We start from the raw sequence: 54,033 nt of genomic DNA, 5'->3' as shown, positions 1-54,033 counted from the left end.
CGCGCAGCTCCGCCCAACGCCGGCTGCGGGTCAGGGAGTACAGCCACAGGGAGGAGCCGTCCCAGGCGAACCACAACGCGCTCACATGCGGGCGGCCGTCGGCGGAGACGGTCGCGACCCGGCAGGTGCGCTGTTCGGCGAGGAAGGAGTCGAGCTCGGCCGGGGTCATCATGATCCGGCGTCCACGGCGCTGTGCGACGGTCATCGTCCGCACCCTTCTGGATTTCTGATGAGACGTCAGAAAGCATGGGGGGCCATTCGCGCGCGTGCAAGGGGAGAGCCATGGGACAGAGTGCGAGAGAACGGCTCGGAGAGTGGATACGGCCGGACGGCGGGGTCGCACTGCTCACCGTCGAGTGCCAGCAGGGAGTCGTCGGCCCGGACAGCGCACTGCCCGAACTGGCCGCCGTCGCCCGCGCGTCGGGAGCGTTGGGGAACGTCGCCCGGCTCGTGGCCGCCGCCCACGAGGCCGACGTCCAGGTGATCCACGCCGTCGCGGAACGGCGCCCCGACGGACGCGGCGCCAACAGCAACGCCCGGCTGTTCCGGGCCGCCGCACGGCTGCCCGTGCAGCAGCACAGCGGCAGCACGGCGGTACGGATCGCCGAACCGATCCAGGTCGCGGACGAGGACCTCGTCGTACGGCGCCTGCACGGGCTCTCGCCGCTCGCCGGGACCGATGTCGACGCACTGCTCCGCAACCTGGGCTGCCGGACCCTGATCGTCACCGGCGTCTCGGCCAACGTGGCCGTGCCCAACGCCGTCTTCGACGCGGTGAACCTCGGCTACACGGTGGTCGTCCCCGGGGACGCCATCGCGGGGGTGCCGGCCGACTACACCCCCGCGATGATCCGTCACACCCTCGCGCTCGTCGCCACGATCGCCACGACCGACGAGGTGCTCGCCTGCTGGAAGGCGCCCCGGCGCGCAGGGAGCGCGGGCAGCGCGGGAGGTGCGGGGGGCGCCGTCACCCGAGGCTGATCTCCTCGCCCACCACCTGGATCGGCTCCGGCGGCAGTGGCGCGGTCGCCGGGCCGGACTTCACGCTGCCGTCCGACACGTCGAAGTGGCTCTGGTGGCACGGGCAGACGATGACGCCGTCCTTGACGTCGCTCACGGCGCAGCCCGCGTGGGTGCACTTGGAGGAGAAGGCCTTGAACTCGCCGGCCCTCGGCTGGGTGATCACCAGGCCCTTGTCGGCGAGGACCTTCCCGCCGCCCACCGGGATGTCCCCGGTACGCGCGAGCGTGCCGCCCCGCGCGGCCGGGTCCTTGTCGTCGGCGCCGCCGCCCCCGCACGCGGTGAGCGCCGCCGCCAGGCCCGCGCCTCCCGCCGCCGCGACCACCGTCCGGCGTGCCACTCCACTCATGTACTGCCCCTCTTCCCTCGGTGCACTGGTGTGTCGGCACCCGACGGTACGGCCGTGAGCCGTGTCCCGTTCGCAGGATGCGTACTTCGGGAGCCCTGCAGTTCGGGGTCCGTACCGGATCGCCACCTCGACCTGGCAGACTGCGGGCCTCACTGCCGCCTCCCCCCACACGTGAGCGGACCGCTCGACCGGGGAAGCGGCAAGCGACTCCTGGAGGCCTCCATGGCGCAGCGGCCCGGACACACGGCCCACCCGAGCAGGTGCCCCCGCCCGCGACCACCCCGGCGGCGCCGGAGCGGGACGGGCGCCCGATGACGCTGTGCCGCACCCGGCGTGCCGACCCCGACACCCTCCTCGTCCGCAGCGCGCCCGCCGAGGCCGCCGCACCGGCCGCGGCCGTCCTGCTGCTGCACGGTGGCCGGGCCGACGGCCCCGAGCCGCCGCCCGCCCTCAACCTCCCCGCGCTGCGGATGCGGCCCTTCGCCGCCGCCGTCTCCCGCGCCGTGCGGGGGCGGGGCGTCCTCATCGCCGAGGTCCGCTACCGCCACCGGGGCTGGAACGGCGCGAGCGCCGACGCCGCCCGGGACGCCGAGGCCGCGCTCCTGCGCCTGCGTGAACTGGCCGGGCCCGTGCCCGTCGTCCTCCTCGGCCACTCCATGGGCGGTCGCGCCGCCCTCCGCGCCGCCGGCGCTCCCGCCGTCCGGGGCGTCGTCGCCCTCGCGCCCTGGTGCCCCACCGACGAGCCCGTGGACCACCTCGGAGGCCGGCGCCTCTACCTGCTCCACGACGAGGCCGACCGAGTGACCTCGGCCCGCGCCTCCTGGGCCTTCGTCCGCAGGGCGCGAGCGGCGGGTGCGGACGCGGCGGGCATCCCGATGCCCACGGGAGGGCACGCCATGCTGCGCGGAGCCCACCTCTGGCACCGCCGCGCCGCCGAACTCACGGCCGCCCTGCTCTCCCACGGCTGAGGCGCCGCCCATGAGTTGATCCGCGGCCGAGGACGTGAGCGGCCCGCCTCAGGCGGCGAGCAGTCCCGCGCAGGCCGCCCGGGTCGCCGTGTGGACCGCGCGGGCCAGACGGGCACCCCACAGGGAGCGGGGTCCCGCGAAGGGCTCGGCGGCGGTGCCCGGGGCGGCCGTGGGCGCGGCCACGCACACCGCGTCCGTGGGCGTGCCGGAGGCGTCGGCGCCCAGCTCGACCAGGGCCTGCACCTTGGCCTCGGTGGCGGTGGCGACCGCGTTGACGAGGGCGGCGTCCGTGAGGGGTACGGGCAGCGACACGATGATGTTGATCGTGCCGGGACGCGGCACCATGACACCGCCGGTCCCGGGGGCGGCCGCCCAGCCCCGTACCCCGATCCCGGCGGTCACCACGGCCCGCACCCCGCCGTCCACCGCGTGGCGGCGGTCCGCGACGGAGGCCGCCGTCATCAGGCCCACGCCCGTACCTTCGAGCCCCGCCCCGGCGGCCAGTTCACGCAGATGGGCGACCGGGTCGAGACGGTCGTAGCCGGGCGGGACCTGGGCGTTGAGTACCCACGCGCGCGTGCCGATGCCTCCGCCGAGCACCGCGCTCGACACCATCCGCACGCCCGGCCCCGGCACCCACACCAGGAGCGGCCAGGCACGGCCCTGCTCGGTGTGCGTGAGGAGAGCCGTGTCGTCGAGGGAGGCGCTGGTCAGGAGGGATCGCGAAGGCACCCCCTCACCCTAGGGGGTGTCGTATCGACGGCAGGGGCCGTCATCGGGCTTACGCCCCCGGCCCTGTGACCAGCGTCACTCGCTCCTGCCGTGATGTCCCGGGCCCCGCATCCGCTTGATCATCCGGCGAACGACGCCGCTACGAAGAGGAAGGTGATCACGTATGGAGTGCGAGAACCTGACGGTGTCCGCGGCCGAAATGGAAGGTCACGCAGCCGCGTTCGTGGAGCGCGCCACCGCGAGGGCACGGCTTCCGTTGGACTACACCGCGGAGAGTCTCCGCGTCGTCGACCGGCTCGTCGACGGACTGAGACGCGGCGGCGCGGGCCGCGAGGAGGTCGCGGGACCGCTGCTGGCGATCGGCGCGTACGTCGGCGAGGTACTGGTCCGCGAGGCCGGGGCGGTCTGGGTGGATCTCCCGCCGGACCATCTGCTCCGCACCGTCTTCACCCACCCCGTCGGCTCGCGGATGCCGGACGGCCGGGTGTGGAACCCGCTCGGCCGGACGGTGAACCGCTTCGAGATCGGACCGGGGGAGTCCCTGCAGACGTACTTCCTCACCCTGCACGGGCGGCGCCCGCCGCGTACCCGCACACGGAGGGTCTGCGCACCTGACGGACGTGTGGCGGGCAGATGTTGACTGTCTGACAGGATGACCGTGTTCCGGTACGCGGTGGCGACCGGAGGTCGACGAACGCACGGGCTGTGAAGAGGATCGCGTGGACGAGGGGACGGGGCACACGCCCACCACCGCGCGCGACGTGGAACTCGCCTCGGCCGTCGCACGGGCCCAGGAGGGCGACGAGGAGGCGTTCGCCCACGCCTATCGGGCCGTCTACCCGGGACTTCTCGGCTACCTCCGGGGCATCGTCGGGGAGGACGCCGAGGACGTCGCCTCCGAGGCGTGGCTCGAGATAGCCCGCGACCTCGGCCGCTTCCGGGGCGACGGCGTGGGGTTCCGGGGCTGGACCGCGACCATAGCCAGGCACCGGGCCCTCGACCACCTGCGCAGGGCGCGGTCACGGCCCCGCCCGGCCCTGCTCGTACCCGACGAACTCGAATTTCCCTCCCCCGCCGACACCGCGGGGGAGGCGTTGGAGGCCCTCTCGACCGAGCAGGCGGTCGCGCTGGTCATGGGCCTGCCGCGCGAACAGGCCGAGGCCGTGCTGCTCCGGGTCGTCGTCGGTCTCGACGGTCCGACCGCCGCCCGGGTTCTGGGCAAGCGTCCCGGTGCGGTACGGTCCGCCGCGCACCGGGGTCTGAAGCGGCTGGCCCGGGAACTCGGGGGAAGAGGGAGGTGACGGGATGACGTCCGACGAGCGCGGGCACGACGGCCTGGAGCAGGCGCTGCGGGCCGCGCTGCGCGGCGACCGGGGCGGGACGGGGGAGGCCACGGCCGACGGGGGGACCCGGAGAGCCGAGGGGACCGATCGGGTGGATGGTGCCGATCGGAGTCGCCGGGCGGACGGGGCCGGCGACATCACGGGCGCGGGGCCGGGCGGGGGCCTTGGTGATCTCGGTGACCTCGGTGACCTCGGTGACCTCGGTGACCTCGGTGGGCGCGGCGGCCTCGGGGGTGAGGAGGGTGCGCTCGCCGCCTTCCGTGCGGCGCGTGACGCAGGCCTGCACGGGACCCGGCGGACGCGCCGCCGCGACGACTGGGCCCCCGGTGGCGTACGACGGTTCCGTCGGCGCTCCCTGAGGACGAGCCTCGCCGCGCTCCTCGCGAGCGTGACGCTCGGCGGCGTGGCCATCGCCGCCGTGGACCTGCCCCGCCGCTTCGACGAGGAGCCCGCTCCCGTACCGGCGACGCCCGTTCCCGCGTTCGACGGGGGGACCGTCCGGCCGTCCGGCGGTACGACTCCGCCCGAGGCGAAGCCCGTTCCGGCGAGTCCGGCGGGGCGGCCCGGGTCGCCCCCGGCCGACGGGTGGGAGCCTGCGTGCCGCGCGTACGGGGTGGGGAAGAAGGCGGAGGGCAAGGCCAAGGGCAAGCCCGGGGCGAAGGGGAAGGGCGAGCCTCCGAAGGACACGCCCTGCGACGAGCACGGGCACGACCCCGTGCCGTCGTACCCGGGTCTGGGGCAGGGGCAGGGTCAGGGTCAGGGTCAGGGTCAGGACAAGGGGAACGGGCCGAAGAAGGACCCGAAAGGCGCGCCGGGTTCCGTTCCGGGAGCCGCGCAGAGGTTCGTGCCGAAGGCCGAACCGCGGGCCGTGCCGGGGCAGATGGCGGAGAAGTCGGACCGCGGCTCCCAACGGGCCCTCGACGGCGTGCACATCTCCCCGGGGTAGCCGGTGTGAAGATCACCCGCCGGCGCGGCGGACGGTCCGAGATGTTCGTGACCGGCGAGCCGTGGGACCCCGCGTACGCCGAGCGGTTCGCGGACGGCATGTGCGACGGCCTGGTGATCGGAGCGCCCACGCGCCTCAGTTCCGGGCTCGCGCCCGATCTGGCTGCCGGCTGCCCGGCGACGGGCGCCGCCGGGGGAGTTTCGGGTCCGTCCCGCCTCCGGCGAGGGGCGCCGCCGGTCGTGGTTCGGGTCCACCTCGCCCGTGATCACCCTCGGTTACGATGCACCTTCCATGGAAGAGATGGGTGGCCTGGGAAAGTGCTCACAGAGGTAGTCGCGACCCGCTATGTCACGCCCCTGCGTGAGGGCGGCTCGCTCCCCGGGATCGTCGAGGCGGACGATTACGGCACATACGTCATGAAGTTCACCGGCGCCGGGCAGGGGCGCAAGACGCTGGTCGCCGAGGTCATCTGCGGGCAGCTCGGCCGGAGGCTCGGCCTGCGGGTGCCGGAGCTGGTGACCATCCAGCTCGACCCGGTCATCGGGCTCTCCGAGCCCGACCAGGAGGTGCAGGAGCTGCTGAAGGCGAGCGGCGGGCTCAACCTGGGCATGGACTTCCTGCCCGGTTCGCTGGGCTTCGACCCGCTGGCGTACGAGGTGGACCCGGTCGAGGCCGGCCGGGTCGTCTGGTTCGACGCGGTCATCAACAACGTCGACCGGTCCTGGCGGAACCCGAACATGCTCGTCTGGCACGGCGACCTGTGGCTCATCGACCACGGCGCCACCATGATCTGGCACCACAACTGGCCCGGTGCCCAGGCCTCCGCGGCCAAGCCGTACGACGCCTCCGACCACGTCCTCGCCCGCTTCGCACCGGACGTGGCCGCGGCCGCCGCCGAGCTCGCGCCGCTCGTCACCCGCGAACTCCTCGACGAGGTTGCTGCCGACGTGCCCGACGAGTGGCTCGTCGACGAGCCCGGGTTCGCGAGCACCGACGAGGTGCGCGCCGCCTACGTCGAGGCGCTGCTCCCGCGCGCCGCCACCATCCACGAGCGGATCACGCTCGGACCGCGTACCGAGAACCGGCCCCAGCAGCCGCCCGGCTGGCTCGCCGAGCGCCTCGCGCCCCGGCCGCACACCACCGAGAAGGACAGCACCCCGTGACCGACCGCGACGTCTTCGAGTACGCGCTGCTGCGCGTGGTGCCCCGGGTCGAGCGCGGTGAGTGCTTCAACGCCGGAGTGGTCGTCTACTGCCGCGCCCGGTCCTACGTGGCCGCCCGGACCCATCTGGACGAGGCGAAGCTCTCGGTTCTGGACCCGGCGGCCGACGTGACCGGTGTCCGGGCCGCGCTGCGCGCCGTCGAGGGGGTCTGCCTCGGGGGTGACGCCGCCGGCCAGGCCGCCGGTGACGACGCCGGGCGCCGCTTCCGCTGGCTCATCGCCCCGCGCTCCACGGTCGTCCAGCCCGGCCCCGTGCACACGGGCCTCACCGCCGATCCCGAGGCCGAGGTGGAGCGGCTCCTCGACCTGCTGGTGCGCTGAGCGCACGCGCCCGGGGACGGGGAGTGACCAGGTGCACCCGGTGGGCCGTTGACACCGGGTGCCCGTGCTTCTAGCGTCTCGTTCTGCGGACGATACTAAGCGGTCGCTCATGTGCGGGACGCAGGAGCGGGTGACCGGTTCGGCCGCGACCAGGGACGATCCAAGGGCGAGGAGAACCAAGCATGTCCACCACCGAGCAGCGCGTAGCCGTCGTCACGGGTGCCGCACGGGGAATCGGCGCCGCCACCGCGCTGCGCCTCGCGGCCGAGGGCCGCGCCGTCGCCGTACTCGACCTCGACGAGGCGGCCTGCAAGGACACCGTCGAGAAGATCACCGCCGCGGGCGGCACCGCCCTCGCGGTCGGCTGCGACGTCTCCGACAGCGCCCAGGTGGAGGCCGCCGTCGCGCGCGTCGCCGCCGAACTCGGCGCGCCGACGATCCTCGTCAACAACGCGGGCGTGCTCCGCGACAACCTGCTCTTCAAGATGTCCGAGTCCGACTGGGACCTCGTCATGAACGTGCACCTCAAGGGTGCCTTCCTGATGGCGAAGGCCTGCCAGAAGCACATGGTGGACGCGGGCTTCGGCCGGATCGTCTCGCTCTCCTCCTCCTCGGCCCTCGGCAACCGGGGCCAGGCGAACTACTCGGCCGTGAAGGCCGGTCTGCAGGGTCTGACCAAGACGCTCGCCAAGGAGCTCGGCAAGTTCGGCATCACCGCCAACGCCGTCGCCCCGGGCTTCATCGTCACCGAGATGACCGCGCAGACAGCCGAGCGCGTGGGCATGGGCTTCGAGGAGTTCCAGGCCGCCGCCGCCTCCATGATCCCGGTGCAGCGGGTCGGCCGCCCCGAGGACGTCGCGAACGCGATCGCCTTCTTTGCGGGCGACGACGCCGGCTTCGTCTCCGGTCAGGTCATGTACGTGGCCGGCGGCCCGCTCAACTGACGCCCGGCAGCGAGAGGAGCACGGCAGACATGACCGCACAGGCACGGCCGGAGCTGTCCGGCAAGGTCGCCCTCGTCACCGGCGCGAGCCGGGGCATCGGCTACGGGATCGCCGAGGCGCTCGTCGCGCGCGGCGACCGGGTCGTCATCACCGGACGCGGCGAGGAGGCCCTCAAGGAGGCCGTCGAGCGCCTCGGGGCCGACCGGGCGATCGCCGTCCCCGGCAAGGCCCACGACGAGGTCCACCAGGCCGCCGCCGTCGAGGCGGCGATGGACGGCTTCGGCCGTCTCGACTTCCTGGTCAACAACGCCGGGACGAATCCGGTCTTCGGCCCCATCGCGGACCTGGACCTCGGGGTGGCCCGGAAGGTCTTCGAGACGAACGTGGTCTCGGCGCTCGGTTTCGCCCAGCGCAGCTGGCACGCCTGGCAGAAGGAACACGGCGGCGCGATCGTGAACATCGCCTCGATCGCCGGCGTCTCCGCCTCGCCTTTCATCGGTGCGTACGGAATGAGCAAGGCCGCGATGGTCAATCTGACCCTTCAGCTGGCGCATGAATTCGCGCCGCTCGTGCGGGTCAACGCCATCGCGCCCGCCGTCGTCAAGACGAAATTCGCCCAGGCGCTCTACGAGGGCCGGGAAGCGGAGGCGGCCGCCTCCTATCCGCTCGGCCGGCTCGGCGAGCCCGAGGACATCGGTGGCGCTGCGGCGTTCCTGACCTCCTCGCAGTCGGAGTGGATCACCGGCCAGACGCTCGTCGTCGACGGCGGGATTTTCCTGAACGCCGGAGTGGGGTGACCGATAACCGGACACTTTCCGGAAACAGTGTCCGGATTGGGCCCGGTTATACGTCGAATGACTCAAGTGCCCCGTCGGGCTCGACGATTGACCTGACGGGGTGCTGCGGTATCGTCGGCCGACCCCCGGCCGAACGAGGAGCGTGCACGTGTTCAACCGGACCAGTCTGCAGGCCGCTGCAGCCCTTGTGTCCATATCCCTGGTAACCGGATGCAGTGTCTTCTCGGACAGTGATTCCGCCGGGGATCAGAGAATCGTCATCGGTACGACGAGTTCTCCCACCACGCTTGACCCGGCCGCCGCCTGGGACAATTCCTGGGAGCTCTTCCGGAATGTCTTCCAGACCCTGGTGAGTTTCCCGACGGGAAGTACGACTCCACAGTCGGACGCCGCCGACTGCAAGTTCACCGACACCTCGAGCCGGGTCTTCGAATGCAAGCTCCTGGAGGGCCTCGTGTTCTCCAACGGGCACAAGCTGGACGCCAAGGCCGTGCAGTACTCGATCGAGCGCATCCGCACGATCAACTTCAAGGGCGGCCCCAACGGGATGCTCGGCTCCCTCGACAAGATCGAGACCGTCGGCGACCGTACCGTCGTCTTCCGGCTCAACAAGTCGGACGCCACGTTCCCGTTCATCCTGGCCACCCCGGCGATGTCCCTCGTGGACCCGGCCGACTACCCGGCCAACGCCCTCCGCAAGGACGGCAAGATCACCGGCTCGGGACCGTACGTCCTCGACTCCTACTCCGAGCGCAAGACGGCGGAGCTGACGAAGAACCCGACGTACAAGGGGTTCGCCGACCGCAAGAACGGCGGCGTGACCATCCGGTACTACGACCAGTCCGACGCGATGGTCGCCGCGCTCAAGAAGAGCGAGATCGACGCCACCTACCGCGGCCTCACCGCCGAGGAGGTCGTCGCGCTCCAGGACGACAAGCCCGAGAACAAGGGCCTCCAGCTCGTCGAGTCGACGGGCGCGGACATCCGCTACCTGGTCTTCAACACCCAGGACCCCTCGGTCGCCAAGCTCGCCGTCCGCAAGGCCATCGCCCAGCTCGTCGACCGCGACGAACTGGTCAACAGGGTCTACCAGGGCACCGCCGAGCCCCTGTACTCGATGGTGCCCAAGGGCATCGCCGCCCACACCACCAAGTTCTTCGACCGCTTCGGTTCGCCCGACGCCGCCAAGGCCAAGGAGATCCTCCGCGACGCCGACATCACCGATCCCGTCGAGCTGACCTTCTGGTACACGACGGACCGGTACGGCTCCTCCACGGCCGCCGAGTTCGCCGAGCTCAAGCGGCAGCTCGAGGAGTCCGGCCTCTTCAAGATCACCCTGCACGGAAAGCCCTGGAAGGAGTTCACGGCGGGCTTCCAGAAGGGCGAGTACCCGGTCTTCGGCCGCGGCTGGTTCCCCGACTTCCCGGACCCGGACAACTTCGTCGCGCCCTTCATGGGCAAGGAGAACGTCCTCGGCACCCCGTACGTGAGCCCCAGGATCACTGACGTGCTGATCCCGAAGTCCCGTCGCGAGAGCGACCGGGGGGGCGTCACGAACGAGTTCGTGGAGGCCCAGGAGATCATGGTCCAGGACGTCCGGCTGCTGCCGCTGTGGCAGGGCAAGCTGTACCTCGCGGCCCGTGAGGACATCGGCGGCGGCGAGCGCGCGCTCGACCCGCAGACGGTCATGCAGCTCTGGGAGCTGGAGCGCCGGGCCAGCTGGTAGACGGCCTGCGGGGGCCACTGTCAGTGGCCCCCGGTAGGTTCTGGGACGTAGACAGGAACGTCCACCGGAGGTTGTTGACCGTGACCGACACCAGCATGCTGCCCGAGTCCTGGCGGGGCGTTCTCGGCGAGGAACTGCGCAAGCCCTACTTCGCGCAGCTCACCGAGTTCGTCGAGGAGGAGCGGGCCAAGGGACCGGTCTTCCCCCCGAAGGACGAGGTCTTCGCCGCCCTCGACGCCACGCCGTACGACAAGGTCAAGGTCCTGATCCTCGGTCAGGACCCGTACCACGGCGAGGGGCAGGGGCACGGCCTCTGCTTCTCCGTCCGGCCCGGGGTCAAGACCCCGCCCTCCCTGCGGAACATCTACAAGGAGATGCAGGCCGAGCTCGGCCACCCGATCCCGGACAACGGCTATCTGATGCCCTGGGCCGAGCAGGGCGTCCTCCTGCTCAACGCCGTGCTGACGGTCCGCTCCGGCGAGGCGAACTCGCACAAGGGCAAGGGCTGGGAGAAGTTCACCGACGCGGTGATCACCGCCGTCGCCTCGCGGCCCGACCCCGCCGTCTTCGTCCTCTGGGGCAACTACGCCCAGAAGAAGCTGCCGCTCATCGACGAGGAGCGGCACGTGGTCGTGAAGGGCGCCCACCCCTCGCCGCTCTCCGCGAAGAAGTTCTTCGGATCGCAGCCGTTCACCCAGATCGACGCGGCCGTCGCGGCACAGGGACACGAGCCGATCGACTGGCGCGTCCCGGACCTCGGCTGAGCCTCGGCCCGATCGGGGGCGGGTGCGGCTAGCGTCGGCACTCCCAGTGGGTGAGGCGGTGGAGGTCGCGGTGACCGAGCAGCAGCAGGTGTCGGACGACGGGGTCATGACCAGGATCGGGCAGGCCATGATGCTGCTCCACGGCGGCGACCGTGAGGAGGCCCGCAACCGCTTCGGGCTGCTGTGGCAGCAGATCGGCCCGGACGGGGACCCCCTCCACCGCTGCACCCTCGCCCACTACATGGCGGACGCGCAGGACGACCCCGACACGGAGCTGGCCTGGGACCTGCGGGCCCTGAGCGCCGCCGAGGGACTGGCGGAGGAGCGGCTCGCCGCCCATGACTCGACGGCGGCGCTCCGCGCGCTGTACCCCTCGCTCCACCTCAACCTCGCCGCCGACTATCTGAAGCTCCAGCGGCCCGACGCCGCACGGACCCACCTCGACCGGGCCCGCACGGCCTCGGACCACCTGGACGACGACGGCTACGGCAACGGGGTCAGGGCGGCGATCGAGCGACTGGAGCTGCGGCTCAGGGGGGAGTGAGGGGGCGGACCGGATCCGGCTTCGGGCGGGGCCGGCCCTGAGCTCGTCCGGCCGGGCGGGTTCGTCCGGGACGGACCGTCCGGGCTCGGTTCGGCTGGGCGGGGCCGGTCTGTTCTGGCTCGGTTCGACCGGGCCGGTTCGTCAGTGGCCGTAGGTGCCGTGGCAGATGCGGGACGGGTCGCTGCCGGGGCCCCAGCCGCCGTACCGCTCGCCCAGATCGCAGACGTCCGCCCGTGAGACCGGTGGCTTCTTGCGCAGGTCGCTCAGGCTCGGCAGTTCGGGCAGCGGCGGCCGGGTCGCCGGGCGCGGGCGCTCCCGCTGCCGGGGTACGGCCTCCGGGCGCGGCGCCTCGCTCTTCGGCGGAGCCGCCCGCCGGCGTGGCCCGGCGGTGGGCGACGCGCGGGGCGCGGCGGACGGCGGGGGAGCGGGGAGCGCCGCTTCGAGGGCCTCGCGGGCCGGGCCCTCGACGATCTGCGGCGCCACGTCCTGGGCGGGGCGTACGGTCTCCGCGGCGGGCGCGGTGACGGGGGCCGTCGGCGGGACGTCCACCGAGACGCAGCCCGCGAGGGCGGCGACGGCCGCCCCGACCAGGATCTTCGCTGTGGTTCGGGTTCCATGCACCCGCGTCACTCTGGTGGCCCCACGACGATCTTCGCGCCCCTACCGGCGGGGAATGCCCCGCACGGGTGAGGCCTCGCGGGACCGGCCTTGACCGGTCAGTCGCCGGTCGCGCCGTCGATGCGCTCCCGGAGGAGGTCCGCGTGGCCGTTGTGGCGGGCGTACTCCTCGATCATGTGGAGGTAGATCCAGCGCAGGTTGAAGCTCTCCCCGCTGCGGTGCACACCCACGCCGAGGTCGTCGAGACCGTGCGGGGCGGCCAGGGCGCGCGCGTGGGCGATCTCCGCCTGCCAGGTGGCGAAGGCCTCCTCGTAGGTGTCCTCCTCCGTGGCGTGGATGTCCCGGTCGCGGTCCTCCTGCGTCGAGTAGATCCACTCGGCCTTCTCGCCTGCCAGGACGTTGCGGAACCAGCCGCGCTCCACCTCGGCCATGTGCCGGACCAGGCCCAGCAGATTCAGGTCGGAGGGCGGGGCGGTGGGGGTGCGCAGCTGGGCGTCGTCGAGCCCCTCGCACTTCGTCGCGAGGGTCGCGCGATGGAAGTCGAGCCACTGCTCCAGTGCCTCGCGCTCACCCGAGGTGGTGGACGGGTCGACGCGGGGGACGGGTTCGGTGCGTTCGGTGGTCATGGGCGGCATCGTGCCCCAGGATCACCGGCGGCGCCACCGCTTTCACGGCCGCGCGGACGACCTGCCCCCGAGCATGCCCCGGAGCAATTCGTCGAAGCCGGCGCGCAGTTCCGCGCGGCTCGGCACGGCCGAGTGGAGGGAGCCGGCCGCGCAGCAGAACATCAGGCCCTCGCACCGGGCGACGAGGGAGAGCGCGTGCCGCTTCGGCGCCGCCGACCCCGCCGCCGTCCTCGCCCACCACGCGCGCTCCGCGCCCGATTCCGTCCCGGGCCGCGCGCTCGCCGCGTACACCGCCGCCCGCCTGCCCCGTTCCTTCGACGGCAGCGCGGACCGGCGCGCGCCGGTCGCCCCGGACCGGCCCGCGTAAGCTGACCAGCGCGAACGGCCCACACGAGCGGGGCCTGTGGACACGACAAGGGAGACCCCGTGAAGGTTGGCTGCATCGGACTCGGCGACATCGCGCAGAAGGCCTACCTCCCCGTCCTCGCCACGCTCCCCGGGGTCGAACTCCACCTCCAGACGCGTACCGCCGTGACCCTCGACCGGGTCGCCGACACCCTCCACCTGCCCGCCGCGCAGCGCCACCGCGACCTCGACTCGCTGCTCTCCGCCGGACTCGACGCCGCGTTCGTCCACGCGCCGACCGCCGTCCACGCTGAGATCGCCGAACGGCTCATCGAAGCGGGCGTTCCCACGTACGTCGACAAGCCCCTCGCGTACGAGTACGCCGACTCCGAGCGGATCGTGGAGCTGGCGGAGAAGCGTTCGGTGGGCCTCGCCGTCGGCTTCAACCGGCGTCTGGCCCCCTCGTACGCCCAGTGCGTCGAGCACCCGCGCGAACTGATCCTCCTCCAGAAGAACCGGGTCGGCCTGCCCGAGGACCCGCGCACGCTCGTGCTCGACGACTTCATCCACGTCGTCGACACCCTCCGGTTCCTCCTCCCCGGCGAGGTCGAGCACGTCGACGTGCGGGCCAGGATCCGCGAAGGGCTCATGCACCACGTCGTGCTCCAGCTCTCCGGCGACGGATTCACCGCCATCGGCATGATGAACCGGATGAACGGCTCCACCGAGGAGATCCTGGAGGTCTCGGGGCAGGACACCAAGCGCCAGGTCCTCAACCTCTCCGACGTCATTGACCACAAGGGCCAGCCGACCCTGCGGCGGCGCGGCGACTGGGTGCCGGTGGCCCGTCAGCGCGGTATCGAGCAGGCCGTACTGGCCTTCCTCGACGCCGTACGCGAGGGGCGGGTCCTCAGCGCGCGCGACGCCCTGCTCACCCACGAACTGTGCGAGCGCGTGGTCAGCGAGGCGCTGACCCAGGCGTCCTGAGCCGGCCGGGTCCCTGGGGACCTGAGCCCGCCGGGTCCGAGGGTCCTGAGCCGGCCGGGTCCGACGCGGTCGGCTCAGGCGCGCCGCCACCGTTCGTCGACGGCGACCGAGCGGAGCCGCCAGCCGTCGGCGGTGCGGCGCGCGGCGAAGGCGTAGCGACCGCCGCAGACGAAGTCCTCGCCGGAGGCGAAGCGCATCGGGTTCACGTAGTCGGCGCCGATGTCGGCCAGGTCGCCGGTCAGCGGATAGCCGCCCGGCTCCCGGAACAGGACGCGGCGGTTCACGATGAGGTGCTGGCGTACGGGAAAGAGGGGCATCGTCGAGGCCAGCCACTCCACGACTTCGGCGGCGGACCCCTCGATCCCGCCCGAGCCCCGGTAGTCGGCCCGGCCGTCGGGGGTGAACAGGGCCCGGTAGGCGGTCCAGTCGCCGTCGTCCACGGCGGTCGCGTAGCCGGTGATGAGATCGTCGAGAGCGAGCCGGTCCATCACGGTCGCGAGGTCCACGCGCTGCGTCATCGCCTCAGTCTCCGGCAGCGCCCGCCCCGGGCCAAGGGTCGTGCACGACCTCGCGGGGACGGGCGGACCGTCCACCGCCACGGTGTGCACCGGCCGCGCGTCCGTCCGGGGTCTCCCAGGACGGTGCTCAGACCGTACGGGGCGCCGACCCCGCCGCCTCCTCGACGGCCTCGCCGATCCGCGAGGCGTCGCCGACCGCCACCGTCACCAGCCGGTCCGGCGCGAACGCCTCCCGCAGCGCCGCCGAGGCCTGCTCCGTGGTGACGGCCGCGGCCCGCCGGAACGCGCCCGGCAGCGAGGCCGGCGCGCGCCCGTCGAGTACCAGCATGGCGATCTCGTCCGCGACGGCGGAGGCCTTGAGATAGCGCAGCGGCGCGGCGTCGACGATCTGCGCGACCGCCGCCGAGCGCTCGCGCGCGCTGATCCCGTGCTCGGCCACCTCCCGCAGGATGCGCCGGATGTCACCGAGCGCCTCACCCGTCACCGAGGTCTCCACCGCACCGGTCACCACCGCGAGCGAATGCCCCACGACCGCGAGCAGCCGGCTGTGGAAGCCGTACGTGTACCCCTTGGCCTCCCGCAGTTCCCGGTCGAGGCGGGCGTTGACCGAGCCGCCGAGACTGTGGTTCCCGATGAGCAGCGCGTCCCAGCCGGGCGCCGTGCGCGCGGTCGCCGCGCGGCCGAGGACCAGCCGGGTCTGGACGGCCCCTGGCCGGTCGACCACGATCACCGCCGGGTCGTCCCTCACGGGAGGGGCGGGCGGCTCCGGCAGCGTCCCGGGCTCGCCCTCCCACGTGGACAGGACCCGGCGAAGTGCCGCCTCGGTACCGTTCCCCGAGAGGTCGCCGGCGACCACCACGGTGGTGACGGCGGGGCGCAGGAACCGGCGGTGGCAGGCGACGACCGCGTCCCGGTCGATCCGGCGGACCGTCTCCTCCGTGCCGCGCGCGGGACGGCTGCGCCGGTCCGAGGCGTCGAAGACCGCGCCGTGCAGTTCCAGCGCGGCCCGACGCTCCGGGTCCGTCCGGTGACGGACCAGGGCGTGGACGCGCGAGCGGACCAGCCGGTCCACGGAGGCGGCCGGGAGCAGCGGTTCGCGCATGGCGCGGACCAGCAGGGACAGGGCGCGGGCGAGGTGCGGGACGGGAACGTCCAAGGTGATCCGCAGGCCCGCGTGCTCGGCGCCGACCCCGAGGGTCGCGCCGCAGTTCTCCAGCTCCCGGATGAAGTCGAGCGAACTCAGCCCCGGTACGCCTTCGACGAGGGCGCTGGTGGTGATGCCGAGGACACCCTCCAGGTCACGGGGTTCGAGGGCGAGCGGCGCGGCCACGACGATCTCGACGCTCAGCACCTCCTGGCCGGGACGGTCACAGGTCAGCAGGGTCACGCCGTTGGCGAGCAGTTCCTCGCGCAGCGCGGGGAACAGCCAGGGCTCGGCCGGCACCGGAAGGGGCCGCTTCGGCCGGGCGGCGGCGGCCGGGTGGGTGGGGGAGGTGGAGACGGGCGCGTTCATACGGGGACCCTTCGCGAAGGACCGGCGGGCGGGCGGGGGATCGGAGACGGCTTCGGATGCGGGGCCAGGTGGTGCTGTCTGGGCACGGCCTGACGGGCCGTCTCCCCAAGGGCCGCACCCCTAGGGGGCCGTACTACTACGGGCCGTACCCCTAGAGGTCGTTCTCCTAAGGCCCCGTCTCCCGCGCCGGCTCGTACGTCAGGACCGCGCGCCGCGCCGGGGCGAGCAGCTCCGCAGCCGCCGCGCCGACCTCCGCCGCACCGATGTCGAGGACGCCCGCCAGGTGCCGGTCGCAGCGGGCGGCGTCGCCGAAGTACGCCTCCTGGGCGCAGAGTTCGTCGGCGCGGCCGGCCGGGTGGGCGAGCCGGTCGTGCCAGTCCCGGCGGATCTGGGCTCGCGCCCCCTCCAGGGCGTCGTCGGTGACCCCGCCGTCGGCGAGCCGCTCGATCTCCCCGTCCACCGCGCGCTCCATGTCCGCGAGAGCGGTCCCGGCCGGGGCCCGCACATTGAGCTGGCCGAGGGACGGTGCCCGCCGCAGCGGCATCAGCGACGCGCGCGCCGTGTGGGCGAGCTGGTCGCGCCGCACCAGCCGGTCGTGGAGGCCCCGGCTGCTCATGCCGCCGAGGAGGGTCAGGGCCAGGTCGGCGGCCGCGCACCCGGGTTCGCCGTACGCGGGGAGCTGGTACGCGGCCATGAAGGCGGGCCCCGGCACCGGCTCCACCACGTGCCGCCGCGCCTCGGCCGGGTCCGCAGGCGCGCCTGGCGCGACGGTGCGGGTCAGGGCGCCGACGGCGCCGGGGCCCGTACCGGACGGCGGGATGTGCCCGAAGTGGCGCTCGGCCAGCTCGACGACCGCCTCGGGGGAGACGTCGCCGACGACGGAGAGGATCGCCCGGTCCGGGGTGTAGTGGCGGCCGAAGAAGGCGCGGCAGTCGTCGAGGGTCACCGCCCGCAGATCCTCGGGGCTGCCGGCCGGCATGGCCCGGAAGGGGTGGCCGGCCGGGAAGGACATGGCGACCAGCTGCTCCCAGCCCGTCCCGTAGGGGACGTTGTCGAACCGTTCGCGGCGCTCGTTCAGGACCACGTCCCGCTGGGTGGCCAGGCTCTCCGCGGTCAGCGCGTCGGGCAGGCCGCCCATGCGGTCGGCCTCCAGCCACAGCACGAGTTCCAGCTGGCCGACCGGGACGAGGCTGTGGAAGACGGTGCGCTCGAAGCCGGTGGCGGCGTTGGTGTGCCCGCCGGCGTCCTCGACGGCCGCGGTGTGCTCGCCGGCGGGCACATGCGTCGAGCCCTGGAACATCAGGTGCTCGAAGAGGTGCGCGAGACCGGTCCGGCCGCGCGGCTCGTCACAGGAACCCACCTCGTACCAGAGGCAGACCGCGGCCACCGGCACGGTCGGGTCCTGGGAGACGACCACCCTCAGACCGTTGGAGAGGGTGTGGCGGACGGGGCTGAGGACGGGCACGGTGCTCCTACGGCTCGGTGGGAGGCGCGGTCTTCGGGTGGGGGGTGTCGTCGGCGGGGGCGGCAGCCGTCCCGAGCGGCGAGCCGCCCGCGTCGCCGTCCCCGCCCCCGGTGCCCGGGAGGGCGTCGCCCTCGGTGCCCCGGAGCGCGCGGACCGGGCTGAGCAGGGGCCAGAGCGCCGACGTGAGGAGACCGGCCGCCGACACGTACATGACCTCGGCAAGACCGAAGCGCCCGCCGAGCCAGCCGCCGAGCAGCGCGCCCACCGGCTGGCACCCCCAGCTGACGAAGCGGGTGGTGGCGGTGACCCGGCCGAGCAGGTGGTCGGGGACCAGGCTCTGCTTCACCGTCTCGCTGATGACCAGGTTGACCACGACCGCGAAGGTCCAGGTGAAGGTGGAGGCCGACACCAGGAAGATGGAGAGCGCACGGTTGTCCCACTGCACGGCGAGCGGGACGAGGACCGCCGAGACGCCGGGTGCGGCGTACGCGAGGACGAGGGCCCGGCCCTGGCCGAACAGCCGGGTGAGGAACGGGGTCGAGGACGCGCCGAGCAGACCGGCGACGCCGCCCGCCATGCTGGTGGCGCCGAGCAGACCCGGACTGAAGCCGAGGACGCGGAGCACGAAGAGGGTGTGCACCGCGAAGAACATCGCGTGGAAGATGTTGAAGTGGGTGGCGGCCAGGATCATCGGGCGCTGGATGCGGTCGTCCCGCAGCACGAGCAGCCCCTTGAGCACAGCCTTGCGGTGCGACTCCCGCTGCTCCCGCTCCCCGGCCTCCGCCCCCTCGCCGTCGCCCTTGCGCTCGCCTTCGCCCTCGTGCCCGCCCTTGTCCTCGCGCTCGCCGTCGTCCGCCGGATCGGCGGGCGCAGGAGCGGCCTTGGGCAGACCGGCCAGCGTGAAGCAGCTGATCACGTACGAGAAGCAGTCCACGACCAGGGCGACCGGCGCGCTCACGACCTGGATGAGCAGACCGGCGAGCCCCGGTCCGGCGACGGTGCCGACGGAGGTGCTGGCCTCCATCCAGGAGTTGGCGCGCTCCAGTTGCCCGCGCGGCAGCAGCCGGGGCAGATAGGCCGACATCGCGCTGTCGAAGAGCAGGGTGAAGGCGCCGACCAGGAAGACGACGCCGTACAGGACCGGCATGGTGAGCGCGTCGAACCAGAAGAGCAGCGGGATCGCGAAGAGCAGCAGTCCCCGGGCCGCGTTGGCCACGATCATGAGGGCGCGCCGCTCGTACCGGTCCGCCCAGACGCCGGCCGACAGGCCGAGCAGCAGCACCGCGGCGGACTCGGCGGCCTCCAGGACGCCCATCTGCCACGGGGTGGCCGCGAGGGTGGTCGCGGCGGTGATGCCGATCGCCATGAAGGTGATCTCGGTGCCGGCGAGGGACAGGGTCTCGCCGGTCCACAGACGGAGGAAGCCGGTGCCCCGGAACGGAGCCTTCTTCGGCTTCTCCCCGGGCCGTCCGCCGGTGGCCTGTTCCCGGGGGGGCGGCTTGTCGCCCGCCCGCTGCTCCGGTAGTTGCTGCTGATCGGTCATGAGGTCGTCGGACACGTGCACGTGCTCTCTTCGCTGTGGGTGATCTGCTGACGCGTGAAGTCCAGGGCCGCCCGCCGGCCCAGAGTGGGGCACGTTCCGCTGCACAGGAACTCGACGATGTCATGCGCGAGCATGGCGGCGACCACTGTATTGGCGGGACCGAAGGAGAAGGGGGCGGGTTCGGTGGAGCGGTCCTCGAACTCCCGGTCGTGGTCGGTGAGTCCGGCGCGCCGGGCCCGTTCGGAACAGGTCCAGCAGCCGCCCCGGGCCGGGTCGACCACCGGACCCCACAGGCCGACGCCGACGGCGACCGCGCCGATCGCCGTCGGGGTGCCGGTGCGGGCCGCCCAGTCCGCGACCACGGCGGGCAGTCCGGGCGGGGTGTCGGCGGCCACGACCACCAGGTCCAGCTCCTCGGGCAGCGACGCCGCGAGGTCACCGGTCGTGGCGATCCGCCTCCGTACGCCGACGATCTCGGCACCGGCCCGGATCGCGCCCAGATAGTCGGCCAGGGCCTCGGTCTTGGGCCGCCCCAGGTCGGAACGGGTGTACGTGAACTGCCGGTTGAGGTTGTGCAGGGCCACCCGGTCGTCGTCGACGAGCCAGAACCTCCCCACACCGGCCGCCGCCAGGTGCTGGGCGACGATGCCCCCGATGCCGCCGAGGCCGATCACCCCGACCCGGGCGGTGAGCAGCCGGTGCTGGGCCGCGCCGGTGTCCGGGGTGAACAGGCCGAGGTAGTCGACCTGTCGTTCGTACGACTCGCCCGCGAACTCCGTACCGTACGCGGCCGGTTCGCCCGTGACCCAGCCCAGCTCGCGGAGCTCGGCGAGGAGCGCGGTGGCCGCACCGGGGCGCCAGGCCGCGCCGAGCGCCTCCCGTGTGGTCCCTTCGCGCAGCCGCCGCAACGCCTCGCCCAGGCCCGGCCGGGCCCCGCCGATGCGGAGCAGCCGGGGGCCGAGGGTCAGCAGCGTCTCGTCCGGGGTCTCGTGGACGGCGACGGCGGGCAGCAGGCGTACGGTGTTCAGCTCCCCTCCAGGTGCTGCCCCATGGCGATCGTGTAGCGGCCGACGGCGTCCCGGGTGAAGGGCTCGACCCGGTGCCAGCAGTCCTCGCGGATGGGCATCAGGGAGACGCTGTTGAAGAGGGGTTCGACGAAGAACTCCTCGTCCTCGCCGTGGCGGAAGGCGAGCCGTCCGCCGGACTCGGGGGTGTACTCCTCGTCGAGGTAGAAGTTGACCGCGAGGACCCGGCCGGGCACCAGGTCCTGGTGGGCGCCCAGGGCATCGGAACGGCGGTACGCGGCCAGCTCCATGGTGGTGCGCTTGCGCAGGACGAGGCCGGTGCCGGAGCCGATCCAGTCGCGCAGCGCGTCGGAGAGCACCGAGAAGACGAAGAAATCCTGAAGGGTGCGCTGGTACGCCGGGTCCATGGCGCCCTCGTCGAGCAGGGCGTGGATGTCCTTGACGACGAACTGGGCGATGGTGACCTCGTCCTGGCCGTCGACGTCGTCGTCCCAGAACTCGGTCTTGCCCAGGCGGCCTTCGTACTTGGCGGCGTGCCGCGACCAGGTGGGGATGGCGCGCATCGCGGCGGCGAGGTCCGTGGCAAAATCGGGGCGCAGGAAGTCCCGCAGGTGCAGGGGGTGGACCGCCTCCCCGTGGTACCAGTCGCGCAGCAGCTCGACCGTGGACGCGGTCAGGTACTGCGGCGCGACGTAGGGAGCGGCGCCGGCGAGGGCCGGCGGAACCGGCGACGACGGCCGTGTGGTGGTGCTGGACATGGTTCTCCTCACGGACGGGTGGGGGCGGAGGGGGAGGGGTCGCGGGAGGTCCGGAGCGGACCGGGCGGGGCGCGCCCGGATCGGATCGGTCCGGCGGGTCGCCGATTCGGGCCGGTGGCGGCGCGGGCTCAGGTCAGGGCCGGCTCCGGGTGTCCGGTGGCAGCCACGGCGGTGAGCATCCGGGCCTCGACGAGCTGCCGAAGCACCGCCGTGCCGCCGGCCGTTCCGTACGCGTCCGTCAGGTCGCGGCGGGTCAGGGGCTTCCCGTCCAGCCAGGGCGCGAGCCCCCTGGCCACGGCGGCGGGCAGGACGGTGCGCTCGCGGCGCAGGACGTGGGTGACGACCAGTTCGTCACCGCGCGGCAGGACGTCCAGGGACGCGACGCCCAGCCGGAACGTCTCCTCCTCACCGGGCAGCCGGTCCAGGAACTCGTCGCCGGTGCGGCGCATATGGGCGGAGCCGTGGCCGATGGCGAAGTCCTGGAAGGCGCGGTGGACGCCGGTGCGTTCCTCGCGGGTCATGGCCGGGTCGATGTTGCCGAGGTGGTTGAGCGCGTACTGCGCCTGGTTGGCGAGCCCGGAGTCCTCGTCCCCGACGACCAGGCCGAAGCGCTCGGGGCGGCGGCCGACCTCGGAGGATCGGGTCGCCTCGAACGGGAAGACGGTGAAGGACTCCACGCAGTCGGCGAGTTCGGCCACGTCCCGCAGCGACTCCATGGCCTCCTCCAGAGTGGTGGAGGGCAGATCGGGGATCAGGTTGATCCGCAGCTTCATGCCGGCCTGGTGGGCCTCGCGGATGAAGCGGAGGTTCTCCTCGCGGTCCGCGGACTTGTGGACCAGCTTCAGGACGCGGGTGTTGGTGGTCTCCATGCCGATGACGAGGTACTCGCAGCCGGCCCGGACCATCAGCTGGAGCAGTTCGGCGTCGAAGCGCCGGTCCACCATGGCGAAGGAGTTCCAGGTGATGTCCAGGCCGCGGTCGATGACCGCCTGGGAGAAACGGCGGGCGAACGCGGGCGGGATGGACTCGGTGATCAGCTCGAAGCGGCGCACCCCGTGCGTGCTGACCTGGTGCTCGAGCTCCGCCATGAAGCTCTGCACGGAACGCCCCCGGTAGGGCGGGGAGCCGTCGTACAGCTCGACGAAGTCGCAGTAGTCGCACTTGCCCCAGTAGCAGCCGCGCGCCTGGACGATGCCCATCTCGTGGCCGACGAGCCGGGCCATCAGCGCGGGGTCGTACGCGGCGGGCGGCAGCGCGTTGGGGTGCAGCCCGGGCGCGGGCGGGGCGTGGACGGCGGTCGCGGCGGCCGTCGCGGTTGCGGCGGTTCCCGCGGTTCCGCCGGTTCCGGCGGTTTCGGCGGTTTCGGCGGCGAGGGCGGAGACGCCCGCGACCTCGGTCGGCCGCCAGTCGCCGCTGTCGGCCTGCCGGTACAGGGCGAGCAGCGGGGCCTCGCCGTCGAAACGGACGACCGCGTCGACCTGACGGTGGACGTCGAGGAGGCGGGAGAGGTCGTCCTCGTTCATCAGGGAGAGCGTCGGGCCGCCGAGCACGATCCGTACGTCGGGGCGGATCCGCTTGACGGCCTCCGCGAGCAGCAGCGCGGGCACCAGCTGCGGACCCATGGGGACGGACACGCCCAGGAGGCGGGCGTCCTCGGGCAGCCGGGCGGCCAGGCCGAGCGAGGCGTAGTACGAGCGGAAGACCAGCGTGCGGTCCGAGCGCAGCAGCGCCGGATCGGTCAGCCACTCGGCCTCCGGGTCGATCAGGTACGGCTGCGCCAGCGCGGACAGCAGGAACGCCGGGCCGGACTCGGCGGCGAAGATGTGCCGGCCGAGCTCGTCGAAGAGGGCGTCGCGGTGGCGGGCGAGCCAGCGGCCCGCGACGGCGCTCATCTCCTCGGGGTAGCAGCCTTCCAGGCCGACGAGTCGGCCCGCGCCGGCCTCGGCCAGATGGCCGGGGTCGAGCAGGTGCAGGGCGAACTCCTCGTTGAGGTCCCACTGGTGGGTGCGGACCTTGCGGCTCTGCAGGAACCCGGCGAGGACGGCGCTCGACGGGAAGTAGCGGCCGAAGCTGGACTCGACCAGCGGGGGGAAGGCCAGGACGACGGAGCCGCCGGCGCTCGGGCCGGGGGTGCCGGGCCGGGCGGGTACGGGTGCCGGCGACATGGGTTCTGTCGGTACGGGCAGGGCCGCCTCGGGCGCGACCTCCTCGGGCACGGCCTCCTCGGGCACGGCGGGGCCGGATTCGATGCCGGGTGTCATGTCACTTCACCTCACCGGGGGTCGCGGGAACGGCGGCGATGCTGATCGTGTGGCGCCCGACGCGGTCGGCGCGCCAGGGGGTGACCCAGTGCACGCAGCCGGGCCGGATCGGCATCACGGACACGCTGTTGAAGCGGGGCGGCATCAGATGCTCGCGGCCTTCCTCGTCGCGGAAGCCGAGGACGCCGCCGTCGCCCGCCCGGTAGGCGGGGTCCAGGTACAGGTTGAGGACGAACACGGTGTCCGACTCGGCGTCGGAGTGCTCCCCGAGCGTGTCGCCGGACCGGTAGCGCGCGAACTCGATGTTGGTGGTCAGCGGCCCGCCCGGGGCCGTCCACCGGTCGAGCAGCTCGCGCAGCACCGTGCCCATTCCGGCGAAGACGAAGAAGTCGGAGAGCCGGGCGCGGTGCTCGGCCGGGTAGGGCGAGCCGTCGTCGAACAGGGCCGGGATGCCCCGGGCCACCTCACGGACGGCGGCCCGCTCCTCGGGGGCCGCGGCGCGCCACTCCTCCGGGGTCGCCGGTCGGGTGGCGAGCCGGTCAGGGTTCCACAGGACGGCCGAGGCCTCCCACGTGGGCAGGGCCCGCACCGTCTCGCCGAGCGCCCACGCCTGCTCGTCCGGCAGGAAGCCGTCGAGGTGGACGGGGCGGGCGGGGTCGGCGCGCAGCAGTGCGGCGAGGGCGGCGAGTTCGTCGGGGGAGCGGTCGGCCGGGCGGAAGGGGGCATGGCCGGGTGCGCCGGCGGCGTCGGTGCCGGGTGTCGCGGAGGCGTCCGCGCCGGGTGCGGTGGTGGTCGGGCTGTGCGTCATGCGGTACGGCCCTTCAGTGGTCGCGGTCGGGCACGGCGGTACGGGGCGGGTGGTCCAGGTGCGGGGTGCCGGTGGCGGCCACGGTGGGCGCGGGGCACCCGGGTCCGGTCAGGGTCACGCTGTTGACCTGGAACAGCGGCACCACCGGTGCGTGGTCGAGCACCACCGCCTCCGCCTCCCGCCAGGCCCGCGCCGCCTCCGGCCCCCCGGCCGTACGCAGCGCCCGGTCGAGCGCCGCGTCCACGGCCGGCTCGGCGAACCCGAAGGCGCGGGCCTGCCCGGAGGTGCTGTGGAAGCCGGTGAGGAAGCCCGCCACATGGGCCAGCGGGGCCGGATTGATGCCGTACAGCAGCTCGTAGTCGAGCGTGGCGGCGGCCCGCGCGAAGTGTTCGTACGAGAGCGGGCGCAGCCTTATGGGATGGCCGAAGCGTTCGCGGAGGTCCGCCGCGACGAGGGCTGCGGCGTCGCTGTTCGGTGCGAAGTCGGCGTAACTCAAGGTCAGTTCGGCACGCCGGCCTCGCGGCGGGAGGCGGCCGGGGGGCGGCGGCCCGACGGGCCTGCCCTCGCCGTCCGGGTCCGTCCCGCGCGGCTCCCACAGGTCCGTGTAGCGAGGGAGCGGAAGGGCCGCCCGCCGGAGGAGGGCGCTCGCCGACCGCCGGTCGAACCCGGCGGAGAAGGCGCGGCGCCCGGCGGGGGTGGCGAGGGGGCTGTCGAGGCCGGGGCGCACCCAGAGCTGGCAGGCCATGGAGAGGCCGCGTACGGTCGCGCCGGGGCGGGCGGACGCGGCGGTGAACTCATCAGGATTCAGGCCGGTGTTGACCGACAGGTCGAGCCGGCCGTCGGCCAGGGCGGCGAAGGCGTCGGCGCGGTCGGCGTACACCTGGAAGGCGAGCCGTTCGGGGGTGCCGGGCCCGGTACGGCGGGACGGCTTGCGGCGCAGCTCGATCCGGCCCCGGGCGCGGTCGGCCAGGACCGGCCGGAAGGGGCCGCTCGCGGTCCAGCCGCCGTCGGGCGTCTCCCGGACGGGCGCGGCGCCGGGGAAGGCGAGGAGCTGCGGCAGATAGGGCAGCGGCAGCGGGGAGCGCAGTTCGACGGCCGGAGAGCCGTCCGCCGGGTCGGGCACGACCCGGGTGGACACTGGGGAGCCGGTGCCGCCGGGATCGTAGGCGGCGGGCAGCGGCAGACCGGTGGGTCCCCAGGCCCGGTGGACCCCGGCGGCGATCTCCTCGGTCCGCACCGGGCTGCCGTCGTCCCAGCACTGTCCGGGGGCCGGCCGCAGCAGCCAGACCCGGTCCCCGTCGAGCGGGGTGAGCGAGGCGAGCGCGGACGGCGCGGTGCCGGGACCGTGGGCGAGGTCGCGGGTGAGCGGGTCGACCAGGGCGTCCAGGACCGTGGCCTGGTTGAAGTCCACGACATGGAAGGGATCCAGGCTGAGCGGCCAGGCGTCGAGGTCCACCACGAGGGCGGTGACGCGGCCCTCGGCTCGGGCGTACGGAGTGCCCACTTCGGTCACGGCTCCCCCCGGTCGGTCGGCTGCCGGCGGTGCGCCGGGCGATTCGGCTGGCCGGCCGGGCCCCGGGGCCGTGTACGGTCCCGGGGCCCGGCGGCGGTGATCAGCTGCGGACGCGGTTGCCGAGGAACTCGTTGAGCAGTTCACGCTTGAAGACGAGACCGTCGGTCTCGAGCTCCGGCGTGCCGGCCGTGTCCGCCTGGTGCAGTTCGGCGGTCTCCTGGGTCTCCGGACGCTGAGCGTTGGACTCCATGGTGTTTCCCCTCTCTTCGAGTGGACGGGCGGTCGGGAACACGGGTGTTGCCCGTTTCCGACCACCCAGTGGTCGCCGAGCCGAACGGGAGGTGCCCCGAACGGCCGGTCGGTGGCGACGGTGTCACGGCAATTTCTCTCGCTCAAGACCGCCGTGAGAGATTGAACCGATTCAGACGCGTCACACCGGCCGGCGAGGGGTGGGAGATCGATGGGATTTCTGGAGGTTTCCGGTCTTGAATACTGGTTGGCCGACGGTCGGATGCTTTTTCACGATGCGTCCTTCCGGGTCGGGGACGGCGACAAGGTAGCCCTGATCGGTGCGAACGGACTGGGGAAGACGACGTTGTTGCGCCTGGTCACAGGCGAGTTGAAGCCGGAATCCGGAACCGTCCGGGTGGTCGGCGGGCTGGGGGTGATGCCCCAGTTCATCGGTTCGGTGCGGGATTCGACCACGGTGCACGAATTCCTCGTGTCCCTCGCCCGGCCGGAATTGCGGCAAGCGTTTTCGGACATGGAACGTGCTGAACTCGCCATGATGGAGTCGGACAGCGAGGCCGTCCAGATCCGATATGCCGAAGCGCTGTCCGTGTGGGGCGATGCCGGCGGCTACGACGCCGAGGTCGAATGGGACCTCGTCACCCAGGCCGCGCTCCGGCTGCCCTTCGACCAGGCCCGGTTCCGTGAGCTGCGCACCCTCTCCGGCGGAGAGCAGAAGCGGCTCGCCCTGGAGGCGCTGTTCCGGGGCAGTGCGCAGGTGCTGCTCCTGGACGAACCGGACAACTACCTCGACGTACCGGGAAAGCGGCAGCTGGAGGAGACCATGGCGGCCTCCCCGAAGACCGTGCTGTACGTCAGCCACGACCGCGAACTGCTCGCCGCGACGGCCACCCGGGTGCTGACCCTGGAGGCCGGGGGCGTCTGGGTGCACGGCGGCGGTTTCCGCGACTACCACGAGGCCCGTACGGCGCGCCTTGAACGTCTCGACGAGCTGCACCGCCGCTGGTCCGAGGAGCACCAGCGGCTCAAGGACCTGGTCCGCACCCTCCAGCAGCAGGCGAAGATCTCGGCGTCGATGGCCGGGAAGTACCGGGCGACGCAGACCCGGCTGGCCCGCTTCGAGGAGGCCGGCCCACCGCCGGAGCGCCCGGTGGAGCAGAACGTCCGCATGCGGCTGCGCGGCGACCGTACGGCACTTCGCGCGGTCCGCTGCGAGGGTCTCGAACTGCGGGGACTTACAAAGCCGTTCGATCTGGAGGTGTTCTTCGGGGAGCGGGTCGCGGTGCTGGGCGCCAACGGCACCGGCAAGTCCCATCTGCTGCGGCTGCTCGCGGCCGGCGGCAGCGATCTGGAGCTTCACGAACCGGACCGGCACGGCGAGCCGGTCGCCCACACGGGCACCGCCCGCCTCGGCGGGCGGGTCCGGCCCGGCTGGTTCGCGCAGACCCAGCAGCGGCCCGACCTGATCGGACGCACCCTGGTGGAGATCCTGGGCCGGGGCGACGGGGACCGGGACGGCCGGGAACGCGGCGGGGCGGTGTCCGCGCTGCGGCGCTACGAACTCCAGGCCCAGGCCGATCAGACCTTCGAGTCGCTGTCCGGCGGCCAGCAGGCCCGCTTCCAGATCCTGCTGCTCGAACTGCAGGGCGCCACGCTGCTGTTGCTCGACGAACCCACGGACAACCTGGACCTGCACAGCGCCGAGGCCCTGGAGGCGGCGCTCGAACTCTTCGAGGGCACGGTCCTCTCGGTCACCCACGACCGCTGGTTCGCCCGCACCTTCGACCGCTTCGTGGTCCTCGACGACGACGGCAAGGTCCGCGAACACGACGGCCCGTACTGGGGCCCGGGCATCCCGGTCTGAGCCGGCCGCGAGGAGGAAGGGCCCGCGCGGCGGAGGCGGTGGGGGCCCTTCGACGGCACGCCAACCCCGAATGTGCTCTCGCTCGTGGGGCGTTGGCCGGATGAGCACCGGGTCCGGGCGGCGCCAGGCTCTGTTCACCCGAAGGCCGGAAGCGATCGGCGGGCGGTACAGTGCGCGCCGTGGACATACCCGACTGGTTCGTATGGATCGCGCTCGGCCTGACGGCCCTCCAGTCCGTGGGCCTCGTCCCCGTCATCCGCCGGATGCGCGACACCGACCCCGCGCTGCGCTCCCAAGGGCGTTTCGACCTGCTGGACACCCTCGGCAGCCTGCTCATGTTCGTCGGTCTGATGCTGAGCCTCTTCCTGACGGCATCCTGGGCCTGGCTCTGCCTCGCCGGTCTCGCGCTCATGACCGCCGTCTACGCGGTGAAGGGCGCCCGCCTGCTCCGCGCCCGCCGCCGCCGGACGGCCTGACCCGGAAGCCCGCCCGGGGCACCCGCGCGGGCGGGGGGCCTCCCGAGCGGCGCAGGCCTCGCTGCGGTTCGTCCCCCGGGAAATCAAGGTCCGCTCCGCGGTCGCTCCGGCACAATCGCGGGATGATCGGCAGACGTATCACCTATCGCACCGCGGACGGCGTCCGTATACCCGGGACCTGGCGGCACGCCTTCATCCGTAACGGCAGCTACTTCCTCACCGACTTGTTCATCTACGCCGACGGACTCATCGACTGCTGGGGCCTGGTCACCGTCGAGGAGTTCGAGGAGAAGCTGCGGACCGGCCGGGTGGCCACCACCCTCCCGGACGGCGCCGAGGCATCCGCGCACGATCTGGCGCGCTGGAAGTTCAGTGAGCCGCGGAGCTGGCTCACCCCTGAACTGGTGGTCGCCGAAGTCCGTGACACCATCGACCAGTTGAACCAGCGGCCCGACTCGACCGACCGTTGCCTGGCCGCCGTCGACGTCTTCCTCGCGGATCGGACAGAGGAGAACCGCGCCGCCGCACACACCGCGTTCCTGGCCGTCCCGGCCTCCAACCGCCGCTACGTGCTGGGCGACATGGACAGCAAGGACTGGCCGCTGCGGGTGCTGGTGGCAGGGCCCGGCGGTCGGACCTACGTGCCGAGTGATCCGCCGGTCTCATCGGAGGCGTACGACAGGGCCCTCGCGTACTTCGAGGAGCGCGCCCACTGGCGTGCGCAGCACGAAAAGCGCGTCCCGGCAGACGGACCGGAGGTCGCTTACGCCCCGGCGATCCACCTCTTCGAGTCGTATCCGAACGAGGCGGTGTCCGATCCCGGTCACCGCGGACTGCGCAACGACTACCCGGCCCCGCTCACCGTCGGGGAGGTCGTCTACCCCTCCGTCGCCCACGCCTACTGGGCCCTGTCGGTCGCTCAGCCGGAGGTCCGCAGTGCGATCGCGGCGGCGGACACGGCATTCGCGGCACGCGAACTCGCGGCTGCGGCAGCTCGCCGTGAGGGCTGGGAGCACGTCCGCGCCGCCGTCATGACCCGACTGCTCCGTGTCAAGTACGACCAGCATCCCCAACTGGCCGAGATCCTGCTCGCGACGGACGACGCCACCATGATCTACGACGACATCAACTCGGCCTTCTGGGGCGAGAACGGCGGCCACGGCCGCAACTGGACCGGCCGTCTCCTCGAACTCGTCCGCTCCGAACTGCACATGCGGCGAAACGGGATCCCCGGGCTGTGACCGGTCCGGGCGTGCGACCTCCAAGGCCGGTCGATCGTCCTTGGCCGGAAGCGCGCTCGGCGGCCCCGTGATGATCATCAACGACCCGGATTGGTAGGTCTCCACGACCAGGAGGCGCGGGAGGTCCGGGGGGAGTGAGCGGCGCAGCCCACCCCGCTGCATCGTTCACATGTTCGATTCTATGCCTCTGGGGTGCGCCAGACCGGAAGGCCGTGGCTGTTGTGCCGGAGCGCGATAGTTGTCACCTGAGCTCGATACCTGTCACCGACGTGGTCGGCAGCTGTATCGGCCGTGGTGTGGCGCCCCTGGCTGGCGTCGGGCGGCCCCCGCGTCAGGCCTGACGCGGTCATCGCAGGCAAGGTGTACTCGTCCCAGGCCATCCGCCAGGTCCCGCGCAGGCGGGGCATCCGGGCAGTGAGCCCGGAGCGAACGGAGCAGAAGGCCAACGGTCTTCGGCGCGGACAGGCCGGAGGCAGACCGACCATCGGCCTTCGACAGCGGGCTCTACAAGGCCCGCAACGCGGTCGAACGCCGCTTTAACCGTCTCAAGCAGTTCCGCCCGATCGCCGCCCGCTACAAGGCTGACGCCCACCTTGCCGCACTCATCCTCTGGCTACGCGAACCCGTCCAAGATGTTTGTCAGGCAAGGCCGTCCCGGTTTAGGCCGCGGCGGCGACGGTAGCCGTGGCCGTGGCCTTCAGCGCGGTCCGGGCGTCGACGAGGGCGGGGCCGCGTTCGATCGTCGCCCAGTGCGGGTGAGTGAGGACCTGCTCGGAGAGGTCGAGGATCAGGGTGCGCAGACGGGTGTCCTCCGCGAGCTGATCGGGGGTGCAGCCGGGGGACGCTTCGCGGCCCGGCTCGACGACCGCGCCGGTCGTCCCGTGGATCTTGGTTTCCCGGCCGGGCTCGGTTCAACCGACCACGGCAAGGTCCGGGCCAGTGCCTCGTGCTCGGCGCGGGCGCGGTGCAGGCGGACCTGGAGGTCGGCCAGGTCATCAGGGAAGTCGTATCCGGGGGTGACGGCTGCTTCGAAGGACTCGGCGGTCTTGTCGTACGGGGTCGCAATACCGCGCCACTGCTTCAGCCGGTTGAAGCACCGTCCCACGACGTTGCCGCTGCTTGTAGACCTCGCGGCCGGTGGGCGGCCTCCTCGGCTGCCTCGTCGGGCCCGGTTGCGGACCTGGTCGGCCCGCTCGGGAATCGTGTGCGGGATGACACGGCGGCGGAGCCAGGTGCGGAAGGCTCTTTGGCTGTAGCCCTTGCCTCCCAGGACGTGATCGGGCCTGATGCGGGGTCGTCCCGGTCTGATCCGGGGCACCCGGATCGCTTCCATCATGGCGGTGAACCGGGTGCAGTCGTTGGTGTTGCCACCCGTCACGACGAAGGCGAGCGGGCGGCCCCGGCCCTCACAGGCGAGGGGGATCTTGCTGGTCAGACCGCCTCGGGACGGACCGGGGGCCGGGTCGCGGAGCCTCCTTTCGGGCCCCCGCCGCGTGCTGGTGAGCGCCAGAACCCGCGAAGACTCCCTGCCCGACGATCTGCCCGGCAGACTGCCGTGCGCGACCGGCACGAGCACCCCGGCACGGAATCGCACCAGGCCCGTGACCTGCCACTTCACGATGCACACCACTCGCCGGCGCGGCCAGACCCTCCCGATCTCGCGGGAGGCCGACCGCTCGGGCCGGCGGCCACGTCACCGGAACGCGTCTGAGTTCGGCTACGTCCTTCGCCGCCGACATCGGTGCGAGTGCGGCAGCTTCTTGCGTGGCCACTGACACGGCATTCAGGCCGTTCGGTGGCCGGAACCAGTAGAAGAACACCTTTCCCCTCGGAATCCGGCGCGCCCACCTCGGTGCACTGCCATGATCTACCCGCAAGGTATGTGACATTTCACATTGCTCTCAGATGAGGGCAACGGAAGAGGGACGGACCCCATGAAGAGTCTTGCCACTGTTGCGGTCGCCGCTGCGACCCTGGCTACCCTGGCCACCGGCCAGGAAGCCGTCGCCGCGCCGACCGGGCCGGTCGGCGCCGTCGTCACCTGCGGCACCCCCGGTGCGCCCGGGATCCTCCTCACCAGGGCCTGTGTCGAGGTGACCGGCAACCAGGTCCGCTTCTACGGGGTCGCAGCCACGACCAACTCCGGGTGGCAGCCCCAGCAGGTCGGCTTCACGGTCTCCGGCACGGTCGTCGGCGGCGCCCCGATCGCGCCCATCAACCCGACCGTGCTCGTGCAGGCGGGCACGACCTCGGTCGGCAGCGTCGTCACCACCGCGCCGTGCGGCTCGACGGTCACCGGCAACTTCTCCGTGAACCAGTGGGGCTGGCCCCCGTCGACCGCGACCGTCTCGGCCGTGGTGTCCTGCTGACCAGAGGCTCCACCCGGCTCCCGAGCCCGCACCAAGAGCGACTCGCCGCCACCCCGGTGACCCACGCACTCTGAGCCCCTGCGACAGCACCCCGCCCCGGGAACGGCACCGGAACCTCCGGACACAGACCGCCCCGGGGGCCGCAAACTCAGAGTGCGTGTACGGGCCGGGCCGGAGAAGTCCTCACCGAGGTCGGCCCGGCAGAGCCGGGCGGCCGGCCCCCCTGCGCCCCGCGCCCCACCGAGCAGGAGCTGTCGAACTGGGAAGGCCTCGGCGCCTGGCCCGGCCGAGGACGCCCCGGTGACCGATGCCGCCATCGGTGGTTGAACTAGTGATCTGAGTCAGTGAGCCTTTTCCAACCTCACGTTGAGGCGTGGTGAAGGACGACGACCGCCTTCACCACGTCCGTGATCCGGTTCGTGCTGCAGTGGAGCTTCCGGAGGAGGCGCCACCCCTTGAGGGTGGCCATGGTGCGTTCGCCGAGGCAGCGGATCTTGGCGTGGGTGGTGTTGTGACGACGCTTCCATCGCTTGAGGCGACGGCCGCGAAAGGGCACCCGGACAGGCCCGCCGGCTCCCTGGTACGCCTTGTCCGCCCAGCATTTGAGGTCCGCCTCGGCGAGGGCTTCGGTGATCCCATGGTGGCGTGCGGCGGTCAGGTCGTGAGTCGAGCCGGGCAGAGCCGGCGAGGCCCAGAGCAGGCGTCCGAACGGGTCGGTGAGGACCTGGACGTTCATGCCCTGGCGTTTGTGTTTCCCGGAGTGGTACGGGGTGTCGGCGGCGATCCGGTCGATCGGCAGCAGGGTGCCGTCCAGAATCACGAACGCCTTCATCTGGATCGTCTTCATCGCCTCGGCCAGGGACGGGGCGAGGGCGGCCAGTACGTCGACGGCCTCGCGTATGTAGCGGAAGGCGGTCGCGATCTTGATACCGAATCCGGCGGCGAGTTGGGCGTAGGTGTCACCACACCGCAGGTGGGCGAGGGCGAGCAGGGCTTGGCGCCCTGGTGTCAGTCGTCGCCACCGCGTGCCGGTCTCCTGCCGCCGGGAGGTGAGATGTCCGGCCAGATATCGCAGGGTGCGACTGGACAGGTCGATCGACGACGGGTAGATACTGACTTCGGCTCGTCAGGGTGATCTTTGTCGATGTGCCTGATGGGCCTGGGGTGCGGGCTGTATCTCGTGTTGTGTGAGATATGCGGATGGGGGTGGGCTGACCGCTGAGGGGCGGCAGCGTCGGGAGGCCGTACGGCGGCAGGCGGCCGAGTTGTTCGAGCGGTAGGTCAAGGCACCGGAGATCGCGCGACGACTGCGGGTGAGCCCGAAGTCGGCCTACCATGCGAGGGTGGTCCCCGTGGACGGGACGATCACGGCGGACGCCCGCGAACGCGCCGCCGGACGGACGAACGGACGGCGGACGGCATGAGCGAGGTCTGGCGAGGGCTGCAGCCCCTGCGCGTGGCACCCGGCTGGCGGATCGACATCAACAGCCTCTACGCCGTGGACCCTTCACCGGAGACCATCGAGTGGTTCTACGGCTCCGCGCTGGTGAGCGGCCACCGGGTGCACGACGGGCTCTGCTTCGACGCGCGCTGGGAGCCGGAGGGCGATCCCAAGGGGGCCTACGGCGTCGACTTCCTCCGACTCGCCGGATTCGGACGGAAGGGACGGAGCACCCGCGAGCCCACCCCTCTCGGCACCTGGACCACCAGGAGCCGGACCGCGCTCGTGACGGCCCTGGAGGAGTTCATGTTCACCGGGAACCTCCCCGCCGGCCACACCGCTCCGCCGCCGTTCCCGAACCATCACGATTGACTACCTGACTTCGGCTCGTCAGGGTGAACCTTCGCGAAGGCCCTGATGGGTCTGGAGCGGTGGCTGTACCCGGTGGTGTGTGAGATATGCGAATGGGGGCGGGCTGACCGCCGCGGGCCGTGAGCGTCGGGAAGTGGTACGGATCCAGGCGGCCGAGCTGTTCGAGCGGGGAGTCAAGGCACCGGAGGTCGCGCGACGACTGCGGGTGAGCCCGAAGTCGGCCTACCAGTGGCACCAATTGTGGCGGGAGGGTGGGGCCGGGGCACTGGCCTCCCGCGGCCCGAGCGGATCTCGATGCCGTCTGTCCCCGCGCTGCCTGGAGAAACTGGCCGTGTACCTGGAACAGGGCCAGCAGAACACGGTTGGGTGGAGGACCAGGTGTGGACCGCGGCGCGGGTGGCCACGCTGATCAGCCGGAAGTTCCACTTCTCCTACAGCGTCTCGGGCGCCACGAGGCTGATGCACCGGCTCGGCTTCAGCCCGCAGGTCCCCGCGCGGAAGGTCGCTGAGCGCGACGAGCAGGCCGTCACTGCGTGGAAGGAGGCGACCTGGGCGGAGGTAAAAGAGCGCGGGCGGCCTGCGGGGGCTACATCTGCTTCGAGGACGAGGCAGGCTTCACCCGCCGGCCGCCCAAAGGACGCACCTGGGGCCGACGGGGCCGCACCCCTGTCGTGACGGTCAGCGGCCGGCGCTCGGGACGTCTGTCGGTGGCCGGGCTGATCGCCATGCGGCCCGGCTCCCGTACCCGGCTGTGCCACCGTCTGCGATCCCATCCCGCGGGCAGAGGCAAGCGCCGCAGCATGGGCGAGCGCGACTTCATCGCGCTGATCGACGGCGTCCACCAGCTGGTCAAGGCGCCGATCGTGCTGGTCTGGGACCGTCTGAACACCCACGTCTCCCACGCCATGCGCGACTTGATCGCCGAACGTGCCTGGCTGACGGTGTTCCTGCTGCCCGCCTACTCGCCGGACCTCAACCCCGTGGAGTGGGTCTGGGCACACGTCAAGCGCAGCCTGGCCAACCTCGCCGTGGTCGCCCTCGACCGACTCGAGGCCCTCGTCCGCAACCGGCTCAAACGCCTGCAGTACCGGCCCGAGACCCTCGACGGCTTCATAGCCGGCACCGGCCTGACCCTCGACACCCCAACGTCACCCTGACAAGCCGAAGTCAGTAAGCACGCGAGGCTCCTGGCAGCACGGTGGATCTTGGTCGTGACACCGTCTACCAAGAGCTTCGTCGTTGTGCAGGAGCGTCCAACTCGTGCCCACTACCGCCAGGTTGGAAAAGGCTCAGTGGCTTGATGGTGGTTTTGGCTGCTCTGACGGCGTGCGCCGGCCCCTATCAGTACTATGAGGGAACAGGGATCCACGACGCCGTGGCGGCCGAAGTCGCTGGGGGCTGGGAAAACGTCGAGGGGACCCGCATGGTGCTTCGCGACGACGGTACGGCTCTTTTCGAAGAGCTCGACGGGCAGGGCTTCGACTTTGAGGACGGCTGGCGCCTCTCCGGTACAGGAACCTGGCAACTGGCTGACGACGACGGCGGACAGGTCGTCCGAATCGCACTGACAGCCCGGACCCGGGTGGAGAGCCGTTCTCCCGCGCCGGCCACTGACACCTTGACTCTTGAGCCCCCATCGACATACGCGTGGTCCTTCTATGCGGACCGCGATCAGCACGACGAGTTGAAGCTGTTCTTCTTCTATGGCGATCCCGACATCGGGAACACCTACGTGATGACGCGTGAGGCAGGGGTATCGCCGAGGTAAGCCCAAAAGGGGCCACGGGGTGGTCTTGGTTACTGGCCGAGGTTGCTGACGCGGTTCGCGTACTCGCAGTGGGCCTTGCGCTGTGCCGGGATCGCTGCGGCGTTGTCGAGCAGCCAGCAGCTGTCGAGGAGTTGGCGGTGTACCGCCGGGATGGGCGCAAGGCCTCCTGAACTCGCTACCAGTCCACCCAGGTCCAAACGATTTCCATTGCGTGCAGGCTGCACGCCAGCGCGAGCGCGGCGTCCTGGCCCTCGTCCTGAACACGGTCGGTGGCATCGACGCTGGTCCAGCGTCTGACTGCCCGGCGGTCTCCGGCCCCTCCGCGACCCGGACGCAGCCAACGAGTAGCGAAGACTCCGCATCTCGGGGGAACCTCAGCCGGCCGCCTTACCGCTGGGAGCGTGCCCAGTCGGCCACGGCTCCCCAGGTGGCACCATCCCTGCTGGCCCGGTGGATAACGACCCACAGTATCCCGGTGGCGATCGCCGCGATTAGATATCCCACAGTCTCTCCCTCTTCAACGGAACGCTGGATTTGATCAGCGACTCCCCACGAAATCAAGATCCGCCCGGCAGATGTGATGCCCGCCTCAGCGCAAAGGGCTACAGACCAGAACAACGGACCTTGACCCCGGGTTTTGGACACCGGAGACACTTGGATCTTGATGGTCCAGGAGAACGGAGTCCCCGTGGGGATGAAGCATTACCCCGCCGAGTTCAAGGCGGACGCGGTCGCGTTGTACCGGTCCAGGCCGGGAGCGACGATCAAGTCGGTCGCCGCCGATCTCGGGGTGAACACCGAGACGCTGCGCAACTGGATCCGGGCCGCCGACGGCCTCCGATCTGGCGCCCACTCCGAGCCGCTGGCCGCCTCGCGGGCCGGCGGCGACGCCGTGCAGGCGGAGCTGGCCGCGGCCCGCAAGAGGATCCGTGAGCTTGAGGAAGAGCGGGACATCCTCCGTAAGGCGGCCCGGTATTTCGCGACGGAGACGCGCTGGTGAACCGCTACCAGTTCGTTGAAGATCACCAGCGCCGACACGGCGTGAAGCGGCTCTGCGACATCCTCGGCCTGGCCCGCTCGAGCTTCTCCTACTGGCGCCGCACCGCGGCGGCAAGGGCGGCCCGGCAGGCCGTCGAGGCCGGGCTCGCGGCCCGGATACGCGAGGTCCATCAGAAATCTGACGGCACCTACGGAGTCCCCAGGATCACCGCCGAGCTCCGCGACGAGGGCGGCCCGGTGGTCAACCACAAGCGGGTCGCGAGGATCATGCGGACCATCGGGCTCGAGGGAGTCCGTCTACGCCGCCGGCACCGCACCACGCTCGCGGACCAGGCCGCGGCGAAGGCACCGGACCCGCTCGGCCGTGACTTCACCGCCACCGCCGTGAACACGAAGTACGTCGGCGACATCACATATCTGCCGGTCAGCGGCGCGAAGCCGCTCTACCTTGCGACCGTCATCGACCTCGCCTCACGCCGGCTGGCCGGGTGGGCGATCGCCGACCACATGCGCACCGAGCTCGTCATCGACGCCCTGACGGCCGCCGAGCGGACCCGCGGAGACTTGACCGGAGCGATCATGCACACCGACCACGGGTCTCAATACACGAGCAGGGCATTCGCGGAAATCTGCAGGTCAGCAGGGGTCCGCCAGAGCATGGGCGCGGTCGGCTCCAGCGCCGATAACGCCGCCGCGGAAAGCTTTGACGCCGCTCTCAAGAGAGAGACACTCAAAGGCCGCAAAGCCTGGTCGAGCGAGCGTGAGGCCAGGCTCGACGCCTTCCGCTGGCTGACCCGCTACAACACCCGCCGCCGGCACTCCCGCCTCGGCCAACGATCCCCGATCGCCTACGAGAACGCCCTCCAGCCAGCAACAACTACCCTGACCCAAGCCGCATAGACGTGTTCAAAATCCGGGGTCAAGGCCCGACACCGACTCCGCCCGCAACCTCACCGCCGCATTCGCAGCCCAGAGCGCCCTCACCACCCGCCGGCAACACCCCTGAACCGGCGCCCGCCAGGACCGTCAGGCCAGGCGCCGCCGCAGCTCCGCCGCGATCCTCGCGGTCTCGGCCGGGGCCACATCGGCGACCCCGTGCTCCGCCATGAGCGCGTGGAACTGCTGCTGCTCGTACGGGACCCCAGGCGGAAGGGCAGCGACATGCCAATGCACGTGCGGATTGCCCTGCCGGGACCCCAATGACAACAGATACACCCGCTCCGGAGCCAGCACCTCCTCGACCGCGAGCGTCACACGGCGCACGGCCCGCATCATCCCCAGGTAGCCGTCCTCGGAGAACCCGCTGACGACATCCTCCACATGAGCCTTGGGCGCAACGAGAACCTTGCCCGGCAGCGTGGGCCATCGGTCCAGGAACGCCACATGGTCAGCGTCCTCATAGACAAGCTCGTGCTCGTAGTCGGGTTCTCCCTTCAGGAAAGCGCAGACGAAGCATGGCCCGAGACGGGCCCTGGCCTCGTACGCTTCCAGATCGAAAAGCGTGCGGTCCACGGACGACATGGCACTCCTCCACCAGAGTGGGGTTCTTCCTGCGGCTCATCGGCTGGCTGCAAGGACTGCTCCCTGCAGTGGACACTGTGTGGCCGGCCGCTGTGGGAAGACACGCGCGTCGAGAGCTCCTCGCTTCGGGCTCCGGAACCTGGCTCGTCATCGACGGCGACCTGCCCACCTCGGGAGCAGTCGTACGCGCATCGACCCGGACGGCACCTGCCACTTCGAGCGCAGCGGCTGGGCGGCCACCCTCAACGCGCAGTGAGCACCCTTGGGAACCGGGAGAGAGCCGCGCGGGGGCGTGAACCGGCGCGCGGGGGAGGTGAGGGGGAGCTCGTTGGCCGGCATTGTGGTGTGGAGCACCTGGCGGGGTGATTGCCGCTCCCCCCGGTGGTAACGGAACGCTATCGTCCGGTGACATGAGGACGAACACTTCAGGCTTCGCGGCTGCTTCGGCAGCCGCCGCGCTGCTGGCTGTTCCGGCCCCGGCGCACGCGGCCCCGGGCGCTGCCCGGCCGTATGCGTGCGTGGACGGGCTGGTCGACTCCCGTGGCCGGTCCTCCGTGGACGGCACGGAGATCGCGTGGGACGACGAGTCGAAGTTCGATGACGCGCGTAAGTACGCGGTCAGGGTATGGGGGGCGGGCACGCTCAAGCAGGTGAAGATCCTGGCCGACGGGGCTACGACGTACGCGGATCTGGAGTTCCGGGACGTCAGCAGCGTTTCCGGGCAGTGGCGTGACGTGTACGGCAAGTGGTCCCCGCAGCACGGCACGGACCATCTTCTGATGAACCGCGCCTACCTGGACGACGGGAAGCGGCGGGGTACGGACGAGCACCGCAGGCGGGTCGCCGCGCACGAGTTGGGGCACGCGCTGGGGTTCTGTCACAAGTCGTACGACGAGGGCCGGTCTCTGCTGTGGGCCGACTACGGCCAGATCGCGGAGCAGAAGCTGAACGGGCCGACCGCGAAAGACATCAAGGCGTATCACGCTCTGTGGGGATGATCATGATCAAGAAGACGACGGCCGTGGTGGCGGGCGTGGTGGCCGCCGGGGTGTTGGCGCTGGGCGGCTGGTTCGGCTACCAGGAGTGGTCGGAGCCGCTGGAGGGCCATGTGCTGCGGGGCTATGACGCGACGAGTCCGGTGAGCACCGCGCAGCACAGCGAGAACGTGTTCACGGGGCGGGTGACGGCCTTCGAGGAGCAGCGGGACATCGAGGGGTGGACGCAGGACGTCTACCGGGTCGAGGTCGGCTCGGTGCTGCGGGGGAGTGTCAGGGGGGCGGTCCGGGTGACCTACGGCCTGGACGAGGGGACCGCTGTGCGGTTGAAGGAGGGCAGCACGTACGTGTTCGCGACCAACGCCTGGACGGACGCGTCGAGGGATGGTCACGCGCAGCTGTTCCAGGGCGAGATGAGGCCGGTGGACCCGGCGCAGCTGGCGGTGTGGAAGGACGCGGCGGCTCTGCCGTTGCGGTTGAGCCAGTAGGCGGACGCGGGTGATGGGCAGCACCTCCGCCGGCGAGGCGCTGCCCCTCACCTTCCGCGGAGGGGTGGGGGGTTCAGGTGATGGACGGGATCATCGTGGCAGCGACCCGCGGGTCGGACATCAGGACGATCGGACCGGGCGCGAGGGTGATGTGGATCCAGGGCGCGGCGTTCTCGCGGTGGGAGTGACCGAGGGGCTCGATGCCTCGCCGAGGCCGACGAGAGGGGGCAGGCCGCTGTGTGCGAGGTCGTTCAGCCAGCCCGGGAGGGGTGTCGCGTCGCGGTTGTCGAGCATGGCGGCGAACCGGCGGACCAGGTCGTGGGTGTGTCTGAGTTCAGGGCAGTGGTCGAGGAGCCGGGGCAGACGGTCGTTGATGGGGAGGCTGCGTCGGTGCGGGTGGGGTGGTGATCCAGCGGGCGGCTTCGCGAGGTGAGGGCGGCCGCTCGCGTGGCCCGTCGAGGGGCAGGCCCCGCCGGAGGGGTGCGATGGCCAGCTTCACGCGCTGGTAGTGGCAGAGGTAGCCCTTGGTCTGGAGTTCCTCGTGCAGGATTTTCGCGCTGTGTTGTCCCTCGTCCCAGCGTTGTTGCAGGTAGTCGAGGTAGGGATCCAGGGTGGAGGGCTTGCGCGGTGGTCTGCGCATCACCTCCTGCCAGGTGCGAGCCCGGGCGTATTTGCCGACCGTGCGGCGGTCCAGGCCGAGTTCCCGGACCACGGAGCTGTGGCTCCGGCCGGTCCGCGCCAGGGCCTGGACGGCCCCGAACAGCCTGCGGGCATGGCGCCCGGCCCGGGTGTCGACCGCAGTGCTCTCGGTAGGTTTCTCGGCCGGTGCGGGATCGCTCTCACCGGCCGGGGGCAGCGCTGTCGGCAGACAGCCACGGTGGGCAGAGGCGATGTCCTGGACACGGCGGGAGAGACCCTGCCATAGGTGGAAGCGGTCGCTGACCTGCACCGCATCGGGGGCTCCGCCCGCGATGCCCTGCCGGTAGGTGAGGGAGCCGTCGCGGCAGGCGACCTCGACACCGGGGTGCTCGCGAAGCCACCGGCTGAGCTGTTCGGCGTCGCGTCCTTCCCAGAGGGTGAGCGGGAGGCGGGTGCTGGCGTCGACCAAGAGGGTGCCGTTGGAGTCGCCGTAAAGCGCGAAGTCATCCACCCCCCCCAGCACCCGCGGCGTCTCCAGCGGCGGAAGCGGCACCCGCATCAGTTGGGACAGGACGGTGCACCGCGAGAGCCGGATGTTCAGAATCCGCAGCATCCGGGCACCGCCACGGCCCGCCAGCACCACACCGACATCCTCCACCAGACTCTGCAACTGAGGCGTCCGCCGTTGGTAGCGCGTGGTCAGCCCCGCTATCTGTTCGGCGAAGGTCGCCTTCAGGCACGTCGGGTTTTCGCAGTACCGACGGCGTACGGACAACTTGATGTACACCGGCCGGCCCCCGAGACAGGCGTCGGCGAGGCGCCGTATACAGCGGCTGTGGCACCACGCGCTGAGCCAGCCGCATCCGGTACATCCTGCGGGCACACCGGACCTCGTACGAGCGTAGCGGGTGGCGATGCCCCGCCACTGCTTCAGGCGGTTGAAGCACCGTTCCACGACGTTGCGGTGCTTGTATGCCTCGCGGTCGAAGCCTGGCGGGCGGCCTCCGCGGCTGCCTCGCCGGGCCCGGATGCGGGCCTGGTCGGCCCGCTCGGGAATCGTGTGCGGGATGCCCCGGCGGCGGAGCCAGGTGCGGATCGCTTTCGAGCTGTAGCCCTTGTCGCCCAGGACGTGATCGGGCCGGGTCCGGGGCCGTCCCGGTCCGATCCGGGGCACCCGGATCGCTTCCATGACCGTGGTGAACCGGGTGCAGTCGTTGGTGTTGCCGCCCGTGACGACGAAGGCGAGCGGACGGCCCCGCCCGTCGCAGGCCAGGTGGATCTTGCTGGTCAGGCCGCCTCTGGACCGGCCGAGGGCCGGGTCGCGGAGCCCCTTTTTCGTGCCCCGGCCGCGTGCTGATGGGCGCGGACGACCGTGGAGTCCACCGACACCAGCCACTCGATGTCGCCCGCCGCGTCCCCCTTCGCCTGCGCGGCCCGCAGCATCCGGTCGAACGTCCCGTCCGCCGCCCACCTGCGGAAACGCGTGTGAAGCGTGGCCCACGGCCCATAACACTCGGGCACGTCCCGCCAGGCCGTCCCGGTCCGGAACTTCCACACGATCCCGTTCAACACCCTGCGATCGTCCAGCCGCTTCCGCCCCCGCAACGACTCGGGCAGCAACGACCGGACGAACTCCCACTCGGCATCGGACAGTTCATGGCGACGTATCACGACACCATGATCCACCAGCAGCGATCATTTGAAGACACTGCCTAGCGCCGCGCTTGACGCAGATCGGGGCCGCGCAGCTGTGGCCGCGCGGCCCCGATCACCACATGCCGCAGATCCCACCGCCGCCCGCGCAAAGCCCGGTGCCCGCTGCTCGGGTCGTGGCCGCGCGAAGCAGCCGTACACTCCAGTCGCGGTGCCCGCGGTTCCGCGGGCGGGGTGGGGAAGGTCAGGCCGGGTTGATGTTCTCGGCCTGGGGGCCCTTCTGGCCCTGGGTGACGTCGAACGTCACGGTCTGGCCCTCCTGGAGCTCACGGAAGCCCGAGGAGTTGATCGCCGAGTAGTGGGCGAAGACGTCCGGGCCTCCACCGTCCTGGGCGATGAAGCCGAAGCCCTTCTCCGCGTTGAACCACTTCACAGTTCCCGTAGCCATATCTCATGCCTTCCAGTCGATGAACGCCTCCCGCACCATACGGAAGACGGAGGTGATCGCCCTGGTCCCTGCGGCACAGCACAGCAAAAAACCCACGCCGAAGGCATGGGCAAGGGGAACTTCCGAACCACGACAGCTAACCGGGAGGTTACACGTCAGTACACCCCGTCACCAGAGGAAACGCCTGTATGTATGCGCGGGACCCGCCGGCGTCCGACGGGCTCGCACCGTCTCAGTCCGCGGGCGCCGGCCCGGATGATCCGGCGGCGCGGCGGTACTCGGCGTTGATGCGCTGCGCTTCTTCGAGCTGGTCCTCGAGAATGATGATGCGGCAGGCGGCCTCGATGGGGGTGCCCTGGTCGACGAGTTCCCGGGCGCGTGCGGCGATGCGCAGCTGGTAGCGGGAGTAGCGGCGGTGGCCGCCCTCGGAGCGCAGCGGGGTGATGAGGCGGGCTTCGCCGATGGCGCGGAGGAATCCTTGTGTGGTGCCGAGCATTTCGGCGGCCCGGCCCATCGTGTAGGCGGGGTAGTCGTCGTCGTCGAGACGGCCGTACGAGTCGTCTGCTGTCATTGCACCTCTCTCGTGGAACGCGTGGAGGGGCCCTGGTGCCGTACTGGCACCAGGGCCCCGAAGGAACTTCTACACCACCTGCCGGCCCTGATACTGCGCCGGCGTTCTGTGTCCGCGTACCCGACCTGGCTGCTGTCGGGGGTGCGGGGATCGCGGTTGCTTGACCGGAGACCACCTCGTTATCGATGTCCTGCGGTACCCGGGCTCACGACTTCCGCCCGGGCGATCCTGATGGCGCGGGTTCCTCCGTTCTTCCTCGGTGATCAACTACTTACTACGGGGTGCTGCGTACTGCGGGTACTGATTCACTGCGGGTACTGCTGGTGATGCGAACCACTCAGAGGCCTGTGACAGCGCCACCCTTCGGCAGCCAGCCCCGTTGCCCGTCCTGCGTCTTCTCTGGCTTAGAACCCCACTGCCGAACTTCCCGGTGCGCGCGTCCGCAGCCGACGCCTTCACCGGGGTTACTGCTCACACTCCACTGCTGGGTGCTGCGCACTGCACTCACGGGTACCGCACCTGCCATGACCGCGGTCCCGCTCGCGGCGGCCCCTGATCACTGCGGGCCACCCGGTCCGGCCGTCAGTCCCGTCGCCGTCCTGCAACAACCTGGCTTCGAAACTCCACCGCCGCACCGTCCTGCTCACTGCAACTACCTGCACTGCTTGCCGGCAGTTCGTCTCTGCCAGGCCCTGCTGTCTCTCTGGGCTACGAGAGAAACCATAACCACGCCACCACCCAATGTCTACTCCGGCCGACACAGATTTCCGTGTGTCCGGTAGACAGGTAATCGACCTCGAACAGTGACGCGAAGGGTCGCGGAGCGGTCTCTGGCAGTCCCGTGGGATGCCTCGATGCTCACGCGGCGTATTTCTGACGGGAAAGCGGTGACGGCCCTTCTCGCCCGGTGGCACGACCGGTTGACGGGACGGGACGGCCCGTGAATAGGATCGGCTTTCAAGTCGAAGCTTGACGAGCTGCTCGTTGACGTCGCCACGCTGGTGGAGTCCGGGCAGAGCAATCAGATGTCCCTGACGGTGGTCACCGGTGGCGCTGTCATCACCGGTCGGCTTGCGACCGAAGCGGTGTGGAGGCAGCGGGTCTCGGAGGTCCTGGCGGAATCCGCCCGCCTGGGAGAGTTCTCCGCCGTCTTCACCGCTGCGACATGGAGGGACGGGCCGCGTCACGGACCACATGCCAACTACCAGCACGCGCTCGAAGTCCGTGAGAGGCCCTCAGATCCCACCTGAGGCCCCCACGGTTCCGTAGCCGATTCCTGTGAGAGGACTTCCCCAGCCGCCGAGGAAGGTGACCGAGCCAGGGTACGTTCCCGCCCGTCGGTCGCTGTTGCCCTACCTCCACCCTCCGTCGTCAACTTGGCTTCAGTGCTCATGGTGAGGCGGCCGGAACATCCTCGTGGTCAGAAGCCGTGCTCAAGCGATCATGTCCGGTTGAGACACGGCCTCTCAGTAGGCGGCGAGGAAGATGGCGATGTAGTGCGCGGTGAAGGCTGCGACGGTCAGGGCGTGGAAGACCTCGTGGAAGAAGCCGCTGTCCGTCCCGGCGCTCGCGCGGAGCGAGACGAAGCCGCCGGGCTTCTTGGGTGTTCTCAACGAACCCGTCCAGGAGCCGTCGGCCCGCTTGGCCAGGAGTACCTTCTGCCAGCCGGTGCCGTCGTCGTACGAGACGTCCAGCGTCACCTTGGTGACGGTGCCCGGCACGGTCCCGAGGTCCATGGACACGGGCTTGACCGCTATCTTCCGGGTCGTGTCGGCCCTGACGTCGCCGTGCAGGTCCGTCTCCAGCTCGTAGTCCAGGTTCAGAACCGAGAACGGCTCGAAGAAGTCCGAGTCGACGGTGTCGGACATGAAAGTCCACTCGGTGTGGGTGCGGGTCGACAGCCGGAAGACGTCACCGGGCCGTTCCACGTCGAGGACGGCGCGGTAGGGCCGGTTGCCTGCCGGTACCTCCACCCACTGCATGTCGCCACTGACCGGGTTGTCGTGGATCAGCGTGTCGCCCTGGAAGACCTGAAGGTGGGACGGTGTCTCACCCCACGGCAGGTAGCCGCCAAGACGCAGGGTGTCGCTGGCGGAGGCCCACGCCTGCACGTTCCAGGTCATGTAGTTCTGCCAGCGGGAGTTGTACACGCCGAAGGACTCGCTCTGTGCGAGCCGGGTCGCCGGAGCGAACCAGTCCAGGCGGGTGGTGCTGCCCTTGGCGTACGTGTTGTCGCCCGACACCATCGACCACGGCAGCGGTCGGTCGACGCCCTACGTGTGGAACTCCCGCCAGACCTGGCCCGGGGTCACCCACTCCGTGCGGGTGCCCGGGTGCCACTCCAGCTCGGGCATGTTGAACGACGGGCTGAGGGTGAAGTCGGACCGGTAGCCCTCCGCGAGCCGCCCGCCCGCCGCCGCGTAGTAGCGGGCGTCGATCCGGGCGAGGTCACGCTTGCTCGGCTTGGCCCTTGTAGTGGACCTTGAAGTCGACCTTGCGCTGGCGGTCCTCCGTGCGCTGCGGCGCCTCGGTCTGGAGCAGGCGTGCCTTGCTCGCGTCCAGCACGACCTCCGCGGAGCCGTCCTTGAGCACCGCCTCCGGGTCGACGAGCACGGCCAGACCGGAGCGATCCGCCTTCTCCCCCGCCACGTCGATGTACCCAGCGACGGTGTACAGGCCGGGTGCCATGCGCATCGTGGTCGAGCCTTCGACGTAGACGTTCCACGGCCAGGGGTCGCCGGCGAGGTTGACGCCGACCCAGCCGCTGGCGGGCTTGCCGTCCTTGCCGACCAGCTTGATGTTCAGGTCGTAGCGCTCCTTCTCCTTGAGCAGTGCCACGGAGGTGCGGGTCACCTGCCGGCCAGTGGCCGCGTCGGTGGCTGTCACGTAGCCGGCGTGACGGCCTACCGAGGCGGTCCGCGGGTCACCGGTGACGGGGACGGTGGCGGTGCCGCGCGCGGGGACGGTCACCTCGGCCGCTCTCAGAGTGAACGGCACGTCGTCATCGGTCAGCGCCAGGTTCAGGGTGACGTCGGAGGAACCGGCGTTGGTGAAGGTCAGGTCCTTCGTGACAGCGACGTCGCTCGGCTCGTGCGGCCAGGTGTAGTTGCCGAAGAAGAGTGACCCGGTCGCCCGGACCGTGGTCCGCACGGCGGCGGCCACGTCGAGGCGGCCGGTGCCGACCTCGTACGGCGAGTACCCGCCTTCCAGGCCCTTCGCGGTGCTCGTCAGGTGTTCCTTGAGCTGCGCGCCGGTCCAGTCCGGGTGCCGCTGGGCCAGGATCGCCGCCACGCCCGCGACGAGCGGGGTGGCCATCGACGTGCCGCTGATGGTGCGGTAGAGACCCTCCCCGCTATCGGTCATCGCCTGTGACCTGGCGGCGGTGATGTCCACGCCCGGCGCCGCGATGTCCGGCTTCATGCCACCGGACCAGGCCAGCGGGTTGGTGCTGGAGAAGGACGCGAGCCGGTCCTGCTTGTCCGTGGCGGCCACGGTCAGCGCCGCGGCGGCCGCACCCGGGGCGGAGATGCTCTCCGGGCCCGCGTTGCCGGCGGCTGACGAACAGCGTGCCGTACTGCGCGGAGAGCGCGTCGACTCACCGTCGACTGGGAACCGGGCAACACACCTGCGATGGTCTCCCTGACCCACCAGGGCATCAGGCGGATGGAGGCCGACGAGGAAGAACGCGGCTGAGCTCCGGCCGGGAGCCGGCCGCCCTCGGCGCGCCCGTCGGCACGCGCGGAAACCCGCGTGGCGCACCCGGCCGCCGAGGAGCATTTCTGAAGGCGCGTAGCGGTACAGCCCGCCGCCAGGACCGTCTCGGCGAAGGACGGCGACAGCACCGGGAAGCCGCGTGCGAGCACCGGGTGGGAGAAGGTTTGCCGCACAGTCGGGCCAACAGGTGCGCCGGCATCGTAAGAGGGCCACATCGCCGGCCCGCCGCCCGGTTGGAGGTAACTGGATGGCAGCCGGACAGCGTGGGGACCCGGACCGCTCCGAGAGTTTCGGGGAGGAGCTCCTGGGTGTGTTCCTGGACCGCGCACACGAGCTGCCGCCCCATCTGGTCGCACCGCACGTCGCCGACGCGGTGGCCCGGCTGGGGGCCCGAGACCCGCAGATCCTGCTCCAGGACTACGGACAGCAGCAGCTGGTCCCCTTGCCCGGCGAGGGCCTGGCGGCCGGCGATCCGCAGCCCGTCGACAGCTCCGTAGCGGGCCGGTGCTTCCTCGACTCAAGCCCTGTCGAGGTCGTCCTGCCCAACGGTGTAAGGGGCCACCTGCCGCTGCTGCACGGCGGCGATCCGGCGGGAGTCCTGTCCGTAACCCTGGATCGGGTCGACGACGACGATCGCCACATCCTGGTCGGCAACGGCCCGGTCCATGAAGGCGTTGTAGGCGGGCTCCAGGACCCCCGCGACCGCGACGCGGGGCATCACCATGGCCAGGGGAGGCAGCAGGGACCACTGGATCTCCGCGGCGACGCTCATCGGCTCGGTGCGACGGGTGCGGGTCCCCGCCTTCGGCCCACCTATCAGGCGGCACCCGTGACAGCAGTCCCTGTACAGCGTCGCCTCGATCATCGGCTGGCGCTGTCTGCCATCCCGCAGACCCGTTGATCTATGTGCGATCGCACTCACTCGTCCGAGGCGGCCTCCTGCAGGTGCGCCATCGCAGGCAACGACCTGGTCAATCGAGCTGCAGGCAACCGAAATCTGTGCCGTATGCCTGTTCTTCCCCGCCCCGGGTAGGGGCGTCTGTAGAAAGGGGCGGACATGAGCGCCAGCGAGAAGGTCAAGGCCAAGGCCGAGCAAGTGATCGGGAAGGCAGTCAGGAAGGCAGCGCATGCCCTAGGCAACGAAACCACTGCGGCTAAAGGCGCCGCGCTGGAAGCCCGCGGCAAGGGCCGTCATGTAAAGGAAAAGGGCAAGGACGCGTTCGGGACTTGACCCGGAATCCTGGACACGGGCTATGCGGCTTGGGCCAGGGTAGTTGATGTTGTGTCGAGGGCTGTCTCGTAGGCGATGGGACTGAGTTGTCCGAGGTGGGAATGACGACGTCGGGTGTTGTAGCGGTTGAGCCAGCGGAACGCGTCGAGACGGGCCTCGCGTTCGCTGGACCAGTGCTTTCGGCCCTGAAGAGTCTCGCGTTTGAACGTTGCGTTGAAGGACTCGGCGAGCCGTTGTCCGCCGAGCTGCCGATCGCGCTCATGGACTGGCGGACGCCGGCCTGGCGGCAGGCGTTTGCGAAGACCCGGCTGGTGTACTGGGCCCCGTGGTCGGTGTGCAGGACCACTCCGGCGAGGCTGCCGCGGGTGCGTTCGGCGGCGGACAGGGCGTCGGTGACGAGGCCGGTGCGCATGTGGTCCGCGATCGCCCATCCGGCCAGGCGGCGTGAGGCGAGGTCGATGACGGTGGCCAAATACAAGAACTTCCCGCCGTTCTTCATGACCACGAGATGTCCGTTCTCAGACCCTCAGGATCCAGTGTCTCGTGTGTCCAGGATCAAGGGGCAAGGCCCGTACCCCTCGGGCCCCGCCCCCCGGCCCCCGCTACCGTCGACGGCGCGGACGGCTTGATTCGTCGGCTTCGCCCTCGTCGTCCTCTTCAGGAACATCCTCCTCGGCGTACTCCTCCTCGCCCTTGGCGTAACTACCGTCGGGTTCCTCTTCGTCTTCCTCAGGCTCTTCCTCCTCGGGCTCTTCGCCTTCCTCGAACTCGCCGCCCTCCTCGTCGTCTTCGTACTCCCCTTCCGCCTCGCCCGCGTCCTGGTCTTCGTCGTCTTCGTACTCCCCTTCTTCCTCCAGCGCCTCTTCGTGGGTGACGACCACCTCGCCGTCTCGGATCTCGCCACGCCAGCCCTCCGGCTCGTCGGTGGTGAGTGAGACATGCCGCAGGAAATGCTTGAGGTCCAGGCGCAGGCGGCGGCCTTGAGCGCGCCACAGGTTGCCGGTCTTCTCAAAGAATCCGGAGGGGTAGTACTCCACCACCACGACGATGCGGGTCAGCGACGGAGCGAGCTCGTGGAAGCTGACGCAGCCACGGGTGGTTCCCTTGGCGCCTTCGGAAGTCCAGACGATCCGCTCGTCGGGTACCTGCTCCTGAACGGTGGCCTTCCAGCCGCGCGTCGAAGGCCCGACCTTGACTTTCCAGTCGCTGGTGGTGTCATCGTTGCGCGAGACGTCGCGAACGCCCTTGGCGAAGCCACTGAAGTCCTCGTACTGCGACCAGTGGTCATACACGGTGCGCAGCGGCAGGCCGACATCAATGAACTCGACGATGTTGATGACCTTCCCGCCGCTCTTACGGCCCTTCTTGCCCTTGCCGAAGATTTGGGAGGCGGCGCCGGTCACCTTGTCCTTGAGGCCACTGAGGCCCTGGCCCATCATCGCCTTCATGGGCGAGTCGCCCTGCAGCATCCGCCCCCCAACACCGGCGACGTCGGAGAGCTTCCCGTTGCCTTGCGCCACGTCCGTGAGCTGATCGGTCACGTCCCCCAACTTGTCCGACGCCTTGTCCGCAAGTTGCTCGGCTTGGGCGCCCAGGAATGACGTCAGCTCTTCGAGCAGCTGGTCCAGTCCCGACTTCGGTTCTTTCGCGCTGGCGCGTTCTGACTGTGCCATGACCTACCTCCGCGTGGACGGCTTGCGGCCTGACGTCTTCTTCGCCGCCGTTTTCCTGGCCGCCGTCTTGCGTGCGGGTGTGCGCGCTGTGGTCTTCTTTGCCGGCGCCGTCTTGCGTGCCGACGTGCGCGCTGCGGATTTCTTCGCCGGCGCCGTCTTACGTGCCGACGTGCGAGCTGCGGTCTTCTTCGCCGGCGCCGTCTTGGCCGCCTTCTTGCCGGCGGTCTTGGCAGGCGCGGCCTTCTTGGTCGGCTGGGCCTTCTTGGCGGCTGCGGAGCGGGCTGAAGGCTTCTCCGCTGAGCCCTTCTTCGCCGCGGTCTTCTTGGCCGCCGTCTTCTTGGCAGGCGCTGCGGATTTCGAGGCGCTCGGCCTCCGCGTCCTTCGGGGCCGGGGCTTTTCCTGAGGCTCTTCTTCTTCCTCTTCTTCCCCCTCTTCCTCCGGCTCGTACGCCTCCTCCGCTTCTTCCTCTTCCTCCTCCGGCTCTTCTTCCTCCTCCTCGGCCTCCGGCTCCGCGTAGCCCTGTTCGTCCTCGTCCTCGTCCTCGTACTCGCCCTCGGTTTCGTACTCGTCCTCGTACTCGGAGGGCTCCTCTTCGTCTTCCCTCTTGCCCGCGCTCGTCAGTTCGAGGGTGCGGTGGTGGAGCGAGTCGGCGATGTCGCCGAGCTTGCGATTCGCCGCGGCTCCCAGAGCCTTCTTGCCCGCGTCCAGGGCCTCGCCCCGCAACTGTTCGCTGATTTCAGCGAACTGGGGTGTCTCCTTGAGCTTGCCGAGGCCCTCCATCATGAGCTGACGCGGCTCAAGGCCGAAGCGGCGGCCGGCAAGGTACGTGGCCACTGTGAGCGCGAGGCGGCCCTTCTTGGTGCGTCCGAGTACGTAGCCCCCGGCCACAGCGGCCGCGAGCGCGTATTTGGTCGTGTCCTGCATGAGCTGTATCCCTTCATCAGGGCGTTTGCGGGCTGTACGTCGCCGCCCAGGAATACCGTCCGGGCCTGCGGACCGTGCGGCGGTGTTCTGCGCCGGCAGCCGAAGAAGCGGCTCCGCTCGGGGGTCTCTACACCGCCCACCCCCACACGGGAGATGTGTCGCTATATGATGACATTGTAGTTTCAGCGAGCGGTGTTCCCCCAGTGGAGTGACCACATGGCCGCAGCAGAACCGACCCGTCCGAGGAGAGCCCGCCCCCGCCCGGCTGAGGACGCCGAGGAACAGAAGCGGCCGTCGTCACGCCGCGCTTCCGCCAGGCGGCCGTCAGGGGCTCTCAACGCGTCTTCGGCGATGCGTTCCGCAGCTGGGCAACTCGCCCAACTCCTCGGGAGGCCCCCCGACTCCGTCTCGTCGCTCAAGCCCACCGAGGACGGCTGGGAGGCACAGGTGGAAGTGGTGGAACTGGACCGCATCCCAGACACGACCAGCGTGATGGCCAGCTACAAGGTCGCCCTGGATCCCGAGGGGCAGCTGGTGTCCTACGAACGAACCCGCCGGTACAGCCGAGGCATGATCGACCGGCCGACCTGAAGACGGGCCGCCCGGGAAAGGAGGCGCCATGACCATGGTGCCGCAGAGCGGCAGCAGCGTAAGCAGGGGCGGAGGCGGCCCAGGCGGCAGCAGCCTCTATGACGTGTTGGAGCTCATCCTCGACCGCGGTCTGGTCATCGACATTTTCGTCCGCATCTCCGTGGTGGGCATCGAACTCATCAAGATCGACGCCCGCATCGTGGTGGCCAGCGTCGACACCTACCTGCGGTTTGCCGAGGCATGCAACCGGCTCGATCTCGAAGCAGGCCGAAAGGCACCCGCCCAGCTCCCCGAGGTCGTCGGAACCATGATGGAAGGCGGGGCCAGCGGCAAGACCAAGGGTGCGATCGGCGGGGCTGTCGAAGCCGTGACTGAATCGCTGACCGGCCGCTCCGCCAAGGAGGAACCGGAGGAAGAACCCGAGGAAGAGCCAGAAGAAGAGCCTGCCCCCAAGAAGCGGCGTCCCGCCCGGCGCCCCGTCCGCCGGGAAAGGGAGTAACCGATGGCGCTCTACGTGTACGCGATCACCGGTAAGGACCATCCCCACCGCCTTGACGGTCTGACCGGAGTGGGCTCCCAGCCCTCACCCGTACGTACCATCGCCGCCGGACGCCTGTGCGCGGTGGTCAGCGACATCTCCGAAGAGATCCGGCCCAAGCGCAGGGACCTCCAAGTCCATCAGGAGGTGCTGGAATCTCTCATGACCGATGCCGTGGTCCTGCCGCTACAGTTCGGCTACTTCGCCTCCGACGATCAAACCGTCCAACAGGCCCTCGAAGAGAACACGGAGAGCTACATCGCCACCCTTGCGCGACTTGACGGTTGCGCCGAGTATCACGTGAGGGCAACCCAGGCGGACGAGGACGAGCTGCTGCGTCAGATCCTTCAGGATTCCCCCGAGGCGAGGGAACTCAACGAGCAGATCCGTGCCGGCGCGCAGGACCCGCAGCTGCCCCTCACCCTTGGGGAATTGATCGCCCGCGAAGTACAGGAACGCCAGGATTCGCTGGCCGCCGGACTCGTACAAGCGCTGATTCCCTACGGCCGAGAGCACACCACCCATCCGCCCTCCAGCCCCGACTTCCTCAATCTGTCGCTGCTGGTGCCCCATGACCGGACAGAAGATTTCCTGACGGCGGAGGCCAGTCTCGCTCAACAGATCGAGAGCGGCGTGGACTTCCGGCTCACCGGCCCACTGCCCCCGTACAGCTTCGTTCAGTGACCCGGCGACCTCCGAACGGAGAAAGGAAGGAGGACACTCACCATGGGACTGTTGACAGGCCTGCTCACCCTTCCCATCGCGCCGGTGCGTGCAGTCGTGTGGGCCGCCCAGCAGGTCGCGGAGAAGGCCGAAGACGAGTACTACGACCCGGCCCCGGTGTGGCGCGAGCTCGCCGACCTGGAGCGGCGACTGCTGAACGACGAGATCGACCAGGACACATTCGACCGCCGGGAGGACGAGCTGATCGACCGGCTCGAGGAGATCGCAGAGTTCCGCCGACAATCTCCCTGACGGGGAAGCGAGGCCGTCATCGTGTCTGAGCCACTACCCAGCCGACTCGGATCCTTCCCGTCCCGAGCCGCCCCGATGCCATACGGGCAGAGCACCTCCAGCCTCGCCGACATCCTGGAGAGAGTCCTGGACAAGGGCATCGTCATCGCCGGGGACATTCGCATCAACCTTCTCGACATCGAACTGTTGACGATCAAACTCCGGATCCTGATCGCCTCCGTGGACAAGGCGAAGGAGATGGGCATCGACTGGTGGGAGCACGACCCCTCGCTCTCCTCGCGTCACACAGGCAGCCCACTCGAGCAAGAGAACCGGCGACTGCGCGCCGAGCTGGAGGCCCTACGCCGTGATCGCCTCGGTGGTGAAGAGTTCCCACCCCACACCACCAGTGAGGAATCCGAGGGAGATACGGGCGGTGGGACCGCACGGGGGCGTAGGCCATGACCACACCCAACGACGCCCTCACCTACGTCTACGCTGCAGCCCCGCTCACGACAGGCCTCCGAGAAGCTCTGATGGGCCTCCACGGGATCTACGGATCCCCTGTCCTGTTCGTCACCGCACCACCCGGCACGGGCGGCCCAGCGCCGCCCCTGGCCTTCGCCACCAGCCACGTACCACGGCGTGACTTCAACGAGAGCGCGCTGAAGAACCACTTCGAGGACCTGGAGTGGCTCGAGGATGTCGCCCGCGCCCACCACGACGTCGTACAGGCCCTCTCCATCCACGCCACAGTCCTTCCCCTACGCATGGCCACCGTCTACCAGGACGACGACCGCGCCGGCCAAGCTCTTGCAGAGCAGCACGACGCATTCGCCGAAAGACTCGCCCAGCTCACCGCCCACACCGAATTCGGCGTGAAAATCTACCTCGCACCCACCGCAGCCCCGGCCGGCACCGGACCCGTCCCCGACGCCAGCGCTGCCACTACTCCGGGCAAGGCATACCTCCAGCGCCGTAAGGCTCAGCACAACGCCAAGGAAGCCGTGTACAGCCAAGCGCAAGAGGCCGCCGGAATCATCGAAACCGTCGCCTCCCGATACGCCTCGCAGCACGTGCGACACCCCGCCCAGAGCGGCACCCTGACCGGGCCCGTCGAAAACGTGCTCAACGACGCCTACCTCGTCCCCGACGCGTACGCGGAGCCGTTCCGGGCCGCGATCGAAGCGGCCGTCGGCGTCTTCGATGGCATTCGTGTCGAAGTGACCGGGCCCTGGGCGCCCTACTCCTTCGCCATGCCGACGGTCGAGCGCCAGCACTCAGCCCCTGGCGAGGAGCACGGCTCATGACTCTCGCGGAGCACGGAGAACCGCTTCCCGGGCGCCAAGTGGCGCTGGTGGACCTCCTCGACCGGTTGCTCAGCGGCGGCGTGGTCATCACCGGCGACATCGTTCTGTCAATCGCCGACATCGATCTCGTCCGGATCTCGCTGCGCGCGCTCATCGTGTCCGTCAGCTCCGAGAACCGCCCAGGCACGGGCGGCCCAGGGGGGCGGCCAGCATGAGTGAAGAACACCCCGAACGGCACAGCGCCCCGTCACCGCATCCCGGTCCCGGCCTCCGTGACGTCGGTGACTCGATGTCGCAAGCCTTCCGGCTTATCCAGGCGCCTCCCACGCCGAACAACACACCCCCGCG

The 54,033-nt window shown here is 70.8% G+C and carries 56 protein-coding genes and 10 pseudogenes (2 of these 66 running past the window's edge); 36 read left to right on the top strand and 30 right to left on the bottom strand.

Annotation, left to right across the window (positions count from 1 at the left end):
- Window positions 1–205, bottom strand: the beginning of a protein-coding gene (locus V4Y03_RS04280) for a pyridoxamine 5'-phosphate oxidase family protein (protein WP_332434052.1). 257 nt of this gene lie to the left of the window's left edge; the window shows 205 of its 462 coding nt (coding positions 1–205); the start codon lies at window positions 203–205; its stop codon lies beyond the left edge, outside the window.
- Window positions 206–282: 77 nt separating this feature from the next.
- Here V4Y03_RS04280 and V4Y03_RS04275 point away from each other — a divergent pair, with 77 nt between their 5' ends.
- Window positions 283–981 (top strand): cysteine hydrolase, encoded by a 699-nt coding sequence (locus tag V4Y03_RS04275; RefSeq protein ID WP_332434051.1) that lies wholly within the window; start codon window positions 283–285, stop codon window positions 979–981.
- Here the strand turns inward: V4Y03_RS04275 and V4Y03_RS04270 are convergent.
- On the bottom strand, window positions 968–1,369 hold the full coding sequence (locus V4Y03_RS04270) for a Rieske (2Fe-2S) protein (RefSeq protein ID WP_332434050.1): 402 nt from the start codon (window positions 1,367–1,369) through the stop codon (window positions 968–970). The genes V4Y03_RS04275 and V4Y03_RS04270 overlap by 14 nt on opposite strands.
- 260 nt (window positions 1,370–1,629) lie before the next feature.
- Between V4Y03_RS04270 and V4Y03_RS04265 the strand changes: the two genes are divergently transcribed.
- Complete coding sequence (locus V4Y03_RS04265; protein ID WP_332434049.1) at window positions 1,630–2,337, top strand: alpha/beta fold hydrolase; 708 nt, start codon at window positions 1,630–1,632, stop codon at window positions 2,335–2,337.
- 48 nt (window positions 2,338–2,385) lie between these two features.
- On the opposite strand, the gene V4Y03_RS04260 is transcribed toward V4Y03_RS04265, so the two are convergent.
- Complete coding sequence (locus tag V4Y03_RS04260) at window positions 2,386–3,069, bottom strand: adenosylcobinamide amidohydrolase (RefSeq protein ID WP_332434048.1); 684 nt, start codon at window positions 3,067–3,069, stop codon at window positions 2,386–2,388.
- A gap of 163 nt (window positions 3,070–3,232) precedes the next feature.
- On the opposite strand from V4Y03_RS04260, the gene V4Y03_RS04255 reads away from it, so the two are divergent.
- The 10 genes from V4Y03_RS04255 to V4Y03_RS04210 all read left to right on the top strand — a co-directional run bounded on the left by V4Y03_RS04255 (window position 3,233) and on the right by V4Y03_RS04210 (window position 11,676).
- On the top strand, window positions 3,233–3,709 hold the full coding sequence (locus V4Y03_RS04255) for a hypothetical protein (protein ID WP_317875949.1): 477 nt from the start codon (window positions 3,233–3,235) through the stop codon (window positions 3,707–3,709).
- Between the two features lie 79 nt (window positions 3,710–3,788).
- The gene (locus V4Y03_RS04250) at window positions 3,789–4,370 is read left to right on the top strand and encodes an RNA polymerase sigma factor (protein ID WP_332434047.1); all 582 of its coding nucleotides are present in this window, start codon (window positions 3,789–3,791) and stop codon (window positions 4,368–4,370) included.
- A gap of 4 nt (window positions 4,371–4,374) precedes the next feature.
- Window positions 4,375–5,358, top strand: coding sequence for a hypothetical protein (locus V4Y03_RS04245; RefSeq protein WP_332434046.1), 984 nt, complete (start codon window positions 4,375–4,377; stop codon window positions 5,356–5,358).
- A 317-nt stretch (window positions 5,359–5,675) separates the two neighbouring features.
- Window positions 5,676–6,521, top strand: a complete 846-nt coding sequence (locus V4Y03_RS04240; protein WP_317875946.1) for a HipA family kinase — start codon at window positions 5,676–5,678, stop codon at window positions 6,519–6,521.
- Window positions 6,518–6,901 carry a DUF3037 domain-containing protein gene (locus V4Y03_RS04235; protein ID WP_073902014.1) on the top strand — a complete coding sequence of 128 codons (384 nt, stop codon included), beginning with the start codon at window positions 6,518–6,520 and terminating at the stop codon, window positions 6,899–6,901. The genes V4Y03_RS04240 and V4Y03_RS04235 overlap by 4 nt, the downstream gene beginning before the upstream one ends.
- Window positions 6,902–7,083: 182 nt before the next feature.
- Window positions 7,084–7,845 carry a 3-oxoacyl-ACP reductase FabG gene (fabG, locus tag V4Y03_RS04230; RefSeq protein ID WP_056555413.1) on the top strand — a complete coding sequence of 254 codons (762 nt, stop codon included), beginning with the start codon at window positions 7,084–7,086 and terminating at the stop codon, window positions 7,843–7,845.
- 29 nt (window positions 7,846–7,874) lie between these two features.
- Window positions 7,875–8,642, top strand: a complete 768-nt coding sequence (locus V4Y03_RS04225; RefSeq protein ID WP_317875944.1) for an SDR family oxidoreductase — start codon at window positions 7,875–7,877, stop codon at window positions 8,640–8,642.
- 148 nt (window positions 8,643–8,790) lie between these two features.
- The gene (locus tag V4Y03_RS04220) at window positions 8,791–10,368 is read left to right on the top strand and encodes an ABC transporter substrate-binding protein (protein ID WP_317875943.1); all 1,578 of its coding nucleotides are present in this window, start codon (window positions 8,791–8,793) and stop codon (window positions 10,366–10,368) included.
- Between the two features lie 80 nt (window positions 10,369–10,448).
- Window positions 10,449–11,132, top strand: a complete 684-nt coding sequence (gene ung / locus V4Y03_RS04215; RefSeq protein WP_317875942.1) for a uracil-DNA glycosylase — start codon at window positions 10,449–10,451, stop codon at window positions 11,130–11,132.
- 70 nt (window positions 11,133–11,202) lie between these two features.
- Window positions 11,203–11,676, top strand: a complete 474-nt coding sequence (locus V4Y03_RS04210; RefSeq protein ID WP_317875941.1) for a hypothetical protein — start codon at window positions 11,203–11,205, stop codon at window positions 11,674–11,676.
- A 141-nt stretch (window positions 11,677–11,817) separates the two neighbouring features.
- On the opposite strand, the gene V4Y03_RS04205 is transcribed toward V4Y03_RS04210, so the two are convergent.
- The 3 genes and pseudogenes from V4Y03_RS04205 to V4Y03_RS04195 all read right to left on the bottom strand — a co-directional run.
- Complete coding sequence (locus V4Y03_RS04205) at window positions 11,818–12,297, bottom strand: hypothetical protein (RefSeq protein WP_332434045.1); 480 nt, start codon at window positions 12,295–12,297, stop codon at window positions 11,818–11,820.
- A gap of 95 nt (window positions 12,298–12,392) precedes the next feature.
- Window positions 12,393–12,920 (bottom strand): DinB family protein, encoded by a 528-nt coding sequence (locus tag V4Y03_RS04200; protein WP_332434044.1) that lies wholly within the window; start codon window positions 12,918–12,920, stop codon window positions 12,393–12,395.
- Between the two features lie 42 nt (window positions 12,921–12,962).
- A pseudogene (locus V4Y03_RS04195) lies at window positions 12,963–13,145 on the bottom strand (TetR/AcrR family transcriptional regulator); the annotation flags it as partial.
- A 201-nt stretch (window positions 13,146–13,346) separates the two neighbouring features.
- Between V4Y03_RS04195 and V4Y03_RS04190 the strand changes: the two are divergent.
- Window positions 13,347–14,252: a Gfo/Idh/MocA family protein gene (locus tag V4Y03_RS04190; RefSeq protein ID WP_332434043.1), complete on the top strand. Its 906-nt coding sequence runs from the start codon at window positions 13,347–13,349 to the stop codon at window positions 14,250–14,252.
- A 74-nt stretch (window positions 14,253–14,326) separates the two neighbouring features.
- Here V4Y03_RS04190 and V4Y03_RS04185 read toward each other — a convergent pair whose 3' ends face one another.
- From V4Y03_RS04185 to V4Y03_RS04140, 10 genes are all read right to left on the bottom strand, one after another.
- Window positions 14,327–14,770: a nuclear transport factor 2 family protein gene (locus V4Y03_RS04185; RefSeq protein ID WP_332434042.1), complete on the bottom strand. Its 444-nt coding sequence runs from the start codon at window positions 14,768–14,770 to the stop codon at window positions 14,327–14,329.
- 127 nt (window positions 14,771–14,897) lie between these two features.
- Complete coding sequence (locus tag V4Y03_RS04180) at window positions 14,898–16,283, bottom strand: M16 family metallopeptidase (protein WP_332434041.1); 1,386 nt, start codon at window positions 16,281–16,283, stop codon at window positions 14,898–14,900.
- A gap of 166 nt (window positions 16,284–16,449) precedes the next feature.
- Complete coding sequence (locus tag V4Y03_RS04175) at window positions 16,450–17,748, bottom strand: M16 family metallopeptidase (protein WP_332434040.1); 1,299 nt, start codon at window positions 17,746–17,748, stop codon at window positions 16,450–16,452.
- Window positions 17,749–17,755: 7 nt separating this feature from the next.
- A complete protein-coding gene (locus V4Y03_RS04170) occupies window positions 17,756–19,306 on the bottom strand; it encodes an MFS transporter (RefSeq protein WP_332434039.1) in 1,551 nt (516 codons plus the stop codon).
- Window positions 19,288–20,199, bottom strand: a complete 912-nt coding sequence (locus tag V4Y03_RS04165; RefSeq protein WP_332434038.1) for a HesA/MoeB/ThiF family protein — start codon at window positions 20,197–20,199, stop codon at window positions 19,288–19,290. The genes V4Y03_RS04170 and V4Y03_RS04165 overlap by 19 nt, the downstream gene beginning before the upstream one ends.
- 116 nt (window positions 20,200–20,315) lie before the next feature.
- Window positions 20,316–21,074, bottom strand: a complete 759-nt coding sequence (locus V4Y03_RS04160; RefSeq protein WP_332434037.1) for a 2OG-Fe(II) oxygenase — start codon at window positions 21,072–21,074, stop codon at window positions 20,316–20,318.
- 128 nt (window positions 21,075–21,202) lie between these two features.
- Entirely contained in the window at window positions 21,203–23,335 is a 2,133-nt protein-coding gene (locus V4Y03_RS04155) for a radical SAM protein (RefSeq protein WP_332434036.1), read from the bottom strand.
- Window position 23,336: 1 nt separating this feature from the next.
- Window positions 23,337–24,143 carry a 2OG-Fe(II) oxygenase gene (locus V4Y03_RS04150; protein ID WP_332434035.1) on the bottom strand — a complete coding sequence of 269 codons (807 nt, stop codon included), beginning with the start codon at window positions 24,141–24,143 and terminating at the stop codon, window positions 23,337–23,339.
- 13 nt (window positions 24,144–24,156) lie between these two features.
- Complete coding sequence (locus V4Y03_RS04145; protein WP_332434034.1) at window positions 24,157–25,656, bottom strand: ABC transporter substrate-binding protein; 1,500 nt, start codon at window positions 25,654–25,656, stop codon at window positions 24,157–24,159.
- A gap of 100 nt (window positions 25,657–25,756) precedes the next feature.
- The gene (locus tag V4Y03_RS04140) at window positions 25,757–25,906 is read right to left on the bottom strand and encodes a hypothetical protein (RefSeq protein WP_317875724.1); all 150 of its coding nucleotides are present in this window, start codon (window positions 25,904–25,906) and stop codon (window positions 25,757–25,759) included.
- 210 nt (window positions 25,907–26,116) lie between these two features.
- Between V4Y03_RS04140 and V4Y03_RS04135 the strand changes: the two genes are divergently transcribed.
- From V4Y03_RS04135 to V4Y03_RS33860, 4 genes and pseudogenes are all read left to right on the top strand, one after another.
- A complete protein-coding gene (locus V4Y03_RS04135) occupies window positions 26,117–27,769 on the top strand; it encodes an ABC-F family ATP-binding cassette domain-containing protein (RefSeq protein WP_317875725.1) in 1,653 nt (550 codons plus the stop codon).
- A 179-nt stretch (window positions 27,770–27,948) separates the two neighbouring features.
- Window positions 27,949–28,245: a hypothetical protein gene (locus tag V4Y03_RS04130; RefSeq protein WP_332434033.1), complete on the top strand. Its 297-nt coding sequence runs from the start codon at window positions 27,949–27,951 to the stop codon at window positions 28,243–28,245.
- 122 nt (window positions 28,246–28,367) lie between these two features.
- On the top strand, window positions 28,368–29,486 hold the full coding sequence (locus tag V4Y03_RS04125) for an NADAR family protein (RefSeq protein ID WP_332434032.1): 1,119 nt from the start codon (window positions 28,368–28,370) through the stop codon (window positions 29,484–29,486).
- Between the two features lie 315 nt (window positions 29,487–29,801).
- A pseudogene (locus V4Y03_RS33860) lies at window positions 29,802–30,168 on the top strand (IS5/IS1182 family transposase); the annotation flags it as partial.
- 336 nt (window positions 30,169–30,504) lie between these two features.
- On the opposite strand, the pseudogene V4Y03_RS04115 reads toward V4Y03_RS33860, so the two are convergent.
- Window positions 30,505–30,991: pseudogene (locus V4Y03_RS04115) on the bottom strand (IS5 family transposase); the annotation flags it as partial.
- Window positions 30,992–31,420: 429 nt separating this feature from the next.
- On the opposite strand from V4Y03_RS04115, the gene V4Y03_RS04110 reads away from it, so the two are divergent.
- Window positions 31,421–31,855: a hypothetical protein gene (locus V4Y03_RS04110; protein ID WP_317875728.1), complete on the top strand. Its 435-nt coding sequence runs from the start codon at window positions 31,421–31,423 to the stop codon at window positions 31,853–31,855.
- A 361-nt stretch (window positions 31,856–32,216) separates the two neighbouring features.
- On the opposite strand, the gene V4Y03_RS04105 is transcribed toward V4Y03_RS04110, so the two are convergent.
- Window positions 32,217–32,966, bottom strand: a complete 750-nt coding sequence (locus V4Y03_RS04105) for a transposase family protein (protein WP_332437108.1) — start codon at window positions 32,964–32,966, stop codon at window positions 32,217–32,219.
- 76 nt (window positions 32,967–33,042) lie between these two features.
- Here V4Y03_RS04105 and V4Y03_RS33855 point away from each other — a divergent pair.
- From V4Y03_RS33855 to V4Y03_RS04085, 4 genes and pseudogenes are all read left to right on the top strand, one after another.
- Window positions 33,043–33,132 (top strand): annotated as a pseudogene (locus V4Y03_RS33855) (helix-turn-helix domain-containing protein); the annotation flags it as partial.
- 143 nt (window positions 33,133–33,275) lie between these two features.
- Window positions 33,276–33,668, top strand: a complete 393-nt coding sequence (locus V4Y03_RS04100; RefSeq protein ID WP_317872977.1) for a hypothetical protein — start codon at window positions 33,276–33,278, stop codon at window positions 33,666–33,668.
- A gap of 79 nt (window positions 33,669–33,747) precedes the next feature.
- Window positions 33,748–34,825 (top strand): annotated as a pseudogene (locus V4Y03_RS33850) (IS630 family transposase).
- Between the two features lie 143 nt (window positions 34,826–34,968).
- On the top strand, window positions 34,969–35,436 hold the full coding sequence (locus V4Y03_RS04085) for a hypothetical protein (protein ID WP_332434031.1): 468 nt from the start codon (window positions 34,969–34,971) through the stop codon (window positions 35,434–35,436).
- Window positions 35,437–35,465: 29 nt separating this feature from the next.
- Here the strand turns inward: V4Y03_RS04085 and V4Y03_RS04080 are convergent, their stop codons facing one another.
- Window positions 35,466–35,633, bottom strand: a complete 168-nt coding sequence (locus V4Y03_RS04080; RefSeq protein WP_332434030.1) for a hypothetical protein — start codon at window positions 35,631–35,633, stop codon at window positions 35,466–35,468.
- 491 nt (window positions 35,634–36,124) lie between these two features.
- On the opposite strand from V4Y03_RS04080, the gene V4Y03_RS04075 reads away from it, so the two are divergent.
- A protein-coding gene (locus V4Y03_RS04075; RefSeq protein WP_332437106.1) for an IS3 family transposase occupies window positions 36,125–37,335 on the top strand; the annotation gives its coding sequence in 2 pieces (ribosomal slippage) (window positions 36,125–36,416 and window positions 36,416–37,335; 1,212 coding nt in all).
- 126 nt (window positions 37,336–37,461) lie between these two features.
- Here V4Y03_RS04075 and V4Y03_RS04070 read toward each other — a convergent pair.
- On the bottom strand, window positions 37,462–37,956 hold the full coding sequence (locus tag V4Y03_RS04070; protein WP_332434029.1) for an HIT family protein: 495 nt from the start codon (window positions 37,954–37,956) through the stop codon (window positions 37,462–37,464).
- A 410-nt stretch (window positions 37,957–38,366) separates the two neighbouring features.
- Here V4Y03_RS04070 and V4Y03_RS04065 point away from each other — a divergent pair, with 410 nt between their 5' ends.
- Both V4Y03_RS04065 and V4Y03_RS04060 read left to right on the top strand, forming a co-directional pair.
- Window positions 38,367–38,954, top strand: coding sequence for a matrixin family metalloprotease (locus V4Y03_RS04065; RefSeq protein WP_317875729.1), 588 nt, complete (start codon window positions 38,367–38,369; stop codon window positions 38,952–38,954).
- A 2-nt stretch (window positions 38,955–38,956) separates the two neighbouring features.
- Entirely contained in the window at window positions 38,957–39,439 is a 483-nt protein-coding gene (locus V4Y03_RS04060) for a hypothetical protein (RefSeq protein ID WP_332434028.1), read from the top strand.
- 334 nt (window positions 39,440–39,773) lie between these two features.
- Here the strand turns inward: V4Y03_RS04060 and V4Y03_RS04055 are convergent, their stop codons facing one another.
- The 4 genes and pseudogenes from V4Y03_RS04055 to V4Y03_RS04040 form a co-directional block, all read right to left on the bottom strand.
- The gene (locus V4Y03_RS04055; RefSeq protein WP_332437105.1) at window positions 39,774–40,865 is read right to left on the bottom strand and encodes a transposase; all 1,092 of its coding nucleotides are present in this window, start codon (window positions 40,863–40,865) and stop codon (window positions 39,774–39,776) included.
- Between the two features lie 162 nt (window positions 40,866–41,027).
- Window positions 41,028–41,749: pseudogene (locus tag V4Y03_RS04050) on the bottom strand (IS5 family transposase); the annotation flags it as partial.
- 226 nt (window positions 41,750–41,975) lie between these two features.
- Window positions 41,976–42,179 (bottom strand): cold-shock protein, encoded by a 204-nt coding sequence (locus V4Y03_RS04045; RefSeq protein ID WP_030224583.1) that lies wholly within the window; start codon window positions 42,177–42,179, stop codon window positions 41,976–41,978.
- 232 nt (window positions 42,180–42,411) lie between these two features.
- Window positions 42,412–42,750, bottom strand: coding sequence for a MerR family transcriptional regulator (locus V4Y03_RS04040; protein ID WP_332434027.1), 339 nt, complete (start codon window positions 42,748–42,750; stop codon window positions 42,412–42,414).
- A 944-nt stretch (window positions 42,751–43,694) separates the two neighbouring features.
- Here V4Y03_RS04040 and V4Y03_RS04035 point away from each other — a divergent pair.
- Window positions 43,695–43,970 (top strand): annotated as a pseudogene (locus V4Y03_RS04035) (hypothetical protein); the annotation flags it as partial.
- A 246-nt stretch (window positions 43,971–44,216) separates the two neighbouring features.
- Here V4Y03_RS04035 and V4Y03_RS04030 read toward each other — a convergent pair.
- Together V4Y03_RS04030 and V4Y03_RS04025 are read right to left on the bottom strand one after the other, a co-directional pair.
- On the bottom strand, window positions 44,217–44,996 hold the full coding sequence (locus V4Y03_RS04030) for a hypothetical protein (RefSeq protein ID WP_332434026.1): 780 nt from the start codon (window positions 44,994–44,996) through the stop codon (window positions 44,217–44,219).
- A gap of 202 nt (window positions 44,997–45,198) precedes the next feature.
- Entirely contained in the window at window positions 45,199–46,248 is a 1,050-nt protein-coding gene (locus V4Y03_RS04025; protein WP_332437104.1) for a S8 family peptidase, read from the bottom strand.
- 463 nt (window positions 46,249–46,711) lie between these two features.
- Between V4Y03_RS04025 and V4Y03_RS04020 the strand changes: the two are divergent.
- Window positions 46,712–47,110, top strand: a pseudogene (locus V4Y03_RS04020) (serine/threonine-protein phosphatase); the annotation flags it as partial.
- Between the two features lie 26 nt (window positions 47,111–47,136).
- Here the strand turns inward: V4Y03_RS04020 and V4Y03_RS33845 are convergent.
- Window positions 47,137–47,257 (bottom strand): annotated as a pseudogene (locus V4Y03_RS33845) (serine/threonine-protein phosphatase); the annotation flags it as partial.
- Window positions 47,258–47,521: 264 nt separating this feature from the next.
- Between V4Y03_RS33845 and V4Y03_RS04015 the strand changes: the two are divergent.
- Window positions 47,522–47,695: a hypothetical protein gene (locus V4Y03_RS04015; RefSeq protein WP_332434025.1), complete on the top strand. Its 174-nt coding sequence runs from the start codon at window positions 47,522–47,524 to the stop codon at window positions 47,693–47,695.
- Between the two features lie 20 nt (window positions 47,696–47,715).
- Here the strand turns inward: V4Y03_RS04015 and V4Y03_RS04010 are convergent.
- The 3 genes and pseudogenes from V4Y03_RS04010 to V4Y03_RS04000 all read right to left on the bottom strand — a co-directional run.
- Window positions 47,716–48,182, bottom strand: a pseudogene (locus V4Y03_RS04010) (transposase); the annotation flags it as partial.
- Window positions 48,183–48,297: 115 nt separating this feature from the next.
- Entirely contained in the window at window positions 48,298–49,368 is a 1,071-nt protein-coding gene (locus V4Y03_RS04005) for an SRPBCC family protein (RefSeq protein ID WP_332434024.1), read from the bottom strand.
- Window positions 49,369–49,371: 3 nt separating this feature from the next.
- Window positions 49,372–50,292, bottom strand: a complete 921-nt coding sequence (locus V4Y03_RS04000) for a histone protein (RefSeq protein WP_332434023.1) — start codon at window positions 50,290–50,292, stop codon at window positions 49,372–49,374.
- Window positions 50,293–50,508: 216 nt separating this feature from the next.
- On the opposite strand from V4Y03_RS04000, the gene V4Y03_RS03995 reads away from it, so the two are divergent.
- The 8 genes from V4Y03_RS03995 to V4Y03_RS03960 form a co-directional block, all read left to right on the top strand.
- A complete protein-coding gene (locus V4Y03_RS03995) occupies window positions 50,509–50,883 on the top strand; it encodes a gas vesicle protein GvpO (RefSeq protein WP_332434022.1) in 375 nt (124 codons plus the stop codon).
- 28 nt (window positions 50,884–50,911) lie between these two features.
- Window positions 50,912–51,382 carry a gas vesicle protein GvpJ gene (gvpJ, locus tag V4Y03_RS03990; protein ID WP_332434021.1) on the top strand — a complete coding sequence of 157 codons (471 nt, stop codon included), beginning with the start codon at window positions 50,912–50,914 and terminating at the stop codon, window positions 51,380–51,382.
- Window positions 51,383–51,385: 3 nt separating this feature from the next.
- Complete coding sequence (locus V4Y03_RS03985) at window positions 51,386–52,105, top strand: GvpL/GvpF family gas vesicle protein (RefSeq protein WP_332434020.1); 720 nt, start codon at window positions 51,386–51,388, stop codon at window positions 52,103–52,105.
- Window positions 52,106–52,147: 42 nt separating this feature from the next.
- Window positions 52,148–52,396 carry a gas vesicle protein GvpG gene (locus V4Y03_RS03980; protein ID WP_266976519.1) on the top strand — a complete coding sequence of 83 codons (249 nt, stop codon included), beginning with the start codon at window positions 52,148–52,150 and terminating at the stop codon, window positions 52,394–52,396.
- A 75-nt stretch (window positions 52,397–52,471) separates the two neighbouring features.
- Window positions 52,472–52,840 (top strand): gas vesicle protein, encoded by a 369-nt coding sequence (locus V4Y03_RS03975; protein WP_332434019.1) that lies wholly within the window; start codon window positions 52,472–52,474, stop codon window positions 52,838–52,840.
- Window positions 52,837–53,685, top strand: a complete 849-nt coding sequence (locus V4Y03_RS03970) for a GvpL/GvpF family gas vesicle protein (protein WP_332434018.1) — start codon at window positions 52,837–52,839, stop codon at window positions 53,683–53,685. Before V4Y03_RS03975 ends, V4Y03_RS03970 begins: the two co-directional genes overlap by 4 nt.
- Complete coding sequence (locus tag V4Y03_RS03965) at window positions 53,682–53,900, top strand: gas vesicle protein (protein ID WP_332434017.1); 219 nt, start codon at window positions 53,682–53,684, stop codon at window positions 53,898–53,900. Before V4Y03_RS03970 ends, V4Y03_RS03965 begins: the two co-directional genes overlap by 4 nt.
- On the top strand, window positions 53,897–54,033 hold the 5' end (the start) of the coding sequence (locus V4Y03_RS03960; RefSeq protein ID WP_443079729.1) for a gas vesicle protein K. 280 nt of this gene lie beyond the right edge of the window; the window shows 137 of its 417 coding nt (coding positions 1–137); the start codon lies at window positions 53,897–53,899; its stop codon lies off the right edge, out of view. The genes V4Y03_RS03965 and V4Y03_RS03960 overlap by 4 nt, the downstream gene beginning before the upstream one ends.

The organism is Streptomyces sp. P9-A4 (assembly GCF_036634195.1).
GTDB lineage: Bacteria > Actinomycetota > Actinomycetes > Streptomycetales > Streptomycetaceae > Streptomyces.
Note: the sequence above shows the minus strand (reverse complement) of the source record. Positions and strands in the feature narration are given on the sequence as shown.

What these genes read in the sequence shown, in the direction of transcription:
- V4Y03_RS04275 (WP_332434051.1), top strand. Translation starts at nt 283, where the DNA reads ATGGGACAGAGTGCGAGAGAACGGCTCGGAGAGTGGATACGGCCGGAC.
- V4Y03_RS04270 (WP_332434050.1), bottom strand. Translation starts at nt 1,369, where the DNA reads ATGAGTGGAGTGGCACGCCGGACGGTGGTCGCGGCGGCGGGAGGCGCG.
- V4Y03_RS04255 (WP_317875949.1), top strand. Translation starts at nt 3,233, where the DNA reads ATGGAGTGCGAGAACCTGACGGTGTCCGCGGCCGAAATGGAAGGTCAC.
- V4Y03_RS04245 (WP_332434046.1), top strand. Translation starts at nt 4,375, where the DNA reads ATGACGTCCGACGAGCGCGGGCACGACGGCCTGGAGCAGGCGCTGCGG.
- fabG (WP_056555413.1), top strand. Translation starts at nt 7,084, where the DNA reads ATGTCCACCACCGAGCAGCGCGTAGCCGTCGTCACGGGTGCCGCACGG.
- V4Y03_RS04225 (WP_317875944.1), top strand. Translation starts at nt 7,875, where the DNA reads ATGACCGCACAGGCACGGCCGGAGCTGTCCGGCAAGGTCGCCCTCGTC.
- V4Y03_RS04200 (WP_332434044.1), bottom strand. Translation starts at nt 12,920, where the DNA reads ATGACCACCGAACGCACCGAACCCGTCCCCCGCGTCGACCCGTCCACC.
- V4Y03_RS04185 (WP_332434042.1), bottom strand. Translation starts at nt 14,770, where the DNA reads ATGACGCAGCGCGTGGACCTCGCGACCGTGATGGACCGGCTCGCTCTC.
- V4Y03_RS04180 (WP_332434041.1), bottom strand. Translation starts at nt 16,283, where the DNA reads ATGAACGCGCCCGTCTCCACCTCCCCCACCCACCCGGCCGCCGCCGCC.
- V4Y03_RS04160 (WP_332434037.1), bottom strand. Translation starts at nt 21,074, where the DNA reads ATGTCCAGCACCACCACACGGCCGTCGTCGCCGGTTCCGCCGGCCCTC.
- V4Y03_RS04155 (WP_332434036.1), bottom strand. Translation starts at nt 23,335, where the DNA reads ATGACACCCGGCATCGAATCCGGCCCCGCCGTGCCCGAGGAGGCCGTG.
- V4Y03_RS04150 (WP_332434035.1), bottom strand. Translation starts at nt 24,143, where the DNA reads ATGACGCACAGCCCGACCACCACCGCACCCGGCGCGGACGCCTCCGCG.
- V4Y03_RS04140 (WP_317875724.1), bottom strand. Translation starts at nt 25,906, where the DNA reads ATGGAGTCCAACGCTCAGCGTCCGGAGACCCAGGAGACCGCCGAACTG.
- V4Y03_RS04135 (WP_317875725.1), top strand. Translation starts at nt 26,117, where the DNA reads ATGGGATTTCTGGAGGTTTCCGGTCTTGAATACTGGTTGGCCGACGGT.
- V4Y03_RS04125 (WP_332434032.1), top strand. Translation starts at nt 28,368, where the DNA reads ATGATCGGCAGACGTATCACCTATCGCACCGCGGACGGCGTCCGTATA.
- V4Y03_RS04110 (WP_317875728.1), top strand. Translation starts at nt 31,421, where the DNA reads ATGAAGAGTCTTGCCACTGTTGCGGTCGCCGCTGCGACCCTGGCTACC.
- V4Y03_RS04100 (WP_317872977.1), top strand. Translation starts at nt 33,276, where the DNA reads ATGAGCGAGGTCTGGCGAGGGCTGCAGCCCCTGCGCGTGGCACCCGGC.
- V4Y03_RS04085 (WP_332434031.1), top strand. Translation starts at nt 34,969, where the DNA reads ATGGTGGTTTTGGCTGCTCTGACGGCGTGCGCCGGCCCCTATCAGTAC.
- V4Y03_RS04070 (WP_332434029.1), bottom strand. Translation starts at nt 37,956, where the DNA reads ATGTCGTCCGTGGACCGCACGCTTTTCGATCTGGAAGCGTACGAGGCC.
- V4Y03_RS04065 (WP_317875729.1), top strand. Translation starts at nt 38,367, where the DNA reads ATGAGGACGAACACTTCAGGCTTCGCGGCTGCTTCGGCAGCCGCCGCG.
- V4Y03_RS04060 (WP_332434028.1), top strand. Translation starts at nt 38,957, where the DNA reads ATGATCAAGAAGACGACGGCCGTGGTGGCGGGCGTGGTGGCCGCCGGG.
- V4Y03_RS04045 (WP_030224583.1), bottom strand. Translation starts at nt 42,179, where the DNA reads ATGGCTACGGGAACTGTGAAGTGGTTCAACGCGGAGAAGGGCTTCGGC.
- V4Y03_RS04040 (WP_332434027.1), bottom strand. Translation starts at nt 42,750, where the DNA reads ATGACAGCAGACGACTCGTACGGCCGTCTCGACGACGACGACTACCCC.
- V4Y03_RS04030 (WP_332434026.1), bottom strand. Translation starts at nt 44,996, where the DNA reads ATGGTGTCGGGCGACAACACGTACGCCAAGGGCAGCACCACCCGCCTG.
- V4Y03_RS04015 (WP_332434025.1), top strand. Translation starts at nt 47,522, where the DNA reads ATGAGCGCCAGCGAGAAGGTCAAGGCCAAGGCCGAGCAAGTGATCGGG.
- V4Y03_RS04005 (WP_332434024.1), bottom strand. Translation starts at nt 49,368, where the DNA reads ATGGCACAGTCAGAACGCGCCAGCGCGAAAGAACCGAAGTCGGGACTG.
- V4Y03_RS04000 (WP_332434023.1), bottom strand. Translation starts at nt 50,292, where the DNA reads ATGCAGGACACGACCAAATACGCGCTCGCGGCCGCTGTGGCCGGGGGC.
- V4Y03_RS03995 (WP_332434022.1), top strand. Translation starts at nt 50,509, where the DNA reads ATGGCCGCAGCAGAACCGACCCGTCCGAGGAGAGCCCGCCCCCGCCCG.
- gvpJ (WP_332434021.1), top strand. Translation starts at nt 50,912, where the DNA reads ATGACCATGGTGCCGCAGAGCGGCAGCAGCGTAAGCAGGGGCGGAGGC.
- V4Y03_RS03985 (WP_332434020.1), top strand. Translation starts at nt 51,386, where the DNA reads ATGGCGCTCTACGTGTACGCGATCACCGGTAAGGACCATCCCCACCGC.
- V4Y03_RS03980 (WP_266976519.1), top strand. Translation starts at nt 52,148, where the DNA reads ATGGGACTGTTGACAGGCCTGCTCACCCTTCCCATCGCGCCGGTGCGT.
- V4Y03_RS03975 (WP_332434019.1), top strand. Translation starts at nt 52,472, where the DNA reads ATGCCATACGGGCAGAGCACCTCCAGCCTCGCCGACATCCTGGAGAGA.
- V4Y03_RS03970 (WP_332434018.1), top strand. Translation starts at nt 52,837, where the DNA reads ATGACCACACCCAACGACGCCCTCACCTACGTCTACGCTGCAGCCCCG.
- V4Y03_RS03965 (WP_332434017.1), top strand. Translation starts at nt 53,682, where the DNA reads ATGACTCTCGCGGAGCACGGAGAACCGCTTCCCGGGCGCCAAGTGGCG.